Source organism: Chimaeribacter californicus, from assembly GCF_002858675.1.
GTDB classification, from domain to species: domain Bacteria; phylum Pseudomonadota; class Gammaproteobacteria; order Enterobacterales; family Enterobacteriaceae; genus Chimaeribacter; species Chimaeribacter californicus.
On the sequence record NZ_PJZF01000026.1, the window covers coordinates 1 to 56,695 of the forward strand.

A 56,695-nucleotide genomic window follows, 5' to 3' on the forward strand; every position below is an offset into this window, starting at 1 on the left:
GATTGAGGCGGGTATCAGCGACTACTGGTACAAGTATGTCGGCCTGAACGGCGACGTGGTGGGCATGACCACCTTCGGCGAATCCGCCCCGGCGGAGAAACTGTTCGAGCTGTTCGGCTTCACCGTAGACAACGTGGTGAGCAAGGCGAAAGCGCTGCTGGGCTAAGCCCGCTGCCTGCCCGGCCTGACCAGATAAGCGCCCCAAGGGGGCGCTTTTTTTATGCCTGAAAAATGTAAAAAAGGGGAAATCTGGCCTTGCAGCATCAGGTGGGCGGACATAACCGGCTTATCCACCCGGGAGTTTCTCATTGAGTGGCGATATTTCCAGCAATTGCATCAGGATCATCTTAGGCTGGGGTCAGATCATTTTCTTTAGGATCGCTTTGGTTTATGCTCCGCTGAACCGTTTCAGTTGGGAAATATCCCAATAAAATGAAGAGTGTGATGGTGATCACATAATTGATGTGATGATGTAAACACGGCAGGAGGATTCCTCCCGGGGGCGCGCTGTATTACGCTATAAGGCTGGCACAATGACCGTAAATCAGGGAAAAGCATGACCATCCGCATCGCGATAAACGGGTTTGGCCGTATCGGCCGCAGCGTTTTACGCGCGCTTTATGAATCCGGCCGCCGGGCGGAGATTTCTGTGGTTGCGATTAATGAACTGGCACAGTCTGAAGGCATGGCGCACCTGCTGAAATATGACACCAGTCACGGGCGTTTCGCCTGGGACGTGCGGCAGGAGTGCGATGTGCTGTCGGTTGGCGATGACACCATCCGCCTGCTGCATGAGCCGGATCTGGCTGCACTGCCGTGGGGCGAACTGGGTGTGGATGTGGTGCTGGATTGCACCGGCGTTTACGGCAGCCGTGCCGATGGCGAGGTGCACCGCGCTGCCGGGGCTAAAAAGGTGCTGTTTGCCCACCCGGGCGGGCATGACCTCGATGCCACGGTGGTGTATGGCGTCAACCATGATGCGCTGTGCCGGGAGGATCGCATTGTCTCTAATGCCTCCTGCACCACCAATTGCATCATCCCGGTCATCAAGCTGCTGGACGACGCTTACGGCATCGAATCCGGCACCGTGACCACCATCCACTCTTCCATGAACGACCAGCCGGTGATTGACGCCTATCACCCGGATTTGCGCCGTACCCGCGCGGCCAGCCAGTCGATCATTCCGGTCGACACCAAGCTGTCAGCAGGCATCACGCGCATTTTTCCACAGTTCCAGGATCGCTTCGAAGCGATCTCGGTGCGGGTGCCGACCATCAATGTCACAGCCATCGATCTCAGCGTTTTTGTCGGGGCCTGTGTCGGGGTACATGACGTCAACCTGCTGTTGCAAAAGGCCGCACAGGGGGCTTTTCGTGGTATAGTTGACTATACGGAACTACCATTAGTCTCGATAGATTTTAACCATGATCCGCACAGTGCCATCGTTGACGGCACGCAGACGCGGGTCAGCGGACAGCACCTGATTAAGACCTTGGTCTGGTGCGACAATGAGTGGGGCTTTGCCAACCGGATGTTAGACACCACCAGGGCAATGGCCGCAAGCGGTTTCTAGTACGGTGTACCGGTTTCGCCCGGCGCATCGCTCAAGCAACTTTAAAAGAGAATCAACGAGAGGGTTCACCATGTCTGTAATTAAAATGACCGATCTGGATCTGGCCGGCAAACGCGTGCTTATCCGCGCTGATCTGAACGTGCCGGTAAAAGAGGGCAAAGTTACCTCTGACGCGCGTATCCGTGCGTCCCTGCCGACGATTGAAGCCGCGCTGAAGCAAGGTGCACGTGTCATGGTTACATCTCACCTCGGCCGTCCGACCGAAGGCGAATACAACGACGAGTTTTCGCTGCTGCCGGTTGTGAACTACCTGAAAGATAAGCTCTCTTCCCCGGTGCGCCTGGCGAAAGAGTATCTGGACGGCGTTGACGTTGCAGAAGGTGAACTGGTGGTTCTGGAAAACGTCCGCTTTAACAAAGGCGAGAAAAAAGATGACGAAGCGCTGTCGAAGAAATACGCCGCGCTGTGTGACGTCTTTGTGATGGACGCGTTCGGCACCGCCCACCGTGCGCAGGCCTCTACCCATGGCGTCGGCAAGTTCGCGCCGGTGGCCTGTGCCGGCCCGCTGCTCTCTGCAGAACTGGAAGCCCTGGGCAAAGCGCTGGGTAACCCGGCCCGCCCGATGGTGGCGATTGTGGGCGGCTCTAAAGTCTCCACCAAACTCACCGTGCTGGATTCCCTCTCCAAAATCGCTGACCAGCTGATTGTCGGCGGCGGCATCGCCAACACCTTTGTGGCCGCACAGGGCCACAACGTCGGTAAATCCCTGTATGAAGCCGACCTGACTGATGAAGCGAAAAAACTGCTCGAAACCTGTGACATTCCGGTGCCGACCGATGTGCGCGTCGCCACGGAGTTTTCCGAAACCGCACCGGCAACGTTGAAATCAGTCAACGACATCAAAGATGATGAGCAAATCCTTGACCTGGGTGATGCGTCCGCTGAGCGTCTGGCTGAGATCCTGAAAAATGCCAAGACCATTCTGTGGAACGGCCCGGTAGGGGTATTCGAGTTCCCGAATTTCCGTAAAGGAACCGAAATTGTCGCGCAGGCAATCGCCGACAGCGACGCATTCTCCATCGCAGGCGGTGGTGACACTCTGGCAGCAATCGATCTGTTCGGAATTGCTGACAAGATTTCCTATATCTCTACCGGCGGCGGTGCCTTCCTGGAGTTCGTGGAAGGTAAAAAACTGCCGGCAGTTGTGATGCTGGAAGAGCGTGCCAAGCAGTAATTAACCTGGACGGGCCGCGCAGGCTGCCCGTTCCTGCCGTTACGCCCCGCGTTTCTGGGGCAGGGCGCAACGGCGTACCGATTCATTTCTCTCTACGGCCGACGAAACAGGACGACGTAAAATGTCTAAAATTTTTGATTTCGTAAAACCGGGTGTCATCACAGGTGATGACGTTCAGAAAGTGTTCCAGGTAGCGAAAGAAAACAACTTCGCACTGCCGGCAGTTAACTGCGTAGGTACCGACTCCATCAACGCTGTGCTGGAAACCGCCGCTAAAGTCAAAGCACCGGTTATCGTTCAGTTCTCCAATGGTGGCGCGGCATTCATCGCCGGTAAAGGCCTGAAAACTGACGTCCCGCAGGGCGCGGCTATCCTGGGTGCTATCTCCGGCGCACACCACGTGCACCAGATGGCAGAGCACTACGGCGTGCCGGTTATCCTGCACACTGACCACTGTGCCAAGAAACTGCTGCCGTGGATCGACGGCTTGCTGGATGCGGGCGAGAAGCACTTCGCTGCGACCGGCAAACCGCTGTTCTCCTCCCACATGATCGACCTTTCCGAAGAGTCCCTGGAAGAGAATATCGAGATCTGTTCCAAGTACCTGGAGCGTATGTCCAAAATGGGCATGACCCTGGAGATCGAACTGGGCTGCACCGGCGGTGAAGAAGATGGCGTGGACAACAGCCACATGGACGCCTCCGCGCTGTACACCCAGCCGGAAGACGTGGACTACGCGTACACCAAACTGAACGCCATCAGCCCGCGCTTCACCATCGCCGCGTCCTTCGGTAACGTTCACGGTGTGTACAAGCCGGGTAACGTGAAGCTGACCCCGACCATCCTGCGTGATTCTCAGGATTATGTGTCCAAAAAACACAACCTGCCGCACAACAGCCTGAACTTCGTCTTCCACGGCGGTTCCGGTTCTTCTGCCCAGGAGATCAAAGATTCCGTCAGCTATGGCGTGATCAAAATGAACATCGATACCGACACCCAATGGGCAAACTGGGAAGGTATCCTGAAGTATTACAAAGAAAACGAAGCCTACCTGCAGAGCCAGCTGGGCAACCCGAAAGGCGAAGACCAGCCGAACAAGAAATACTACGATCCGCGTGTCTGGCTGCGTGCTGCACAAAGCTCCATGGTGACCCGCCTGGAGCAGGCGTTCCAGGAACTGAACGCGATCGACGTGCTCTAATCTGTTTCCTGGCAGACCACAAGGCTCCCGCATGGGGGCCTTTTTTTATGGCTGACGCCCGAGTCTGTGCGGATTTCGGCCGGATTGGCCTGTTTTTCGGCGTCTGGGGCACGATCGGGGGCTGTGGGTTGGCGGGAGCGGATTTTGTTAGTTACCCTTATAGGCATGCTTGTCAGGCTTGAAAACCTTGATAATCTTTGTGGTTTTTACCGCGCCGGCCCCTTGCCGGGCGTGAAGCCAGGCGTAGAGTAACAGACAGGTATGACGCACCCCCGGCATCAGGGGGGAGACTGTGAAAATAACAAAGGTGAGATGAATGGAAGATTTGAACGTGGTAGACAAGATTAACAGTGCCGGCAGCTGGCTGGCCCGTAACCAGAGTTTATTGATCCATTACGCGGTGAATATCGTGGCCGCCGTTGTCATCATGATCCTCGGCTTTATGGCCGCCAAAGTGATCTCCAGCACGCTCCGCAAAGTCATGCATGCCAGGGGCATCGATGACACGGTGTCCGATTTCCTGTCAGCGATTGTACGTTACGGGGTGATCGCATTCACCATCATCGCGGCGCTGGGCCGCATCGGCGTGCAGACCGCCTCAGTGATCGCGGTGCTGGGTGCCGCCGGCCTGGCCGTGGGCCTGGCGCTGCAAGGCTCGCTGTCTAACTTTGCCGCCGGCGTGCTGCTGGTGATCTTCCGCCCATTCCGTGCCGGTGAGTATGTGGACCTGGGCGGCGTGTCCGGTACCGTGGAAGAGGTGCAGATTTTCCATACCACACTGCGTACCCCGGATGACAAAATGGTGGTGGTGCCGAACGGTAAGATCATCGCCAACAACATCATCAACACCTCCCGGGAGCCGAACCGCCGTACCGAGATTGTGGTGGGCGTAGCGTATGACGCCGACATCGATACCGTGAAAAAAGTGCTGGGTGACATTGTGGCCGCTGATGAACGCATCATGCATGACAAAGGCGTGGTGGTACGTCTGAATGAGATGGGCGCCTCAACGCTGAATTTCGTGGTGCGCTTCTGGACCACCAACGGCAATGCGCAGGAAACATTCTGGGATACGCTGGAAAGCTTCAAGCGCGCGCTGGATAAACACAACATCGGCATCCCTTATCCGCAGATGGACGTCCACCTTTACAAAGCGGAAAGCGCCTCAGCGGAACCGGCCGCTGACCAGCCGAAAGACGATCGCAACCTGAGCCTGAAAAAAGGCACAGAAAGCCCGGCGACCAGCAGCGCAACCTGATCTGCGCAGCCCGCTGCAGGGGCACCTCCGGGTGCCCCTTTTTTATGGGCGCGGCCATTCGCTATGCCTATTAGCCACACTTATATGCAATAAGATTTTTGCGTTTCCTCTGATAACACCACGCCCGTACACTGCGCCCATTCCAGCCTGCTGTGGCGTACAGCGGCTTTTTTGATGAGGACGTTTATTGTGTTAGCTATCTATCTCCAAGGCTTTCTGCTGGGCGCGGCCATGATCCTGCCGCTCGGGCCGCAGAATGCGTTTGTGCTGTATCAGGGCATCCGCCGCCAGTATCACGTGATGATCGCCTCACTCTGCACCCTGAGTGATGTGGCACTGATCTGTGCCGGCGTTTTCGGCGGCAGCGCGCTGCTCAGCCGCTCCCCTGTGCTGCTGGCACTGGTGACCTGGGGCGGGGTGGCGTTCCTGCTCTGGTATGGCTTTGGCGCGCTGCGCAGTGCGGCCCGGCCGGGGGAAGCGCAAAGTGAGGAGAGCTTCGCCCGCCAGAGCCGCTGGAAAATTGTGGTCACGCTGCTGGCGGTGACCTGGCTCAACCCGCATGTCTACCTGGATACTTTTGTGGTGCTGGGCAGCCTGGGCGGCCAGTTTGCGCCGGATGCGCGCCGCTGGTTTGCGCTTGGGGCGGCTTGTGCCTCGCTGGTCTGGTTCTTCGGCCTGGCATTGCTGGCGGCCTGGCTGGCCCCGGTGTTGCGGACTGCCCGTGCGCAGCGCATCATTAACCTGCTGGTCGGGCTGGTAATGTGGGGTATCGCGCTGCAACTGGCGTGGCAGGCGCTCTCCCGCTGACCGGAAAAGTGTGAGGTGGGTTAAAAACAGCGTAACGGGCGGCGGTATTCGAAGTAATCCTATAGGGCACGCGCCCGGCCGCACGTTATGCTGGTATTGATACGGCAGGGTTTATATTCGTCGGATGCGACGTCACTGGGCCTCACCCGCACAAGGTGAACCGGCTGGCGGGTAAACTAATGAAAAGCGTGTTGCCGCCCCATGATAATTGGTGACTAATGAGGGCTGAAGGGACTTTCTCCCGGCGAACAACGCACTAATAAGGAGCTACCGTGAAGTTAAAGGCATTGGCTTTAGCCGCAATGATGGGAATGGGCAGCGCACCGCTGATGGTTCAGGCCGCTGAAGTGCCGGAAGGCCCGCATGTAGTGACCTCAGGTACCGCCAGCGTGGATGCCACCCCGGACATCGCCACCCTGGCCATTGAGGTCAACGTCTCCTCAAAAGATGCCGCGACCGCTAAACAACAGGCTGACGCGAAAGTGGCCGAATATTTCTCGTTCCTGCAGAAAAACGGTATCGACAAGAAAGACATCAACGCCGCTAACCTGCGCACCCAGCCGGAATATACCTACCTGAAAGACGGCGGATCTGAGCTGAAAGGTTACCGGGCATCGCGCCAGGTACAGGTGACGCTGCGCCAGCTGGACAAGCTGAATGACCTGCTGGACGGCGCGCTGAAATCGGGCCTGAATGAGATCCGTGCCGTGGAACTGGGGGTGGCTAACCCGGAAACGTACCGCGATCAGGCACGCCAGAAAGCGATTGATAACGCCACCCAGCAGGCCGGCGCGCTGGCAGCGGGCTTCAAAGCCAAACTGGGGCCGGTATTCAGCATCCGTTACCATGTTGCCAATTACCAGCCGATGCCGGTGATGCGGATGTACAAAACGGCAGAAGCTGCCCCGCAAAGCGACGCAGCCCAAACCTATGACCAGCAAACCATTCACTTTGACGATCAGGTGGATGTGGTGTTTGAGCTACAGCGCCCGTAATTCCGTCATGCGTTACGATGATGTCTCAACGGCCCTGCGGGGCCGTTTTCAATCCTGCCGCAACACCTGATGGCCATGGGCGATCAGCGCATCCGTGACTTTGCGCATCATGCGGCTCTCCGGTGCGAACCGGTGCCAGAACAGCATCCGCCGCTGGAACAGGCCGGGCGTCAGGTCAATCAGTTCGCCGCTCTCCAGTTCACGCTCAATCTGCAAATGCGGGATCATGCAGCAGGTGGTGCCTTGCCGCGCCAGCTGCACAAAGGCTTCCGACGAGTTAACGATGTGGCAGGGCACACTGCCGGGCGAGAGGTCAAAATTCTGCTGCAAAAAAGCCTGATGCATATCATCAAGATGGTCGAACGCCACCGCCGGCGCTTTCAATAGTGCATTACGCGTGACGCCGTTCGGGAAATAGCGGTCGGCAAAGGCTTTTGAGGCCACGAACAGGTAATCCAGCGCCCCGAGCTGATCCACCAGGCAGCTTGGCAGCGGCTGCGGCTGAATACTGACCGCGCCCACCACTTCCCCACGGCGCAGGCGCTCCTGGGTGCGGGTTTCATCTTCCACCTGCAAATTCAGGCGGATCGGCGAGTCGGCCAGCACCGGCTTCAACGCCGGCAGCAGCCAGGTTGCCAGGCTGTCGGCGTTGACCGCCAGCGACAGCAGCAGCGGCGAGTCACTGCCGGTGTCATTGCCCAGCCACTCCTCCTCCAGCAACTCCACCTGATGCAGCAGCGCCAGCAGTTTCTGCCCCTGCTCGGTCGGGCGCGGCGGCACGGTACGCACCAGCAGCGGCTGGCCGAAAAGGTTTTCCAGCTGTTTGATGCGTTGGGAAACCGCCGATTGTGTGATGCAAAGTTTCTGAGCGGCGCGTTCAAAGCCGCGCTCACGGATCACCGCGTCCAGCGCCTGCAACGTTCGGTAGTCTGGGCGTTTCATTGGAAATCTGTCCCCTGAAGTCGTTGTATTAGCGCACTATGCCACAATTTTGCCGCGCTGCGGGGGCAAAATCACCGTGTTCCCCCGGTGGAACTGTGATCCCCCACCACGGATTGCGCGCCCTTTTCAGCAGCGCTTGCTCTATAATACGCACACGTTTTCGCAGCGGGAGCAATGAACTTACTATGACTCAGGATGAACTGAAAAAAGCGGTCGGATGGGCAGCACTTGATTACGTGACACCGGGCACCATTGTCGGTGTCGGTACCGGCTCCACGGCGGCGCATTTTATCGACGCGCTCGGCTCCATCAAACATCAGATTGACGGCGCGGTCTCCAGCTCGGACGCCTCCACCGCCAAACTCAAAAGCCTCGGCATTCCGGTGTTTGACTGCAACGACGTGGACAGCCTGGACATCTACGTTGACGGGGCCGACGAGATCAACGGCCATATGCAGATGATCAAAGGCGGCGGCGCAGCGCTGACGCGTGAGAAGATCATTGCGGCGATTGCGCGCAAATTTATCTGCATTGTGGATGCCTCCAAACAGGTGGATGTGCTGGGCAACTTTCCGCTGCCGGTGGAAGTGATCCCGATGGCGCGTGCCTATGTGGCGCGTGAGCTGGTGAAACTGGGCGGCCAGCCGGAGTACCGTCAGGGCGTGGTTACCGACAACGGCAATATCATCCTGGATGTGCGCAACCTCACCATCCTGGATCCGGTTGCGCTGGAAAACAGCATCAATAACATTGCAGGCGTGGTGACGGTGGGGCTCTTTGCCAACCGTGGCGCGGATGTAGCGCTGGTCGGCACCAAAGACGGCGTGAAGACCGTAAAATAAGCCCCCGATCTGCCCCGGCGGCCGGGGCAGATTGCGCAGCCGGGCCGGTGAGCGGCATGTGCAGGGCGCTGCCTGTGCGGCTCGCCGGTGGAAACCACCGGGCTGGCGGGCCATAGCCATCGCTTATGACCGGTCATATTTTTCACACTGAAATATCTTTTCTTCTCCTGCGTAAATTTGGTGACATATGTCACAATCCACGGTTTGCATTTCCTAACATTCTGACGCTTTCCGCTTCCCCAGCATTTTTCGCCAAAAACACGCAACGCCGGTGCGCCTTATGCTGAGCCGCCCGCAATCGTTTGTATTGCCGCCCGCTGAATATTTGTTATGTTGAAGCGGCGCTGCTGCACAACGTTGCACGACAGCCGTTTCTGAAGTCTGAAAAATAGGGTCGGGTCATGGCAAAAGTATCACTGGAGAAGGACAGAATTAAGTTTCTGTTAGTGGAAGGGGTCCATCAGAGCACCGTTGAAAACCTGCGTGCTGCCGGATATACCAACATCGAATACCACAAAGGCGCGCTGGATACCGAGGCGCTGAAAGCGTCCATCCGCGATGCGCACTTTGTCGGCATCCGCTCGCGTACCCAGCTTACCGAAGAGGTGTTTGCGGCGGCAGAAAAGCTGATAGCAGTAGGCTGTTTCTGCATCGGCACCAACCAGGTTGACCTGAGCGCCGCCACCAAACGCGGCATTCCCGTGTTCAACGCGCCTTTCTCCAATACCCGATCCGTGGCAGAAATGGTGCTCGGCGAGCTGCTGCTGATGATGCGCGGCATCCCGGCGGCCAACGCCAAGGCACATCGCGGTGTCTGGCACAAACTGGCCGTCGGCTCGTTTGAAGCACGCGGCAAGCGTCTCGGCATCATCGGCTACGGCCACATCGGTATGCAGCTCGGCGTACTGGCCGAAGGGCTGGGGATGCAGGTCTATTTCTACGACATCGAGAACAAGCTGCCGCTCGGCAATGCCCAGCAGGTGCGCCACCTCTCTGAACTGCTGAACATGAGCGACGTGGTGTCGCTGCACGTGCCGGAAACGCCGTCCACGCAGAATATGATGGGCGTAGAAGAGTTCAAACTGATGAAGCCGGGCGCGATTCTGATCAACGCCTCACGCGGCACGGTGGTGGACATCCCGGCGCTGTGCGACGCGCTGGCGAGCAAGCACCTGTCCGGTGCGGCGATTGACGTCTTCCCGGAAGAGCCGGCTACCAATAGCGACCCGTTCAACTCGCCGCTGTGCGAGTTCGACAACGTGATCCTCACGCCGCACATCGGCGGTTCCACCCAGGAAGCGCAGGAAAATATCGGCTCAGAAGTGGCCGGCAAGCTGGCGAAATATTCCGATAACGGCTCTACGCTCTCCGCGGTTAACTTCCCGGAAGTCTCGTTGCCGAGCCACGGTGTCAATGCCCGCCGCCTGTTGCACATCCATGAAAACCGCCCGGGCGTGCTGACGCGCATTAACCAGATCTTCGCGGAGCAGGGCATCAACATTGCGGCGCAGTACCTGCAAACCAGCCCACAGATCGGTTATGTGGTGATTGACGTTGAAAGCGACAGCGCTGACGGCGCCAACACCGCGCTGCAGCTGATGAAAGCGATCCCCGGCACCATCCGCGCCCGCCTGCTTTACTGACAGACTGAGGCAGAAAAAAAACGGGTGCCCCTGGCACCCGTTTTTTTATGCCCGCGTTACCAGCGCCACACCTTGCCGGGGGTAATAATCTCCGGCAACGGCACATCCCACTGTTCCGCCGGGATACACGCCACCTGCTGGCAGTCATGCGCCAGACCAATCGGGTAAGGCCCGTGTTCGCGCCAGTGTGCCAGCGTGCGGTCGTAAAACCCGCCGCCCATGCCTAGCCGCTGGCCGCTGTCATCAAATGCCACCAGCGGCGTCAGGATCACGTCAAGCTGGTGCAGCGGCAGAATATGGCGCACATCTAATGGCGGCTCAGGAATTCGCAGGCGATTGGGGCTAAGTATTGTCTCCGGCTGGTAGTCCAGAAACAGCAGGTGGCCGGGCGAGAAGGGGTGCAGCACCGGCAGCACGACGCGTTTGCCCAGTGACCAGAGCCGCTCAATGGTGGGGCGGGTCGGCAGTTCGCCGTCAAAGGAGAGGAAAATTGCCACGCTGTGTGCTGCCTGAATCCGCGGATGGCCGGCAACCTGTTGGGCAGCCTGATGGGCGGCCTGCTGCTGCTGCTGGGGTGTCAGGGCACGACGGCGCTGGCGGACTTCCGTGCGCAGATGCTGGCGTAACAGGGCAATATCAGAGTGTTGGGCTGGATAGTCTGTTTTCATAGGGGAAACCGTGTCCATACGGGAAAACGGGTCGGTGTAAACAGAACGGGCAACGGGGTGCTGCCGGGTAAAGAAGGGAATCTCCGAGATGCCGCCGCAGGCTGTAACCCTTGAACCCTTGGTTCAAGGTGAACGCAGCGTCGTAACTTTAAGGCTTCTCGGACGAACCGAGCATGCTCACCAATTACGGATCGCCACATTCTTGTGGTATGAAATATCGGCTCAGGGGACTGGCCCGCTGACGAACACCTCAGAGAAATTTTTTACTCGCTGCTGACTCTAAAGATCTTACATTTAAAAATCAACCGCTTAAGTATGCATTTTTACACATTTTTCGAATCACCGCGACTGCCGGTTATTCGAAGGGAGCACCCTGACGTTCAGAGATGCGGCCCTGTTCAAGCAGCGCCTGTTCGATGGTTTGTTGCAACATCCGGATGCGCTGTTCCATATTGGCGGCATAGTCACGCGTTTTCAAGCGTTCTTGCGCCAGTTCGTGACACACGTTCAGTGCCGCGATGAAAACCAGTTGTTCTGTATTTGTGACTCTAGTGCGAACTTTCAGATCTTGCAACCGCTGGTTCAGATCCTCTGCGGCCAGATTCAACGCATCTTGTTGTTCCGGCGGGCAGTTTACCCGTAATGAGCGGCCAAAAATTTGAATATCTACCGGTTGTGCAGCCATGCCACCTTCCTGCCTCAATTTCCGCGTCCGCTTACCGCACCGGTTAAAGCGGGCGCCACTATATATACCTCAATACCAAGATACAACCCCTTTCCAACGGGGAATTCCCCTGGGCCGCAGCCTCTACTCTACTAAGCTGTCAGGGATAATCAACCCTTAACCGGGTCTCTGCTAATCTGGTACAGCGACGGATCTTGGTGGTAGCATACCATGAACTTATCCTGCCAACGATGACCAATACGTATGTCTATAAATAATCCTTACCCTACTTATGATGCCATTAATCAGGCCCTCCGCCAGCAGGCGGTAGCGCTCACCGCCGCAGAAATGCATGGCCTGGTAAGTGGTTTGCTGTGTGGCGGTAACCGTGATACCAGCTGGCAGACGCTGGTACATGACCTCACCAACGAAGGCATCGCCTTTCCACAGGCACTGAACGCGCCGCTGCAGGATCTCTATCAGGTGACGCGTGACACGCTGGAAGATGACGGCTTCGAATTCCGTATGCTGATGCCGGATGACGAGGCCAGCGTTTTTGACCGGGCCGACGCGCTTTCCGGCTGGGTAAACCACTTCCTGCTCGGCCTTGGCGTGATGCAGCCGAAGCTTTCCCAGGTCAAGGATGAAGTGGGCGAGGCGATTGATGACCTGCGCAACATTGCCCAGCTGGGCTATGAAGAAGATGAAGATCAGGAAGAGCTGGAGCAGTCGCTGGAAGAGGTGGTGGAATACGTGCGCGTTGCGGCGATCCTCTGCCACGCGGAGTTCGCAGAACCGGGGCCAACCGCGCCGGAAGTGCGCAAGCCTACGCTGCACTAAGCCGCAATGCCCCGGTAAATAACAGGTTGTTAACGCAGATTTTAAGGAGAAGGTGATGACCCAGCAGGAGTTTCAGAACCGCCGTCAGGCACTTCTGGCAAAAATGGCACCGGCCAGCGCCGCGCTGATTTTTGCCGCCCCGGAAGCCGCCCGCAATGCGGACAGCGACTACCCGTACCGCCAGGACAGTGATTTCTGGTATCTCACCGGCTTTAACGAACCGGAAGCGGTGCTGATCCTGATTAAAAGCGATGACACCCACAACCACAGCGTGCTGTTTAACCGGGTGCGCGACCTGACGGCGGAGATCTGGTTTGGCCGCCGTCTGGGGCAGGAGGCGGCTCCCGCTAAACTGGGCGTGGATCGCGCCCTGCCGTTTGATGAGATCGGCACGCAACTCCACCTGCTGCTGAACGGGCTGGACGTGATTTATCACGCGCAGGGCCACTACGCCTACGCCGACACCCTGGTGTTCGGTGCGCTGGAAAAACTGCGTAACGGCGCGCGGCAGAACCTCGCCGCCCCGGCCACCATCACCGACTGGCGGCCGTGGCTGCATGAGATGCGGCTGTTCAAATCCCCGGAAGAGGTAGCAGTGATGCGCCGCGCCGGGGAGATCACCGCACTCGCGCATACCCGTGCGATGGAGCGTTGCCGCCCCGGCATGTTTGAGTATCAGCTGGAGGGTGAAATCCAGCATGAATTCACCCGCCACGGCGCACGTTTCCCGGCTTATAACACCATTGTCGGCAGCGGCGAGAACGCCTGCATCCTGCACTACACCGAAAATGAGTGTGAAATGCGCGACGGCGATCTGGTGCTGATTGATGCCGGTTGTGAATACCGCAGCTACGCGGGGGACATCACCCGCACCTTCCCGGTCAACGGCAAATTCAGCCCGGCCCAGCGTGCGGTGTATGACATCGTGCTGGCAGCCGAATACAAAGCGCTGGAACTCTACCGCCCCGGCACCAGCATGCTGGAAGTCACGCAGGCGGTGGCGCGGGTAATGATTGACGGCCTGGTCAGGCTCGGCATTCTGCACGGTGAGACTGAGCAACTGCTGGCGGAGAAAGCCTACCGCCCGTTCTTTATGCATGGCCTGTCACACTGGCTGGGGCTGGATGTGCATGATGTCGGCCACTACGGCACCGACCGCGATCGCGTGCTGGAAGCGGGCATGGTGCTGACGGTGGAACCGGGGCTGTATATCGCGCCGGATGCCAACGTCCCGGCCGAATACCGCGGCATTGGCGTGCGCATTGAAGATGACATCCTGATCACCGAAGACGGCAATGAGATCCTGACCGGCGGCGTGGTGAAAGAAGCAGACGAGATTGAAGCGTTGATGGCGGCGGCACGGTAAGCGTATGAGCATGATTATTGTAGGCGGCGGCATGGCCGGGGCCACGCTGGCGCTGGCGGTTTCCGCCCTGACCCAGGGTAAAGTGCGGGTCGATTTGATCGAGGCGGCGCTGCCGGAAGACCGGCAACACCCCGGCTTTGATGCGCGGGCAATTGCGCTGGCACAAGGCACCTGCCGCCAGCTGGCGCGCATCGGCATCTGGCCCGCCCTGCGTGACTGCGCCACGCCGATTACCCATGTGCATGTCAGTGACCGCGGCCACGCCGGGCTGGTGAACCTGCACGCGCAGGATTTCCACGTCACTGAACTCGGCAATGTGGTGGAGCTGCATGACGCCGGGCGGCGGCTGTTTGCGCTGCTGCGCAAGGCACCGGGCGTGCATCTGCACTGCCCGGCCAAAGTCGTGAGCGTAGACCGGCAGAGGGTCAGCGCCGCCGTTACGCTGGATAGCGGCGAAACCCTGACCGCCCAATTACTGGTGGCCGCGGACGGCTCCCACTCGGCGCTGGCCCGCGCCTGCCAGGTACAATGGCAGGTGAGCGACTACCCGCAGATCGCGGTGATCGCCAACGTTACCACCGCAGAAGCGCCGCAGGGGCGGGCGTTTGAACGCTTTACCGAACATGGGCCGCTGGCGCTGCTGCCGATGTCGCAGGGGCGCAGCTCACTGGTCTGGTGCCACCCGCGTGAACGGCAGGCGGAGGTCAGCAACTGGAGCGAGGCTGAATTTATCGCCCAGTTGCAACAGGCGTTTGGCTGGCGGCTGGGCAAAATCCTCAAGGCCGGGCAGCGGGAAACTTACCCGCTGCACCTGCGCACCGCGCACAGCCACGTCAGCCACCGGCTGGCGCTGGTGGGCAATGCGGCGCAAACCCTGCACCCGATTGCCGGGCAGGGCTTTAACCTCGGCCTGCGGGATGTGATGACGCTGGCGGAAACCGTGGCCGATGCCGCCGCAGAGGGGCTGGATGTAGGCAGCGGTGCCGTGCTCAGCGCATACCAGGCGCGCCGCCGCCCCGATCAGCAGGCCACCGTCGGCGTGACGGACGGCCTGATTCACCTTTTCGCCAACCGTTACGCGCCGCTGGCAGCCGGGCGTAACCTTGGTTTGATGGCAATGGAACAGACTCCACTGCTGCGCGATGCCTTTGCCCGCCGGACCCTGGGATGGGTGGCGCGCTGAGGCCAACAGGAAACTCATTATGCAATCTTTTGATGTGGTCATTGCCGGTGGCGGCATGGTTGGGCTGGCACTGGCGTGCAGCCTGCACGGCAGCGGGCTGCGTATTGCGGTGCTGGAACACCAGCCGCAGGAGGAGACGCCGCTGACGGCGGAACATTCGGTGCGCGTCTCGGCGATCAACGCCGCCAGCGAGCGCCTGCTGCAACATATCGGCGTCTGGGACGAGATCACCGCGCGCCGCGCCAGCCCCTATGCCGGGATGGAAGTGTGGGATCATGACAGCTTCGGCCGAATCGCGTTCCGCGCCGATGATTACGGGTACGCCCATCTGGGGCATATTGTAGAGAACCCGGTGCTGCAACAGGCGCTGTGGCAGCGTGCCGCCTCGCTCTCTGAAGTGACAATGCTGGCCCCGGCGCAGCTTAAAAGCGTGGCCTGGGGCGAAAATGAAGCCTTTATCACGCTGGAAGATGGCCGGATGCTCACCGCCCGGCTGGTGGTCGGCGCAGACGGCGCCAACTCCTGGCTGCGCCGCCACGCAGATATTCCGCTGACCTTCTGGGATTACGGCCACACCGCGCTGGTCGCCACCATCCGCACGGAGGAGCCGCATCACGGCGTGGCGCGGCAGGTGTTCCACGGTGACGGCATTCTGGCGTTCCTGCCGTTCTCCGACCCGCATCTCTGCTCGATTGTCTGGTCACTGCCGCCGGAGGATGCGCTAAGGCTGGCGGCGCTGGATGAGGCGGCGTTTAACCGCGAACTGGCGATGCAGTTCGACCTGCGCCTGGGGTTGTGCCGGGTTGAGGGTGAGCGCCATACCTTCCCGCTGACCGGCCGTTACGCCCGCAGTTTTGCCGGCCACCGGCTGGCGCTGATTGGCGATGCGGCGCACACCGTGCACCCGCTGGCCGGGCAGGGCGTGAACCTCGGCTTTATGGATGCTGCCGAGCTGTCGGCTGAAATCCGCCGCCTGCAAAAGCAGGGCAAAGATTTTGGCCAGCACCTCTACCTGAAGCGTTACGAGCGCCGCCGCAAGCACAGCGCCGCGCTGATGCTGGCCGGGATGCAGGGGTTCCGCGATCTGTTTGCCGGGCAGAACCCGGCGAAAAAGTTGCTGCGTGACCTCGGCCTGACGCTGGCAGACACCCTGCCGGGCGTGAAGCCGCGTCTGGTACGGCAGGCTATGGGGCTTAACGATCTGCCTGACTGGCTTAACTCTCCGTCCTGACACGCCCTTCTGATGAGGGTCAGGCGGCAACGGCGCACGTTGCCGCCTAACCCTGCTGTTTTCAACGGTTTTTCCGGCTCTATCCCTTCATCACGCTCCTTTTTTCTTCTGAGATTAACGCTATGCCCTAAAAGGGGGCAGGCCGTCGTGCGTTTGAAATATTCTAATTTTACCCCCTGTTTCGCATTAGTTTAAATTATCTGAAGGCAGTTAGCGGGATGGGGTTCTCCAGCCTTCCAGGCTCTTTTTGTTACGGAATATCGTATGAACTGCACGCCGATTGTTAATTATGTGCCGCGCACCGCAGTTTTTCAGTGGAATATTCTGCACGATAAGGCCGCACTTTTTTGGTGCCCGGCCTCACCCGGCCTATTTCAGCTTATGGATCGGCACCCGGTTCGGTGATAAGTTCAGCAAAAGGATAACGATTGCGTCGCTATACTTCCGTTAATGGGATGGGTTAAAAAGTGACCAGTTCGTCTCCGCAGAATCACACTCCAGCAGGCAATGAGGGAAACATGGCAAAGCAGACCCCGCTTTATGATCAACACGTCGCGTGCGGCGCGCGCATGGTGGATTTCCACGGCTGGATGATGCCGTTGCACTACGGCTCGCAGCTTGATGAACACCACGCCGTGCGTCAGGACGCCGGGATGTTTGACGTCTCGCACATGACGATTGTGGATGTGAACGGCGCACGCACCCGCGACTTCCTGCGTTACCTGCTGGCCAATGACGTCGCCAAACTAACCCAGCCGGGCAAAGCGCTCTACACCGGGATGCTGAACGCCTCCGGCGGGGTGATTGATGATTTGATCGTCTACTTCCTGGCGGAAGATGCCTTCCGGCTGGTGGTGAACTCCGCGACGCGGGAAAAAGACCTGGCCTGGATCAACGAACACGCCGCGCCCTTTGGCGTGGCCCTCACCGAACGTGACGATCTGGCGCTGATTGCGGTGCAAGGCCCGCAGGCCAAAGAGCGCGCCGGTACGCTGTTTACCGGCGCACAGCGTCAGGCGGTGGACGGCATGAAACCGTTCTTCGGCGTACAGGCCGAAGATCTGTTTATCGCCACCACCGGCTACACCGGCGAAGCGGGCTATGAAATTGCCCTGCCCAATGAAAAAGCCGCTGACTTCTGGCAGCAATTGCTGGCGGCCGGAGTGAAACCGGCGGGCCTCGGCGCGCGTGACACGCTGCGGCTGGAAGCGGGCATGAACCTCTACGGCCAGGAGATGGACGAAGGCGTCTCTCCGCTGGCGGCCAACATGGGCTGGACGATTGCCTGGCAACCGGAAGATCGTGATTTCATCGGCCGGGAGGTGCTGGAGAAGCAGCGCGAGCAGGGCAGCGAACAGCTGGTTGGCCTGGTGATGACGGAAAAAGGCGTGCTGCGTCACGGCCAGCCGGTGCACTTTATTGATGACGCCGGCAATACCCAGCAGGGCATCATCACCAGCGGTTCCTTCTCCCCAACGCTGGGCTTCAGCATTGCGCTGGCCCGCGTACCAGCCGGCATCGGCGACCACGCGATTGTGCAAATCCGTAACCGTGAAATGCCGGTACGGGTGACGAAACCTATTTTTGTGCGTGCCGGAAAACCGGTCGCGCAGTAACTGAATATTATTTTAAAGGAGAAGGCCCGATGAGCAATGTGCCAACCGAACTGAAATATGCGAGCTCCCACGAATGGGTGCGTGACGAAGGCAACGGTGTCTACTGCGTCGGCATCACCGAGCACGCCCAGGAGTTACTGGGCGACATGGTGTTCGTTGACCTGCCGGAGGTGGGCCGCGAGGTGACCGCCGGTGAGGATTGCGCGGTGGCGGAATCGGTAAAAGCCGCCTCTGACATCTACGCGCCGATCGGCGGTGAAATCGTCGAGGTGAACAGCGAGCTGGACGGTTCGCCGGAGCTGGTCAACAGTGAGCCCTACGCCACCGGCTGGCTGTTCAAAATCAAGGCGGCCGATCCGTCTGAGCTGGGCAACCTGCTGGATGCCGCCGCCTACCAGAGCAGCATTGACGAGTAATCCCCACGGCCCGGCCCTGCGCCGGGCATGACCCTCTGCCCGTGCCCGACCCGATGCATGATTTCAGGAATCTGTAGCAATGACCCAGACTCTCAGCCAACTTGAACACCGCGCGGCGTTTGTTGAACGCCACATTGGCCCTTCCGACGCCCAGCAGCAACAAATGCTGGACGCCGTGGGCGCCTCCTCGCTGTCGGCCCTGATCCAGCAGATCGTCCCGGCCGACATCCAGTTGCCGGGGCCGCCGGCGGTGGGCGAGGCGGCCACCGAGCATCAGGCGCTGGCGGAGCTGAAAGCGATGGCAGCACAGAACCAGCGCTACAAAACCTACATCGGCATGGGCTACAGCGCCGTGCTGACGCCGCCGGTGATCCTGCGCAATATGCTGGAGAACCCCGGCTGGTACACCGCCTACACGCCTTATCAGCCGGAAGTGTCGCAGGGGCGGCTGGAAGCGTTGCTGAATTTCCAGCAGGTGTCGCAGGATCTCACCGGGCTGGATCTCGCTTCCGCCTCACTGCTGGATGAAGCCACCGCCGCCGCCGAAGCGATGGCGATGGCAAAGCGCGCCAGCAAACTCAAGCAGGCCAACCGCTTCTTTGTGGCGGATGACGTCCACCCGCAGACGCTGGACGTGGTGCGCACCCGCGCCGAAACCTTCGGCTTTGACATCATCATCGATCGCGCGGAAAACGTGCTGGATCTGGACGGCGTATTCGGCGTGCTGCTGCAACAGGCGGGCACCACCGGCGAGCTGCATGACTACAGCGCGCTGATGGCCGAACTGAAAAAACGCAACATCATCACCGCCGTGGCCGCCGACATCATGGCGCTGGTGATGCTGACCGCGCCGGGCAAGCAGGGCGCGGACATCGTGTTCGGTTCCGCCCAGCGTTTTGGCGTGCCGATGGGCTACGGCGGCCCGCACGCCGCGTTCTTCGCCTGCCGCGATGAATTCAAACGCTCCATGCCGGGGCGCATTATCGGCGTCTCGCGCGATGCTGCCGGGAACACCGCGCTGCGCATGGCGATGCAGACCCGCGAACAACATATCCGCCGCGAGAAAGCCAACTCCAACATCTGCACCTCGCAGGTGCTGCTGGCGAACATCGCCAGCCTGTACGCGGTGTTCCACGGCCCGGAAGGGCTGAAACGCATCGCCGGGCGCATCCATCGCCTCACGGACATCCTAGCCGCCGGGCTGAAGCAGGGCGGGCTGACGCTGCGCCACACCAGCTGGTTCGACACCCTGACCGTCGACGTGCAGGACAAGGCCGCGGTGCTGGCGCGCGCGCTGAGTTTCGGCATCAACCTGCGCACGGACATCCACGGCGCGGTCGGCATCACGCTGGACGAAGCCACCAGCCGCGAAGATGTGCAAACGCTGTTGGCGGTGCTGCTGGGCGACGACCACGGGCTGGATGTTGATAAGCTCGATCGTGCCGTCAGCCAGGAGAACGCCTCGATCCCGGCCGCACTGCTGCGCCGCGACCCGATCCTCACCCACCCGGTGTTTAACCGTTACCACAGCGAAACCGAGATGATGCGTTACATGCATCGTCTGGAGAAAAAGGATCTGGCGCTGAACCAGGCGATGATCCCGCTCGGCTCCTGCACCATGAAGCTGAACGCCGCGGCAGAGATGATCCCGATCACCTGGCCGGAATTCTCAGAACTGCACCCGTTCTGCCCGCCGGAGCAGGCGGCAGGCTATCAGCAGATGATCGGCCAGCTGTCGCAGTGGCTGGTGCAGCTCACCGGTTATGACGCGCTCTGCATGCAGCCGAACTCCGGCGCGCAGGGTGAATATGCCGGGCTGCTGGCGATCCGCCATTACCATGAAAGCCGCAACCAGGGCGGGCGCAACCTCTGCCTGATCCCAAGCTCCGCCCACGGCACCAACCCGGCCTCCGCGCAGATGGCGGGCATGGACGTGGTAGTGGTCGCCTGTGACAAACAGGGCAACATTGATTTGAATGACCTGCGGGAGAAGGCGGCGCGCGCCGGTGACCAGCTCTCCTGCATCATGGTGACCTACCCATCCACCCACGGCGTGTATGAAGAAACCATCCGCGAAGTGTGCCAGATCGTGCATCAGTACGGCGGGCAGGTTTACCTCGACGGGGCAAACATGAACGCGCAGGTCGGCATCACTACGCCGGGCTACATCGGCGCGGACGTGTCTCACCTTAACCTGCATAAAACCTTCTGCATTCCGCACGGCGGCGGCGGGCCGGGCATGGGGCCGATTGGCGTGAAAGCGCACCTGGCGCCGTTCGTGCCGGGCCACAGCGTGGTCGCGATTGACGGCGTGCTGACACAAAACGGGGCGGTCTCCGCCGCACCGTTCGGCAGCGCTTCAATTTTGCCGATCAGCTGGATGTACATCCGCATGATGGGGGCCGAGGGGCTGAAACAGGCCAGCCAGGTAGCGATCCTCAACGCCAACTACATCGCCACGCGGCTGAAAGAGGCCTATCCGGTGCTCTATACCGGCCGCGACGGCCGGGTGGCGCACGAATGCATCCTCGACATCCGCCCGCTGAAAGAGGCGACCGGCATCAGTGAAATGGACATCGCCAAGCGCCTGATCGATTATGGGTTCCACGCGCCGACCATGTCCTTCCCGGTAGCGGGCACGCTGATGGTGGAGCCGACGGAGTCGGAAGGCAAAGCCGAGCTGGATCGCTTTATCGATGCGATGCTGGCGATCCGCGCGGAAATCAGCCGCGTGGCCGCCGGTGAGTGGCCGCAGGATGACAACCCGCTGGTGAATGCGCCGCACACCCAGGCGGAGCTGGTCAACGACTGGCAGCACGCCTACAGCCGTGAGCTGGCGGTGTTCCCAAGCGAGGCCGCGCGTGAAAACAAATACTGGCCGGCGGTGAAACGCCTGGATGATGTCTACGGTGACCGTAACCTGTTCTGTTCATGCGTACCGATGAGCGACTACCAGTAAACGCGTCAGCGTGACATTCCTTCAAAAGGCCCGGTTATCCGGGCCTTTTTTTATCAGGAGCAATCATGCAGAAAGTGGCAGTGGTGACCGGCGGCAGCCGGGGGATCGGGCGGGCGACCGCGTTATTGCTGGCGCGCGAGGGCTACCGGGTGGCGGTGAACTACCGCAGCAACCAGGCAGCGGCGGACGACGTGGTGGCACAGATTAGGGCCGCGGGCGGGCAGGCGCACGCCTTTGCCGCCGACATCGCCGACGAGGCGCAGGTGGTGGCGATGTTTGCCGCGGTGGATGAGGTGTTCGGCCCGCTGACGGCGCTGGTTAACAATGCCGGTATCCTGTTTAAGCAAGCGCGGGTGGAGGAGCTGGACGCCGCCCGCATCAACCGCGTGCTGGCGATCAATGTCACCGGCAGTTTCCTCTGCTGCCGCGAGGCGGTGAAGCGCATGGCGACGCGCCACGGCGGGTCGGGCGGGGCGATTGTTAACGTCTCCTCGGCGGCCTCAAGGCTCGGCGCACCGGGCGAATATGTGGATTATGCGGCGTCAAAAGGGGCGATGGACAGCCTGACCACCGGCCTCTCGCTGGAGGTGGCGGCGCAGGGCATCCGGGTGAACAGCGTGCGCCCCGGCCTTATCTACACCGATATCCACGCCGACGGCGGCGAGCCGGGGCGGGTTGACCGGCTCGGCGCACTGTTGCCGATGCAGCGCGGCGGCCAGCCGGAAGAGGTGGCCGCGGCCATCAGCTGGCTGCTTTCTGACGCCGCCTCTTACGTCACCGGCTCGTTTATCGATCTGGCGGGCGGCAAATAGCGGTGATAGAAAGAACTCAGGTCACTGGCGCGGGGTTGAACACCGCCAGCGCGTTGTGAATGCCCCAGCGATCTGACCAGGTCTGTTTGCGGCCGCTGGCGACATCCAGAATCAGCTCAAACAGTTGCTGGCCGACCTGCTCAATGGTCGCCTCGCCGGTGGCGATCGTCCCGGCGTTGATGTCGATCAGGTCGTGCCAGCGGTCGGCCAGCGCGGTGCGGGTGGCCATTTTGATCACCGGCACCGCCATCAGGCCGTAAGGGGTGCCGCGCCCGGTGGTAAATACCTGAAGCGTGATGCCGGAGGCGAGTTGCTGCGTGCCGCAGACAAAATCACTGGCGGGCGTGGCGGCAAAAATCAGGCCGCGCCGGGTCGGCCGCTGGCCGGGTGAGAGCACCTCGGCAATCGCGCTGCGGCCCGATTTGGCAATCGACCCCAGCGCTTTCTCCACCACGTTTGCCAGCCCGCCTTTTTTATTGCCGGGCGACGGGTTGGCGCTGCGGTCGGTCTGCCCCTGTTCCAGATAATTATCGTACCAGGCCATCTCCTCCAGCAGCCGTTTGCCGACCTGCTCATCCGCCGCGCGCGGCGTCAGCAGGTGAATGGCATCCCGCACTTCGGTCACTTCCGAAAACATCACCGTGGCACCGCAGCGCACCAGCAGGTCAGAGGCGAACCCCACCGCCGGATTGGCGGTCACACCGGAGAAGGCGTCGCTGCCGCCGCACTGCATCCCCACCACCAGCGACGACGCCGGGCAGGGCTGGCGACGGCGGCGGTTGAGCCGTTGCAGGTGGCGGTCGGCGGTCTGCAAAATATCATCCACCATCGACCCAAACCCGACATGCTGCTCATCCTGCAAGCGCACTACGCTGGCGGCGTTCACTGACAGCGGCTGCACATCCGGCGTGCCGGTCAGCAGCCGCTCCGGTTGCAGCTTTTCACAGCCTAAACCCACTACCATGATTTCACCGCCGAAATTGGGGTTCAGGGCGATATTGTGGATAGTGCGGATCGGGATCACCGCCGCCGGGGCGTTAATCGCCACGCCGCAGCCGTACAGGTGGTTCAGCGCCACCACGCCGTCCACGTTCGGGTAGCGCGGCAGCAGATCGCGCTCAATCAGTTTCACCACATGGTCCACCACCCCCGCCACGCAGTGCACGCTGGTGGTGATGCCCAGCAGGTTCTTGGTGCCGACGCTGCCGTCATCATTCAGGTAGCCGTCAAAGGTGTAGCCCTCCAGCGGCGGCAGCGGGGCAGGTACGCGGGTGGCGAGCGGCAGGCTCTCCAGCGGCGGCGCGACCGGCAAACTCACCAGCGACTCATCAATCCAGCTGCCTTGCGCGATGTCGCGTTCCGCGTAACCGATGGTTTCGCCGTAGCGCACAATCGCGCCCCCGGCGGCAATGGCGCGCAGCGCCACCTTATGCCCCTGCGGAATGTGTTCGGTCAGCGTCAGCCCGTCGGCAAAGCGCGTACCCGCTTTAAGCCCCTGATCGTTAACCACAATCGCCACGTTATCCTCTTCATGCACTTTGATGTAGAGCGGCTGGCCGGATGAAGCGGGAGAGGTAAGCATGGTGACATCCTTTTATTGCTGATGACCGTTAAGGGAAGTGGCGGCCGCAGCGGGCCGCGCCAGTCAGCAGTATACGGGAGCCTTAGCAGCCTAATCATTATGCGGATGACCGAACCCCGTACCGATTTTCCCCCGGTTTCTGGGCAAGCGACCAACCGGGCGTGAACAGCATCACGCCGCCGCGCCCGGCCATCGCGCAGCCTTTCGTGAACTGCCGCGCAGTGACTTGGGCAGATGCCAGAACCCCGTCCGTTAATCCACGACAATCCTGTTCTTTTGTCCAATGTGTAACGCCGGGGCGCTTCTTATACTTTTTGCTGTTTGTCGCCGGTTGCGGCGGCAAGCATGACCCCCGTACCTCTACGTATGCATAACAAAAATGACGTACCGGCACCCGCCGGCCCGATGGACAAGGAGGATTCACCGCATGAGCCATAACGCCCCACCCGCCGCATTCTCCGGCACCGCATCGCACCCTGACCCTTCCCACACCGACACCTCCGCCCCGCGCATTACCCGTATGCAGGTGATCCCGGTGGCCGGGCATGACAGCATGCTGCTTAACCTGAGCGGGGCGCATGCGCCGTTCTTTACCCGCAATATTGTGGTGCTGGAAGACAACGCCGGGCACACCGGCGTGGGCGAAATCCCCGGCGGTGAGGCGATCCGCCGCACGCTGGAGGAGGCGCAACCGCTGGTGCTCGGCCGGACACTGGGCGAGTACAAAAACGTGATGAACGCGGTGCGTAACCAGTTCGCTGACCGCGACGCCACCGGGCGCGGCACCCAGACTTTTGACCTGCGCACCACCATCCATGTGGTGACCGGCATTGAAGCGGCGATGCTCGATCTGCTCGGGCAGTGCCTCGGCGTCAGCGTGGCCTCGCTGCTCGGCGACGGCCAGCAGCGCAGCGAAGTCGAGATGCTCGGCTACCTGTTCTACATCGGTGACCGCACCCGCACCGGGCTGCCCTACCAGAGCCAGGCGGATGAGGCCTGCGACTGGTACCGGCTGCGCCACGAGGCGGCGATGAACCCGGCGGCGATCGTGCGGCTGGCCGAGGCGGCGTATGAAAAATATGGCTTTAACGATTTCAAACTGAAGGGCGGCGTGCTGGCCGGGGCCGAAGAGGCGGAGGCGGTCACGGCGCTGGCGCAGCGCTTCCCGCAGGCGCGCGTTACCCTTGACCCGAACGGCGCCTGGTCGCTGGAGGAGGCCATCACGCTGGGGCGGCAACTGCGCCATGTGCTGGCGTATGCCGAAGATCCGTGCGGCGCGGAGCAGGGCTTCTCCGGCCGGGAAGTGATGGCGGAGTTCCGCCGCGCCACCGGCTTGCCGACCGCCACCAATATGATCGCCACCGACTGGCGGCAGATGGGCCACGCGCTGTCGTTGCAGTCGGTGGACATCCCGCTGGCTGACCCGCACTTCTGGACGATGCAGGGCTCGGTGCGCGTTGCACAGCTCTGCCACGAGTTTGGCCTGACCTGGGGTTCCCACTCCAACAACCATTTCGACATTTCGCTGGCGATGTTTACCCAGGTGGCGGCCGCCGCGCCGGGGCAGATCACGGCGATTGATACCCACTGGATCTGGCAGGAGGGCAACCAGCGCCTGACGCGCTCGCCGCTGGCGATCCGCAACGGCAAGGTACAGGTGCCGGAGGCGCCGGGGTTGGGCGTGGAACTGGACTGGGATCAACTGATGAAAGCCAACGAACTCTATCACTCCCACGGGCTGGGCGCGCGCGATGATGCCGCCGGAATGCAGTACCTGATCCCCGGCTGGACTTTCGATAACAAACGCCCGTGCCTGGTGCGCTGAGCCGCCACCCGCTAACCCAAGGAAACCGACCATGACCGCGACGTACCCTAATCTGTTCCGCCAGAAACTGTTGCAGGGCGACACCCTGATTGGCTGCTGGTGCGCCCTCGCCAACCCGACGTCCGCCGAAGTGCTGGGGCTGGCCGGGTTTGACTGGCTGCTGCTGGACGGCGAACACGCGCCGAATGACATCACTACCTTTGTACCGCAGCTGATGGCGCTGAAAGGCAGCCCGAGCGCTGCCGTGGTGCGCCCGCCCTACAACGAGCCGGTGATCATCAAACGGCTGCTGGACATCGGCTTCTACAACTTCCTGATCCCGTTTGTGGAAACGGCAGAGCAGGCGCGCAATGCGGTGGCCGCCACCCGCTACCCGCCGGCAGGCATCCGCGGCGTGTCCGTCTCCCACCGCTCCAATAACTACGGGCTGGTGCCGGAATACTTCACCTCCATCAATGACAACATTGCGGTGATGGTGCAGATCGAGAGCCAGCCCGGCATCGACAATGTCGATGAGATCGCCGCCGTGGACGGCATTGACGGTATCTTCGTCGGCCCCAGCGATCTGGCCGCCACCCTCGGCTACCTGGGGCAGGCCAACCACCCGGAGGTGCAGGCCGCCATCCGCCACATCTTTGACCGCGCCAAAGCGCACGGCAAACCCAGCGGCATTCTGGCCCCGGTGGAAGCGGATGCCCGCCGCTACCTGGAGATGGGCGCGACCTTTGTGGCGGTCGGCAGCGACCTCGGCATCTTCCGCGCCGCCACCGTGGCGCTGTGCGACCGCTTTAAAAAGTAACCCTTTATGCGCGCTGCGGCGCGCCCCTGTTTCCACGCGTCAGCGTGTTTTTTCAAGAGGAATGAACCATGAAGATTGGTTTTATCGGGCTGGGCATCATGGGGAAACCCATGGCGAAAAACCTGCAAAAGGCCGGTTATGCGCTGGTGGTGCTGGATCACCACCCGGAAAATATCCGGGCGCTGACCGAGGGCGGTGCCATCGAGGCCGCCACACCGCGCGAGGTGGCGCAGCAGAGTGACATCATCATCACTATGCTGCCGAACTCGCCGCAGGTGAAAGAGGTGGTGCTCGGCAAAGACGGCGTGATCGAGGGGGCGAAAGCGGGCATGACGCTGATTGACATGAGCTCCATCGCCCCGCTGGCCAGCCGGGAAATCGGCGAGGCGCTGGCGGCGCACGGCGTAGCGATGCTCGACGCACCGGTGAGCGGCGGCGAGCCGAAAGCGATTGAAGGCACGCTGTCAGTGATGGCCGGCGGTGACAAAGAGGTGTTTGACCGCTGCTATGACGTGATGAAAGCGATGGCCGGATCGGTGGTGCACACCGGCGACATCGGCGCGGGCAACGTCACCAAACTCGCTAACCAGGTGATTGTGGCGCTCAACATCGCCGCGATGTCCGAGGCGCTGACGCTGGCGACCAAAGCCGGAGTCAACCCCGATCTGGTGTTCCAGGCGATCCGCGGCGGGCTGGCGGGCAGCACGGTGCTGGAGGCTAAAGCGCCGATGGTGATGGACCGCAACTTCAAACCGGGTTTCCGCATTGATCTGCACATCAAGGATCTGGCGAATGCGCTCGACACTTCGCACGAGGTAGGCGCGCCGCTGCCGCTGACTGCCGCCGTGATGGAGATGATGCAGAGGCTGAAAGCTGACGGGCTGGAGAAGGCCGACCACAGTGCGCTGGCCTGCTATTATGAGAAATTAGCGAAAGCTGAAATCACCCGGTAACCGGCCCGGCCGGGGCGGCGCACATGGCGGCCGCCCGGCAGGATTCAGAGGGCAGGGCAAGGCCCCTGCCACGGTACAGGATGTTGATGAAAGGGTTATTTATGAAAATTGTTATTGCTCCGGACTCCTACAAAGAGAGTCTGTCCGCGCTGGAGGTCGCCACCCAGATTGAGGCGGGCTTCCGTGAAATCTTCCCACAGGCAGAGTATGTGAAGCTGCCGGTGGCGGATGGCGGCGAGGGCACGGTGGAGGCGATGGTGGCCGCCACCGGCGGGCGCATTATCCGCGTGAAGGTCACCGGCCCGCTCGGCGACCCGATTGAGGCGTTTTACGGCCTCTCCGGCGACGAGCAGAGCGCCTTTATCGAGATGGCGGCCGCCAGCGGGCTGGAGCAGGTGCCGCCGCACCAGCGCAACCCGCTGCGTACCACCTCCTACGGCACCGGCGAGCTGATCCGCAATGCGCTGGATCACGGCGTGAAACACTGCATTATCGGCATCGGCGGCAGTGCCACCAACGATGGCGGCGCCGGGATGGCACAGGCGCTGGGGGCGAAATTGCGCACGGCGAAGGGCGAGGAGATCGGCCACGGCGGCGCGGAACTGGCGCAGCTGGCGGCGATTGACGTCAGTGAGCTTGACCCACGGCTGGCGCAGTGCCAGATCGAAGTCGCCTGCGACGTCACCAACCCGTTGACCGGCGATCAGGGCGCGTCGGCGATTTTCGGCCCGCAAAAAGGCGCGACGCCGGAGATGGTCAAACAGCTCGACGGCTACCTGGCGCACTATGCCCAGATCATTCAGCGGGATCTCGGCGTCGAAGTGGACAAGGTGCCGGGCGCAGGTGCGGCAGGCGGCATGGGCGCGGCATTGCTGGCGTTCTGCGGGGCGGATCTGCGGCGCGGCATTGAGATTGTCACCGAGGCGCTGGGTCTGGAGGCGCTGGTAAAAGATGCCGATCTGGTGATCACCGGGGAAGGGCGCATCGACAGCCAGACCATCCACGGCAAGGTACCGATTGGCGTGGCGAAGGTCGCCAAACGCCACAACAAACCGGTGATCGGCATCGCCGGCAGCTTAACGGCGGACGTCGGCGTGGTGCATCAGCACGGGCTGGACGCGGTCTTCAGCGTGCTTTACACCATCTGTACGCTGGATGAAGCGCTGGAAAACGCCGGTGACAATGTGCGTATGACCGCGCGCAACATCGCCGCCACCCTGAAGCTGGCCAGGTCTTTCCACTGACCCCCGCTCAGGCGTTGAACACGGTCTGCTGCGGCAGGCCGTTTTTTTTGTGAAATTGAAATCCGTTGCCCCGTGCTTTTCCCCGCCGTTTACCTTTCCCCTGCCTGTTCTTTTCTGCCCGGTACCCTTTTCCGCCCGGTTTATTTGTGTTTTTTGTGGCACAGCGCAACCGGTTTACCCCGCGTATGGCCTGACGCGGAGCTACGCTTTAAACGCGGGGGGAGAGCCAAAAACGGTCATCGCCACAGAAACGGGCATTAACGGTCAGACAGAGGCATGAGGGATTGTGACCGTTTACACATTCCTGTTTACCCAGGCTGCCCCGAAAACCCTGTTAACTGCAGGGCACCCCACAGATCAGATATTTAACATTTCATCTTCTTTCTTTTTTTCGTGAGCCACGCCACAGACCGCGCCGGGCGATTTTGCGCGCCCGGCGGCTTTGATGCCTCCCGCAAAACCACATTGACCCTTTACGTATTGTAAATACATCAGCCAGGAGAAGACCCATGTTGCCTGTAGAACGCCATCGCTTTATCGCCGACCTCCTCAGCCAACGGGGGCGGGTGCTGGTTCAGGAAGTGGCCGCGCTGTGCCGGATTTCGCTGGAGACCGTCCGCCGGGATCTGACGCTGCTGGAGCGGCGCGGGATATTGCAGCGCAGCCACGGCGGCGCGGTCTACATCGATTCCCCAAGCCCGGAGAAGCGCCCACTGCCGGGGCAGATTGAGCAGGGGGAGTCGTTCCGCCAGCGCAGCAACCAGGCGCCGGAGATGAAGACCCGCATCGCCAAGCGGGCACTGGGGTTTATTGAGCCGGGCGATTGCCTGCTGCTCGACAGCAGCTCCACCAGCTGGTTTCTGGCCCGCCAGATCCCGGACATCGAACTGGTGGTGCTGACCAATTCGCTGCACATCATCCAGACGCTGGCCGCCAAAGCCAATGTGCGCACCATCGGCCTCGGCGGCGAGTATTCAGCGAAGTATGAGGATTTCATCGGCGTGCTGGCCGAGCAGATGCTGAAGGAGTTTGTGATCAACAAAGTCTTCTTCTCCTGCCATGGCCTCAGCCCGGAGGGGGGCATCCGTGAGAGCAACGAGCACCATGCGCGGCTGAAGCAGCAGATGTTGCTGGCCTCGGAGCGCAAATTCCTGCTGGCGGATGCCAGTAAATTTGGCCGCCGGTCATTCGCCCGTATCTGTCACTACCGCGAGATCGACACCCTGATCACCGACCGGCTGGATGATGAGGAGTTCCGGCAGGAACTGGCCTGGAACAACGTGGATGTGATTGAGGTGGCCCCGGCCGCCCACCGCCGCCGGGGCGGCTGACCTTACCCCCGTGATCGCGACAGGTGGCATCCGGCCACCGCTTATGGAGAGAACATCATGAAAAAATCGGTACTGGCCTGCTTGTTTGCCTCGGCGTTGTTGTCCTTGTCGGCGCAGGGCGCGGAGAAGATCCGCATGGGCGTGGTGGTGAAGATTGGCGGCATCCCGTGGTTTAACGCCATGGAGGCGGGTATCAAAAGTGAGGCGGCGAAACGCGGCATTGACGCCTGGCAGGTCGGGCCGACCGCCGCTGACCCGGCGTTGCAGGTGCGGGCGATTGAAGACCTGATCGCGCAGAAAGTGGATGTCATCGGCGTGGTGCCGAACGACGCCAAAGTGCTGGAGCCGGTGCTGAAACGCGCGCAGGCGGCGGGCATCAAGGTGATTGTGCACGAGTCGCCGGGGCAGAAGTTCGCCGACTGGGATTTCGAGCTGGTGGACGCCAAAGACCACGGCATCAACCATATGAAAGCGCTGGCCGCCTGCATGAAAGAGCAGGGCAAGTATGCGGTCTACGTCGGCAGCCTCACGGTGCCGCTGCATAACCTCTGGGCGGACTCTGCCATCGACTACCAGAAAGCGCACTACCCGAATATGCAGATGGTGGCGGACAAGTTCGGCGTGGCCGAATCGCTGGATGACACCATGCGCACCACCAATGACCTGATGGCCAAATACCCGGATCTGAAAGGGGTGGTGGCGTTTGGTTCCCAGGGGCCGATCGGTGCCGGGCGCGCGGTGATGAACCGCGGCAAAACCAACGACATCTGCGTCATCGGGCCGTTCAGCCCCGGCCAGGGTGCGTCACTGGTGAACCGCGGCGCGATCAAGGGCGGGTTCATCTGGAACCCGATGGTGGCGGGCGAGGTGTTTGTGCGGGTGGCGGACATGCTGGAGAAAGGTGAAAAAATCACCAACGGCATGACCATCGAGGGCATGGGCAAGGTGAAAGTGGACGAGGCGACCCACACCATTCTGGGCAATGAAACCGAAAGCCTGGACAAAGCCAACCTGCCGAAACTGGTCAAAATGGGGCTGTAATCATGGCAATTGCTGACACTCTCCCGGCCGCTGCGCCTGCTGTTGCGCCCGGCACCGCGCCGCTCATTGACGTGCAGCACCTGTCGATGACCTTCGGCGGCCAGCGGGCGTTAAATGACATCAGCCTGACGCTGATGCCGGGCGAGGTGCACTGCCTCGCCGGTACCAACGGCTGCGGCAAAAGCACGCTGATCAAGGTGATTTCCGGCGTGTACCAGCCGGACGCCGGTTGCCGCATCACGTTGAATGGCGAGCAATTCCGCCGCCTGACGCCGGAGCAGGCCCGCGCGTTCGGCATTCAGGTGATCTACCAGGATTTGTCGCTGTTCCCTAACCTCACGGTGGCAGAGAACATCGCCTTCGAGCACAACCTGCACGGGCTGTTTGGCTGGTTCCGCCCGGGGCGGTTGCGCGCCACCGCCGAACGCATCCTGACGGAGCTTAACTTCTCACTCGACCCGGAGAGTCTGGTCTCTGAGCTGCCGATTGCCCAGCGCCAGCAGGTGGCGATCTGCCGGGCGCTGGTGGCGGATGCCCGGCTGGTGATCATGGACGAGCCGACCGCCTCGCTGACCCGCACCGAGGTGAACCAGTTGCTGCGCACCGTACACTACCTGAAAAGCCGCGGCATCAGCGTGGTGTTCGTCAGCCACCGGCTGGATGAAGTGCTGGAGATCTCCGACCGCGTCACGGTGATCCGCGACGGCAAGAAAGTCGGTACCTTCCCGGCGGCGGAGGTGAGCAGCCAGCGCCTCACAGAGCTGATGACCGGCCTGACGCTGGACTACAAGCTGAAAGGGGCGAACCGCCACGCCGGGCGCATCATGCTGGAGGTGGAAAAACTCAGCCGCGCCGGGCAGTACCAGGATGTCAGCTTCAAGCTGCATCAGGGTGAAGTGCTGGGGCTGTGCGGGCTGCTGGGTGCCGGGCGCACCGAGCTGGCGCTGAGCCTGTTCGGCATGACCCGGCCCGACAGCGGCAAAATCTACCTCGACAGCAAACCGGTACGGTTCCGCAGCCACGAAGACGCGATCAAAGCGGGCATCGGCTACGTCTCGGAAGACCGGCTGACGCTGGGGCTGGTGCTGCAACAGTCAGTGGCGGACAACACCGTGCTGGCGATCCTCGACCAGCTGCGCGGCCGTTTCCACCTGATTGATGAGTACCGCAAAAACAAACTGATCCTGCAATGGATCGAAAAACTCGGGGTGAAAGTCAGCGACCCGAACCAGGCGATCGCCACCCTTTCCGGCGGCAACCAGCAAAAAATCGTGCTGGCGAAATGGGTGCTGACCCAGCCGAAAATCCTGATCCTCGACTCGCCCACCGTGGGCGTGGATGTCGGCGCCAAGGCCAGCATCTATGCGCTGATCCACCAGCTGGCGGACGAGGGCATCTCAGTGCTGCTGATCTCGGACGAGGTGCCGGAAGTCTACTTCAACTGCGACCGGGTGCTGCACGTCAGCGAAGGCCGCATCCTCGGCGAATACCTGCCGCAGAACATCAGCCAGCAACAGCTTGCGGAGGCGGTCAATGCTTGACGTTAACTCTCCTTTGCCGGTGAAAAACACCCCGGCCAAAAAAACGGTACCGGCCAAAAAAGCCAAGGCTAATCCGCTGCGCCGCCTGCTGCCGCGCCACAATGAAGGCTATCTCGCCTGGGTGCTGGTGGTGGTGGTGGTCACCTTCTCCCTGTTGAGCGACCAGTTTCTGACGCTGCAAAACCTGCTCGGCCTGAGCGAGAGCTACGCGGTGAGCGGCATCTTCGCCCTCGGGCTGTTTGTGGTGCTGGTGACCGGCGGCATCGACATCTCGTTCGCGGCGGTGGCCTCGGTGGTGCAGTACCTGATCGCCACCCTGGCAACCCATTACGGGCTGGCCAACCCGGCGCTGAGCATCGCGCTGGCGGTGGCGGCCGGGGCGCTGCTCGGCATGGTGAATGCGCTGCTGATCTACGGCCTGCGGATTGTCTCGATCATCGTCACCATCAGTATGCAGGCGCTGCTGTTCGGCATGCTGATGTGGCTGACCAACGGCCGCAGCCTGTATGACCTGCCCGAATGGTGGACGATGCCGCTGCAGGTGCTGCCGTTTTCCGTCGGCGGCCAGGAATACCAGATTGGCCTGCCGCTGCTGGTGATGCTGGCGGTGGCGCTGTTCACCTGGCTCTTGCTTAACCGTACCCACCTCGGCCGCCAGCTGTTCGCCATGGGCGGCGATCAGGAGTCGGCCCGGCGCATCGGCATCCGCGTCGGGCTGCTGCACCTGTTCGCCTACGGCTTCCTCGGCGCGATGGCCGCGCTCGGCGGGCTGGTGCAGGTCTACCGCGTCGGGGAAGTAGTGCCGAACGCGCTGGTCGGCGGTGAGCTGGATGTGCTGGCCGCGGCGGTGCTCGGCGGGGCCAGCCTCAACGGCGGCAAAGGCAGCGTGGTCGGCACGCTGATGGGCGTCTTCCTGATCGGCATGCTGAAAAACGGCCTGAACCTGATCGGCGTCTCCAACTACTTCATGAACGTGGTGATCGGCATCGTGATCGTCGCCGCCATCACCGTGACCCACTACAAAAAGCGCAAAGAGACCGATGTCGGCTTTGTGTGATGACGTAACCGGAGGAGTGATGTTCAAACAGATCAACAAGGTGGACGGTACCACCCGCAGCCTGCTTGGGTTGCTGGTGCTGGTCATCGCCGGCTTCACCCTGGCGCTGCCGGGGCAGTTCTTCAACGGCGGCACCTTTATGAGCGTGGCGTTCCAGCTGCCGGAACTCGGGCTGCTGACGCTGGCGATGTTCATCCCGATCCTCAGCGGCGGCCTGAACCTGTGCATTATCGCCACCGCCAACCTCACCAGCCTGCTGATGGCCTGGGTATTCCTGACCTGGATGCCGCCGGAGGCGGGGCTGGCGATGCAGGCGCTGTGGCTGGTGCTCGCGCTGGCCGGGGCGATGCTGCTGGCGGCCGCGATCGGTGTGTTCACCGGGGCGCTGGTGGCGTACATCGGCGCGCACCCGATTCTGGTGACGCTCGCCACCATGACCATGGTGAACGGCCTCGGCATCTACCTGACACGCGGCGCGGCGCTAAGCGGCATGCCGGAGATTGTGCGCTTCATCGGCGCGGAAACCGTATTGGGGATGCCGGTGCCGCTGATCATCTTCCTGCTCACTGCCGCGCTGCTGGCGCTGTTCCTGGAGAAGACCCGGCTCGGCAAAACCATCTACATGAGCGGCAGCAACATCAATGCCACCCACTTCAGCGGCGTGAACACCCACCGGGTGCTGATGGCGATCTACATGATCTCCAGCCTGCTCTGCGTGATCGCCGGGCTGGTGATGATGGCGCGCTTTAACTCTGCCCGTATGGGCTACGGCGACTCCTACCTGTTGCTGACGGTGCTGGCGATCATCCTCGGCGGCACCGATCCGTTCGGCGGCTTCGGCCGCGTCAGCGGCGTGGTGCTGGCGCTGATCGTCTTACAGGTGATCGCCACCGGCCTTAACCTGCTTAACGTCAGCCCGCACTTCAGCCTGGCGATGTGGGGCGCAGTGCTGATCCTGGTGCTGGCCGGCAAATTCTTCCGCCAGCACTACCTGCAACGGCGGGCGGTGCGCCGCAGCGCCGCGCAGGCCCGGCGCTGACCCTTTACCTTTCACCTTATCCGTTACCCCTGGGGACATTGATCATGGATTACAAAATTTCGCCCTCGCTGATGTGCATGAACCTGATGGAGATCCGCCAGCAGCTGGCAGTGCTCAACCGCCGCGCCGACATGCTGCACATCGACATCATGGACGGCCACTACGTGAAGAACATCACCCTGTCGCCGTTCTTTATCCAGCAGATCCGCCCGCACACCCCGCTGGTGCTGGATGTGCACCTGATGGTGGAAAACCCCACCGATTTCATCGTGCCGATTGCCGAGGCCGGGGCGGACTTTATCTGCCCCCATGCCGAAACCATTAACCGCGACGCCTTCCGCGTGATCAACCAGATCCGCGCGCTGGGTAAACAGGTCGGCGTGGTGCTCAACCCGGCGACACCGGTGGGGTTCCTGCGCCACTACATTCACCTGCTGGATAAGGTAACCGTGATGACGGTGGACCCAGGCTACGCCGGGCAGCCGTTTATCCCGGAGATGCTGGAGAAGATCCGGGAGCTGCGTGACCTGAAGCGCGAACACAACTACCGCTACCTGATCGAGATCGACGGCTCCTGCAACACCGGCACCTACCACGACCTGATGGCCGCCGGGGCGGAAGTGCTGATCGTCGGCAGTTCCGGCCTGTTCAACCTCGACAGCGATCTGGATGCGGCCTGGGACAAAATGCTCGATCACATGCGCCGGGCGGCGTAAACGCGGAGAGGCGTATGCAGCAATTTCTTGGGGTCGATATCGGCGGTACGCACACCCGGCTGATCGTGATGGATGCACAGCAGCAGTTCAGCGGCTACCGCAAGGTGAAAACCGCCGACTGGGCGCAGCAGCCGCAGCCGTTGCAGGGGCTGAATGACCTGATTGGCGCGGCGCTGCCTGACCGGGGCGAAACGCGGGTGATGCTCGGGCTGCCGGGCATCTTGTCCCGCGACCGGGCGCGGGTGCTGTCACTGCCGTTTATCCCGGCGCTGAATGACCAGCCAGTGGCGGCGCAACTGGCGCAGGCGCTGGGCGTGGAGGTGCGCATGGACAAGGACGTTAACCACCTGATGTGGTGGGACTTAACCCGCCTGCCGCAACTGCCGCGCGTGGCGGCCGGGGTCTACCTCGGCACCGGCATGGGCAACAGCCTGTGGCTGGACGGCGCGTTTTACCACGGCGCGCACGGGGCGGCAGGCGAGCTGGGGCACATTCCCTGGCCGGGGCTGGCGACGCAGTGCCGCTGCGGCAAACAGGGCTGCGTGGAGAGCATTACCGCCGGGCACTGGCTGGCGGCGTGGGCGGCGGAACACGCGCCGCACACCGCCCTGGGCGCGCTGTTTGCGGAACAGGGCGCACACCCCGATTTGCAGGCATTTATCACCCGGCTGGCACAGGCGATCGCCACTGAGATGAACATCCTTGATCCGGAGCATCTGGTGCTGGGCGGCGGCGTGCTGGCGATGCCGGGCTTCCCGCAGGCGGCGCTGGTGGCGCAGATCCGCGCCCACCTGCGCGCGCCGCAACCGGCCGGCGGGCTTGCGATCACCTTCAGCGATGTCACCGATGAGACCGGCTGCCGCGGTGCCTGTCTGGCGGCCGCGCGCGATCCGCTTTTTTCCGGCAGCAGGAGGCAGGCATGAGCAACAAAGTATGCGTTTTTGGATCCTTTAACCTGGATATCGTGGCCGGGATGGCGCGCTTCCCGCAGCCGGGCGAATCCCTGATTGCGCGCACCAGCATGATGGGCGCGGGCGGCAAAGGGGCCAACCAGGCGATTGCGGCACTCCGGGCGGGCGCGCGGGTGCATTATATTGGGAAAGTGGGGCGCGACGATTTCGGCCAGTTTGCCCGCCGCCACCTCGACAGCGCCGGGTTTGACGCGGTAACGCTGTTCTCCACCGGCGAGCGGCCTACCGGCAATGCGCTGATTTACGTGGCGGGCGAAGACGCGGAGAACATGATCGCGGTGGACCCCGGCGCTAACCTCACCGTCACCGATCAGGAGATTGACCAGTGCCGCCCGGCGATTGCGGCGGCGGATATTTTGCTGACCCAACTGGAGAATAACCTCTCGGCGGTGACGCGGGCGATTGCGCTGGCGCGGGAGGCGGGCACGCCGGTGATCCTCAACCCCGCGCCGTTCCAGCCGGTGCCGGACGCGCTGTTAACGCAGCTGTTCCTGCTGACGCCGAACGCCACGGAGTGCTCGTTGCTGAGCGGCGTCACGGTCACGGATGTGGCGTCCGCCCGGCAGGCGGCGGGGGTGCTGCACCGTAAAGGCGTCACGGCGCTGATTATCACGCTCGGCACCCAGGGCGCGCTGTTGTCACTGGACGGTGAGACTACGCTTATCCCGGCGTGCCGCGCCATACCGGTGGACACCACCGGCGCGGGGGACGCGTTTAACGGCGCGCTGGCGGCGCAGCTGGCGGCCGGGGCGGCCCTGCCGCAGGCGGCGCAGTTTGCCTCCGCCTATGCGGCGGTCTGCGTGGAACGCCCCGGTGCCGCCGCCTCCATGCCGGACTACGCGGAGGCGCTGGCGCGCCAGCAGGCCTGCGCCTGACGCGCTGTTTTCATCCTGCGCAGGGGCGTTGTTTCATCCTGCGCGAGGGAGGGCGTTATTTCAGCCAGCCCTGCTGGTGGGCGGCGTGCAGGTGGGTTTCCAGATAGCGCCACAGCTCCGGGTGCACCTCGCCGATAAAGGCGTTGCGGCTCAGTACTTGCTCCAGTCGCACGCCATTTTCCACCCAGCTCTGGCCCCGGTTGTTCAGGTTCATGATCACCGGCAGCACCCGGTCAATCAGCAACGCAAAACGCGCTTCCGGCGTCTCGCCCTGTTCATACTCATGCCATAAACTCAGGAAATGGCTGCCCTGCGGCTCCGGCAACAGCCCGAACAGCCGCACCGCCGCCGCCTGCTCTTTCTCCTGCACCGCCGCCCGCCCGGCGAGGTCATACACCAGCACATCCCCCGCGTCGATCTCCACGATGTCATGCAGCAGCGCCATCTGAATCACTTTCGGCAGGTCAATCGCCTCCCCGGCGTAGGGTGCCAGGCTCATCGCCGCCACCGCAAAGTGCCAGCTGTGTTCGGCGGAGTTCTCCTGCCGGGTGGTGCCGAGCACTTTGGTGCGGCGCTCTACGGTTTTGAGTTTGTCGATCTCCATCAGGAAATGGAACACTTCAGTCATGGAACCAAAATCAAGGGCAGGGGATATCAAAGACATAGCGACTCCAGAGCAAGCAGTGAAAACAGTTATTCCGATAATGTCGGGTATTTCGTTAACAGGGAGTATTTCGTTAACGGTGAATTGTTACAAGGTTTCGCCATTTATTTTAAGCGTACACGTGTACACTGGAATAATTCTCAGTTAGGCTGTTTACGTCCAGTGGCGACATTTTTGCTGAAAGGAACCTGCACACGATGACGGATACCGTTACCCACCGAACGTCCCCGGCCTATCCGTGGGCGGAGGAGATCGCAAACAGCATCAGCCATGGCATTGGGCTGCTGCTGGGCATCATCGGCACGGTGATGCTGCTGGTCAGTGCCTTTGGTGAAAAAGCCGGGCCGACCACCTTGATAAGCTACAGCGTTTACGGCGGCAGCATGGTGCTGCTCTACCTGGCCTCGACGCTCTACCACGCCATACCGCACGCCCGCGCCAAATACTGGCTGAAGAAACTCGACCACTGCGCCATTTACCTGCTGATTGCCGGCACCTACACGCCGTTTCTGCTGGTGGGGCTGAACTCGCCGCTGGCGCGCGGGCTGATGGCGGTGATCTGGGGGCTGGCGCTGGTTGGCGTGCTGTTCAAGCTGGCGTTTGCCCACCGCTTTGAGAGGCTGTCGCTTATCACCTACCTGACCATGGGCTGGCTCTCGCTGGTGGTGATCTACCAGCTGGCGGTCACGCTGCCGTGGGGGGCGGTGGCGCTGCTGGCGCTCGGCGGGGTGATTTACAGCCTGGGGGTGATTTTCTACGCCTCGGAACGCTGGCGTTTCGGCCACGCCATCTGGCACCTGTTTGTGCTGGGCGGCAGCCTCTGCCACTTTCTGGCGATCTACCTGTACGTGTGATGAACAGCCTTTACGTGTAATGAACAGCACGCATAAAAAACGGAACCCTCGGGTTCCGTTTTTTTTCAGGCCGGCGCGGCGTTATTTCTCTTCAATCAATGATTATTTCTCTTCCACCAATGAATAGGGCAGCGGCTGGATCGACAGGGTGCCGGAGGCGTCATCGCGCACGCGGAACAGGCTCTCCGGAGCCAGATCGTTATTCATCACCACCTGCACCCACAGGGTGCCGTCGCTGAGCTGAACCGCCGCCAGCACCGTGCCGGTGCGCCGCCAGTTTTCGCCCATCTGCATCTCCAGGTCTTCCCCGGCTTCCGGCACGCGGGCCGCCTGCCCGGCCAGCCAGTAGAGCGCCCGCTTGTTGGCCCCGCGGTATTTGGCGCGTGCCACCATCTCCTGCCCGGCATAACAGCCTTTGCTGAAGCTGATGCCCGCCGGCAGAGCCTGCAGGTTGGCGGCCTGCGGGATAAACTGCGCGCTGTTGGCGCTGTCAATCACCGGGTAACCGGCTTCAATGTCCAGCGCCAGCCACTGCTCGCTGTCATTGTATTGCGCCTGTTCGCCCAGCTTCTCCACCAGCGCCCCGGCTTTCTCCGGGGTGGTCACCAGCAGGTAACGCTCGGCCGGCAGGGCGAAATGCAGCAGTGTGGAGCCGCCGGACTGCACCACCGGGTGCTCCGCCGTGGGCAGCTCATCAAACACCCCGGCCAGCGCGGCACGCGCCTGGAAACCGGCCACGCCCAGCAGCGCCGCCTGATCCCCGGCAGCAAAGGTGACTTTGGAAAACACCGCGTACTTCTTGATCTCGGCCAGCTGGCTGTCACGCACGCTGCGGCGCTCCAGATAGGCCCAGCCGTCACCGTGCGGGAAAAGCCGCAGGTTGCTCCACATTTTGCCTTTGGCGTCACAATGGGCGCACAGCACATGCTGGTCACTGCCCAGCGATGCCAGATCGGCCGTGACCTGGCCTTGCAGGTAACTGACGGTGTCAGCACCGGCCACCGTCACCAGCGCCCACGCCTCCAGGGAGATCAGGGTCAGGGGCAGATGCGAAGACGCGGACGGTTTTTGCGGGGGAAACGGGGTGGTATACGCCATATAAGGTTCCTGCCAGTAGAAGGGCCATCGGGGTTTGCCTTAATGGTAAAAGAGGTTCAGGGGATTGCAACAGGTATTCGTGGCATCTTTCCCGCAGAACGTTGCTGCCCGGTAACGGGTTGCAGACTCTTTTTCCGGCATGTGCCGAATTGTTACGCCGAGGCGCGTGCAGAATGTTAAAATCAATTTAAACTGACGCACTTCCCTGACAGAAAAGGCCGGTAAAACACATGGATATTAACAATAGGGCACGCATTCACTGGGCATGCCGCCGCGGTATGCGCGAGCTGGATATCGCCATCATGCCGTTCTTTGAACATGAATATGACACCCTGAACGACACTGACAAGCAGCTGTTCGTCCGCCTGCTGGAGTGTGACGATCCGGACCTGTTCAACTGGTTGATGAATCACGGCGCGCCGCAGGACAGCGAATTGCAGCGCATGGTTACCCTGATTCAGACGCGAAATAAAGACCGTGGCCCAGTGGCGATGTGATATCCGCGTTTCCTGGCGCACCCAATTGTTGTCCCTTTTTCTGCATGGCGGGCTGATCCTGCTGGTGCTGCTGGCCCCCTGGCCGGAAGGCTACCTGCTGGTGTGGCTGACGCTGGTGGTGCTGCTGGTGTTCCAGTGCATCCGCAGCCAGAAAAATATCTCGGCCCGGCACGGGGAGATGGTGTTCTTGTCGCCGGGGCAACTGCGCTGGAAACAGCGTGAGTGGCAACTGGTGCGCGCGCCGTGGCTGATGCGCAGCGGCATGATCCTGACGCTGAAACCGCTGGATGACGGCACAGGGCTGCCGTTCTGGCAGCGACGCCGGCAGCGGCTGTGGCTCGCCTCCGACGCCCTGACGCCTGCGGCGTGGCGGCACCTCTGCCTCTATGCACGCCAGCAGGGGGCCGCCTCCCACGGGGCAGGGCACGACCGCCCCTGAACGGCGTTACAGTCCTGAACGGCATGGCAGTCCTGAACGGCGTTACAGTCCTGAACGGCATTAAAGCAGCGGGGCCATCTCCTCCAGGATCTGCTCGCACCACTGCTGGAGGCGTTCGTCGCTCTGGTCATACTGGTTCACTTCATCCAGCGCCAGCCCGACAAAGTGTTTGCCGTCCGGGGTGACTGCTTTGGGGCTGGTGAACTCGAACCCCTCGGTGGGCCAGTAGCCGATAAAATGCACGCCTTTCGGCTTCAGCTGGTCATGCAGCAGGCCGAGGGCGTCCAGGAACCATTCGCCATAGCCGAGCTGGTCGCCCATGCCGTACATCGCCACAATCTTGCCTTTCAGGCTCAGGGTCACCAGCTGGTTCCAGACCGCTTCCCAATCCTCCTGAATTTCGCCAAAGTCCCAGGTCGGGATGCCGAGGATCAGCACCGGGTACTCTTCCATCAGTTTGGGGTCGGCATCGCGCAGGTTGTGCAGGTCAACCAGCTCCTCCCCCAGGATGTCGCGTATCTTTTCTGCTGCCATTTCGGTGTAACAGGTACTTGAACCGTAAAACAGACCAATCTTCATCTTTATGTTGCCATTTGGTTACTGAATTGCAGATAAGCTGAGTGTATCAGATTTGCCCCACTATTTTGCCCGGCGATAAGGCATAATGGCGGGCGAATTCACCTCATCCCCGGAGCCAGCGTGACAGAGCATGAGCACGATCACAGCCTGATTGAACAGTTTCTTGATGCCCTCTGGCTGGAGCGCAATCTGGCACAGAATACCCTCGACTCTTACCGGCTTGATTTGCAGGCGCTGGCGGCCTGGCTGCACCATCATCAGGCCGGGTTATTGAGCGCCGATGCCCCGGCGTTGCAGGCGTTTCTGGCCGAGCGGGTGGAGGGCGGCTACAAGGCCAGCAGCTCGGCGCGGTTGCTCAGCGCCATGCGCCGCCTGTTCCAGTACCTCTACCGCGAAAAGCAGCGCACGGATGACCCGACGGCGCTGCTCTCGTCGCCCAAGCTGCCGCAGCGGTTGCCGAAAGATCTCAGCGAGGCGCAAATCGAGGCGCTGTTACAGGCACCCAGCACCGAAAACCCGCTGGAGCTGCGTGACAAAGCGATGCTGGAGCTGCTCTACGCCACCGGGCTGCGCGTCTCGGAGCTGGTGGGGCTGACGCTGAGCGACGTCAGCCTGCGGCAGGGCGTGGTGCGGGTGATCGGCAAAGGAAATAAGGAGCGGCTGGTGCCGCTGGGCGAAGAGGCGATCCACTGGCTGGAGAACTACCTGGAGTTCGGCCGCCCATGGCTGCTGAACGGCCAGGCGATCGACATCCTGTTCCCCAGCAACCGCAGCCAGAAAATGACGCGCCAGACCTTCTGGCATCGCATCAAGCACTATGCGATCCTTGCCGGCATCGACAGCGAGCGGCTGTCGCCCCACGTATTGCGCCACGCCTTTGCCACCCATCTGCTGAACCATGGCGCGGATCTGCGGGTCGTACAGATGTTGCTGGGCCACAGCGATCTCTCCACCACCCAGATTTACACCCACGTGGCGACGGAACGGCTGAAACAGCTTCACCAACAGCACCATCCCCGTGCCTGAGTGCCGGGTGAACCCATCAGGATATGCACAAGGAACCGATGATGAAAAACCATTTTATGTCGCTGGCGCTGCTGACCGCCGTGCTGTGCGGCAGCGCGCAGGCGGACGATGCCGCCATCAAATCGAGCCTGAAAGGGCTGGGCGTGCAGCACGTTGAGATTTTGCCTGCGCCGGTGGCCGGGCTGAAAACGGTGCTCACGGAAAATGGCGTGCTCTACACCACGGATGATGGCCGCTACATGGTGCAGGGGCCGCTGTATGACGTCAGCGGCAAACAGCCGGTGAATGTCACCAACCGGTTATTGCTGGACAAGCTGAACAAGCTGGAACCGGAGATGATCGTCTACAAAGCCGCACACCAGAAACATGTGATCACGGTGTTTACCGACATCACCTGCGGCTACTGCCACAAGCTGCATGAGCAGATGAAAGAGTACAACGATCTGGGCATCACCGTGCGCTACCTGGCGTTCCCGCGCCAGGGGCTGGACTCGGTCACCGAGAAGCAGATGCAGGCCATCTGGTGCGTGGCTGACCGCAACAAGGCGTTTGACGACGCCATGCGCGGCGAGCAGGTCTCCCCGGCGAGCTGCAACACCGACATCGCCCGCCACTTCGAGCTGGGCGTGCAGTTCGGCGTCTCCGGCACCCCGGCCATCGTGCTGGAAAACGGCAGCATGGTGCCGGGTTACCAGCCGCCGAAAGAGATGGCAGCGATGCTGGATGCCCAGAAATCCGCACAAAATTAAAGAACGGTGGTAAGCCCTGAGTGATCATGCAAACAACCCTCCGCCGCCGTGAGGCGGCCCCGGCCGACGGCCTGCCCGCAGAGATTAACCCGCTGCTGCGCCGCCTCTATGCGGCACGCGGCGTCCGTGCGCCAGAGGAGCTGGAGCGCGGCGTGCGCGGCCTGCTCAGCTACCAGCAACTCAGCGGCATTGACCGGGCGGTCGCGCTGCTGCAACAGGCGCTGGCTGACCGGCGGCGCATCATGGTGGTCGGGGACTTCGACGCCGACGGCGCCACCAGTACCGCGCTGACGGTGCTGGCGCTGCGCAGCATGGGCGGCAGCGAGGTGAACTATCTGGTGCCGAACCGTTTTGATGACGGTTACGGCCTCAGCCCGGAAGTGGTGGAGCAGGCGGCCGCGCGCGGCGCGGAGCTGATCCTCACCGTGGACAACGGCATCTCCTCCCATGCGGGCGTCGATCTGGCGCACCAGAAAGGGATTCAGGTGCTGGTCACCGATCACCACCTGCCGGGCGAGACGCTGCCTGCGGCAGAGGCGATCATCAACCCGAACCTGGCCGACTGTGCCTTTCCCTCCAAATCCCTGGCCGGGGTCGGCGTGGCGTTTTACCTGATGCTGGCGCTGCGCACCGCGCTGCGTGAGGCGGGCTGGTTTGCCCAGCGCGGCCTGAAAGAGCCGAACCTCGCGGAGCTGCTCGATCTGGTGGCGCTCGGCACGGTGGCGGACGTGGTGCCGCTGGATGCCAACAACCGCATTCTGGTGTTCCAGGGGCTGAACCGCATCCGCGCCGGCAAGTGCCGCCCCGGCATCCGCGCGCTGCTGGAAGTCTCCGGGCGCGAGGCGCGCACGCTGGCGGCCAGCGATCTCGGCTTCGGCCTCGGGCCGCGGCTCAATGCGGCCGGGCGGCTGGACGATATGTCCATCGGCGTGGCGCTGCTGCTCAGTGATGACATCGGCCAGGCGCGCGCGCTGGCCAGCGATCTCGACGCGCTGAACCAGACGCGCCGCGAGATCGAACAGGGGATGCAGGCCGAAGCGCTGGTGCTGTGCGACCAGCTGGAGCGCACCACCACCGAGCTGCCTTACGGGCTGGCGATGTACCACCCGGAGTGGCACCAGGGCGTGGTCGGCATCCTCGCCTCACGCATCAAAGAGCGCTTCAACCGGCCGGTGATCGCCTTTGCCCCGGCGGGTGAGGGCGTGCTGAAAGGCTCCGGCCGCTCGATTGCCGGGCTGCACATGCGTGACGCGCTGGAGCGGCTCGACACCCTGCACCCGGGCCTGATGATGAAGTTCGGCGGCCACGCGATGGCGGCCGGGCTGTCGCTGGAGGAGGCGCAGTTTGAGCGCTTCCGCGATTGCTTCGCCGATCTGGTGGGTGAGTGGCTCGACCCAAGCCAGCTGGAAGGGGTGATTTGGTCAGACGGGGAACTCGCCCCGCAGCAGATGACGCTGGAGACGGCCGAACTGCTGCGCGAGGGCGGCCCGTGGGGGCAGGCGTTCCCGGAGCCGACCTTTGACGGCATGTTCCGCATCCTGCAACAGCGGCTGGTGGGCGAGCGCCACCTCAAGCTGATGGTGGAACCGCTGGGCGGCGGCCCGCTGCTGGACGGCATCGCCTTCAACATCGACACCACCCTCTGGCCGGACAGCAGCGTGCGCGAAGTGCAGCTGGCGTATAAGCTCGACGTCAATGAATTCCGCGGCAACCGTAACGTGCAATTATTAATCCAGCATCTGTGGCCGCACTGAGCGGCCGCAGGGCAGGGGAGTGCGCCAGAAATCGGCGCAACTTGCTATAAACCGGCAGCCAGATCCGCTAGAATTACCGGTTCGAATGGCATTCCGTCATCTGCGACACTAACGTAAGACTTAAAAACCATGTTTGAAATTAATCCGGTAAAAAATCGAATTCAGGACCTGTCTGCACGGACAGCGGTCCTGAGGGGGTATCTTTGACTACGATGCCAAGAAAGAGCGACTGGAAGAAGTAAACGCCGAGCTGGAACAGCCCGACGTCTGGAACGAGCCTGAACGCGCCCAGGCGCTGGGCAAAGAGCGCGCGTCGCTGGAGTCGATCGTGGACACCATCGACCAGCTGGCGCAGGGCCTGGAGGATGTCTCCGGCCTGCTGGAACTGGCCGTGGAAGCCGACGACGAAGAGACCTTTGACGAGGCCGTCGCCGAGCTGAACCTGCTGGACGAGAAGCTGCAACAGCTCGAGTTCCGCCGCATGTTCTCCGGCGAGTATGACAGCGCCGACTGCTACCTCGACATCCAGGCCGGTTCCGGCGGCACCGAAGCCCAGGACTGGGCCAGTATGCTGGTGCGTATGTACCTGCGCTGGGCCGAGGCCAAAGGCTTCAAGACTGAAATCATCGAAGAGTCTGACGGCGATGTGGCCGGGCTGAAATCCGCTACCATCAAGATCATCGGCGACTACGCCTTTGGCTGGCTGCGTACCGAAACCGGCGTTCACCGCCTGGTGCGCAAAAGCCCGTTTGACTCCGGCGGCCGCCGCCACACCTCATTCAGCTCCGCGTTCGTCTACCCGGAAGTGGATGATGACATCGATATCGAAATCAACCCGGCAGATTTGCGCATTGACGTCTACCGTGCCTCCGGCGCGGGTGGTCAGCACGTAAACCGGACGGAATCTGCGGTACGTATTACCCACATTCCGACCAACATCGTGACCCAGTGCCAGAACGACCGTTCCCAGCATAAAAACAAAGATCAGGCGATGAAACAGCTGAAAGCGAAGCTGTACGAGTTTGAGATGCAAAAGAAAAATGCTGAGAAACAGGCGATGGAAGAGAACAAATCTGACATCGGCTGGGGCAGCCAGATCCGCTCTTATGTGCTGGATGATGCCCGCATCAAGGATCTGCGCACCGGCGTTGAGACACGTAATACCCAGGCCGTGCTGGACGGTGACCTGGACAAATTCATTGAGGCAAGTTTGAAAGCCGGGTTATAAGGAACCAAAATGTCTGAGCAACAACCCCAAGGCGCAGATCAGGCGCAGGAACTCAACAGCGAACTGAAAGCGCGCCGCGAAAAGCTGGCCGCCCTGCGCGAAAAAGGCGTGGCGTTCCCGAATGATTTCCGTCGTGACAGCACTTCCGACACCCTGCACGCAGAATATGACAGCAAAGAGAACGACGAGCTGGAAGCACTGGGTGTGGAAGTCACCGTCGCCGGCCGTATGATGACCCGCCGTATCATGGGCAAGGCGTCGTTCGCTACCCTGCAGGACGTCGGCGGCAAGATTCAGATCTACGTCTCGCGTGACGATCTGGCGGAAGGCGTCTACAACGAGCAGTTCAAGAAGTGGGATCTGGGCGACATCATCGGCGCGCGCGGCAAGCTGTTCAAAACCAAGACCGGCGAGCTGTCTATCCACTGCACCGAACTGCGCCTGCTGACCAAAGCCCTGCGCCCGTTGCCGGACAAATTCCACGGCCTGGCCGACCAGGAAACCCGCTACCGCCAGCGTTACCTTGACCTGATCGCCAATGATGAATCGCGCCATACCTTCAAGGTGCGTTCACAGATCATGTCCGGCATCCGTACCTTCATGGTGGAGCACGGCTTCATGGAAGTCGAAACGCCGATGATGCAGGTGATCCCGGGCGGCGCGTCCGCACGTCCGTTCATCACGCACCACAACGCGCTCGACATCGACATGTACCTGCGCATCGCGCCGGAACTCTACCTGAAGCGTCTGGTGGTCGGCGGCTTCGAACGCGTGTTCGAAATCAACCGTAACTTCCGTAATGAAGGGGTTTCCCCACGCCATAACCCTGAGTTCACCATGATGGAACTCTACATGGCGTACGCGGATTACCGTGACCTGATCGTCCTGACCGAAAACCTGTTCCGTACCCTGGCGCAGAGCGTGCTGGGTACCACCGTGGTGCCGTACGGCGACCAGGAATTCGATTTCGGCAAGCCGTTCGACAAGCTGACGATGAAAGAAGCGATCCAGAAATACCGCCCGGAAACCAATCTGGCCGATCTGGATGACTTCGACAAAGCCGTAGCCATTGCCCACTCCCTCGGCATCAAGGTCGAGAAGAGCTGGGGCCTGGGCCGCGTGGTGACCGAGATCTTCGAAGAGACCGCGGAAAGCCACCTGATTCAGCCGACCTTCATCACCGAATACCCGGCTGAAGTGTCGCCGCTGGCGCGCCGCAACGACGAGAACCCGGAAATCACCGATCGCTTCGAGTTCTTCATCGGCGGCCGTGAAATCGGTAACGGCTTCTCAGAGCTGAACGATGCAGAAGATCAGGCAGAGCGTTTCCAGCAGCAAGTGAACGCCAAAGATGCCGGTGATGACGAAGCGATGTTCTACGACGAAGACTACGTCACCGCGCTGGAGCACGGCCTGCCGCCGACCGCCGGTCTGGGCATCGGCATCGACCGTATGGTGATGCTGTTCACCAACAGCCACACCATCCGCGACGTGATTCTGTTCCCGGCAATGCGCCCGCAGAAATAACCCGCTGTTCTGTGATAAAAGGGCGCTCCGGCGCTCTTTTTTATGCCTGTTATCCGGCGTGAGTGATGTGTTATGACCGGGCCTGATATTTTGTTATGGGCTAAATGATAGGAATAACAGAGGCTTAGTGTGACGCTGGTCAGACACGTTCAGACGAGGGGCACACCATGGCAACACAACTACCGTCCGGCCTGCAACTGGCCGCCAGCGCGATTGACGTCAACAGCTGGTACCAGCCGGCCACGCTGACCTTCAGCAACCGCGGCTCGCAGCCGCTGGATCTTAATCAGGCCGAGCTCTGTTTTACCGCCAACGGCAGCATTGATCACTATGCGCCGGTGGGCGGCAGCCTGATGCCCGGCAAAACGCCGGATATCTCCTTTATCGATGAATGGCCGCTGAAGCACAGCCGGGTGGTGCTGGATAACGGCGGGCCGCTGCTGCTGGCTCCGGGGAAACAGGGCACGCTGGTGTTCAACCTGGCGGCCAGCCAGATCCCCTTTGAGGTGAGCCACTGGACGCTGACGCTGGCCTCCGGCGAGGCCAGCGGGCCGGTAGAACCCGCTGAGCCGGAGGTGCCCGCCGAACCGGAAGAGCAGCCACCGGCCGACGATTTCCTGCCGGAATTACCGGACGAAGCTGATGTGCCGGACGAACCTTATGTACCGGAGGAGCCGGACGTGCCGGATGAACCCGATGTGCCGGATGACCGCGTATTACCCGACGAGCCGGAAGAGGCGACGCCCGTCACGCCGACCCCCGGCGGCAACCCGGCAGAGGCCAGCGTGGCGGTGAGCGTCAGCGCGCTCTCTTCCAGCAGTTGGTACCAGAAAGTCACCTTCAGCCTCACCAATACCTGCCAACAGATGATTGACCTGGCGCAGGCGAAAATTGAGTTTATGGCCACCGGCCACCCAGATGAGTACAGCCCGTTCAGCGGCACCCTCTTCTCCGGCACCGCGCCCACCATCACGCGGGACGGCGGCTGGCCGCTGGAGAAAAATACGCTGGTATTGCCGTCGGGCGGCAAAATGAGCCTGGCTCCCGGCGCCACCGGTACCCTGAGCTTCAGCCTGAGCGCCACCCAGACACCGGTCACGCTGGGCGACGTGCACGTCACGCTGGTCAATGACCCGGCGCGGCAGGGCGAGCTGGTGATCGCCACCCCGGCCAGCCCGCTGGCGGGTTTCCCGCCGCCGCAGGTGATCCTGACTGACCCGGAAGGCAACCGTGAAACGCACACCCTGCAATGGAACAGCGCGCAACGCATCCAGAGCCTGAGCTATGGGCGCTACACCCTGCAACTGCCGGTCCTGGAGAATCAGGAAGCGAGCCTGACGCCGCAGCAACCGCAGCTGACGATCGCGCTGTCAGAGAGTACGTCGCCTTACCATGCGACGCTGGCCTACCACGCGCCGCGGATTTTTGCCGCTGCCGCGCTTTCGCTGATGAGCAACAGCAGCATTAAACAGGGCAGCATCGGTATTACGCTGACCCAGGCCGGGCAGGCGGTGGCGGGCGATCACCGCCTCACGTTCGGCACGCCGCTGACCATCCACAAACTCACGCATCAGGTGGCCTGTCAGGTGAAAATCATCACCACCTGCATCAACAACACCGAGTTTTCGGGCCTGACGGCGCTGACGTCATTTATCCCGAATAAAAACAACGTACTGCCGGTTACCGTGGACTACCAGACCCGGCGGCTCAATACCGGCAACATGATCAAGGCCACGCTTCAGACCAGCGGTTTGCCTTCCGGCAGCCATAAACTTAACGTCTCCCTGATAAGCCCGGACGGCGCGACCCAGTACTATTTCACCCTGAACGGTACAGGCAAGCTGGCGGTGCCCTATCCGCTGGCGGCGGGTGAGTACCGCATCAGCGCGGAGAAACTGACGCTGAACGGCCGCAGCTATCTGCCGCTGCGTGACGGCCTGGTTACGGTGTCAGCCAATAACCACGCGTTGCAGCTGACGTTTGAACAGGGAGTCGAGCTTCAGGTGCGCGGCTGGCCCGATTATCTGGCCCACGGCGGCGTGACGGTAAATTCCAACGCCTCCATAACGGCCTACAACGGCGTGCCGGTCAGCGCCATCTTCAAATACGACGGCTTTGACGGCGGCGGTGACCCGATTCCGGCGGCCGAAGTGGATAAAAACGGCGATGGTTATCTCGATCTCGACAGCCTGCCGGTACACCGCACCTGTGCGGTAGCCCGCAACATCGCGCAGGAGGCGAACCGCCCGGTGATGCCGGTGATGGTGGTGTACACCGCCAACGCCAGCGGCGGCAGCGCCCTGCCGGATCTCCAGGATGAGCAGCGGCTGCGTAACCATTTCGGCAGCTTTATCACCCAGTGCGTGGCAGCGCAGAGCTATAAAGATGCGGCCCACCCGGTTCCGGTGACCTTTGTGCTGAACCCCGATTTCCTCGGCGCAATGCAGCAGGAGCCCTACGGCTACACGGCGGTGCGCGGGTTGGGCAGCGTGAAGGTCAACAGCCACTTGCAGACAGCAGTGCGGGATCTCCAGCCGCTGTTGCAGTTCAGCACGCCGCTGCTGCCGACCTTCAGTGACGATCTGTACGGCTACCTGCAAGCGATTAACTTTATCGTGCGCCACTTTGCGCCGGATGTGCCGTTTGGCTGGCAGACCAACGTCTGGGCGACCGGCACTGCTGACTGGGTATTGCGGGAGAACGTGGACGCGCGCGAGCATGCTAATGCTGTGGTGGATTTCATCAACGAGCTGCGGGTCTACCAGGGCCAGTACGCACCGGATTTCATCGTGTTTGATAAGTTCGAACGTGACTGCTTCAGCCCGGACGCGCTGGCGCACTACGGCTGGAACGCCTCGAGCTGGCTTAACTACCTGAAGCTGGTGAAATACACCGCAGCCGGGCTGAATAAACCGGCGATGATCTGGCAGATTCCCGGCGGCCACATGCCGACGGAAGAGGAGGGCACCAGCCTGATCCCCAGCACGCACTTTGCCTCCGGCGGCACTTTCTTTATGGGCGATGAACGCATCGGCAAGGATGTTTCCGCTATTTACGCCGGGCTGCGCAACACGGCGATTAACCCGGTGAACTACGGCGTAAGCCGGGTGGGCGAGTTCCTGCAACGTGACAACGGCTATGACTGGTCACAGCAGCAGGTCTACAACCTGCCGGACTACAATATCTTCGCGATATTGTGGGGCGGCGGTTCGACCGTCAGCATCACCACCATCCACTCCAACGGCGACGACGGCGGCTGGCTGGCAGAGAAAATGCGCGCCTACTACCAGGCACCCTGCTACTTTACGCGATAGGTTTTTGTACCAAAATGCACTGACTGCTCAAAACACCGCCAATTGGCGGTGTTTTACTGCTTGTCACTCAGCGAGTTAGGGTTATAATGCGCAACGCACACCGATGCGGGTGTAGTTCAATGGTAGAACGGCAGCTTCCCAAGCTGCATACGAGGGTTCGATTCCCTTCACCCGCTCCAAAAACACCTCCGGCAATACCTTCTGACCTCTACCCAAACCCAGCTATAGCAAGGCTTTCAGCGCTTTTAGGCATTTCTACGTCCTGTACCGCTCATTGCATCCTCTATAATAATGTGTATAGGACAGGGCTAAAGACCTCTTTTCTATACACGCTATGGCCTTTTCATGAGTCCTGATGATTTTAAATTTCATCATATAAAAACAGATAGGCGGGCAAAGACATTTATTTAACTCCTTTTATAGTGCTGCTTTTATCTACACTAAACTCAGCTTTATACTTAATATCGTTAAGAATATAATTGAGATCGTAGGCCACATTTTCTTTTAAAGTAACACTATTGATACATGTGTCTGGGTACGCTCTTTTTATATCTACTGCAACTGCTAATGGCGGGGCATAGTTATTTTCAGAAGAACTCAATAAATAGTAGGTAAGTATATCGCCAGGTGTTGATTTGATACAAATAAGGCGATTTCCTTCCAGATAAACAGTGCCTTTGTTCCGGAACTCTAAACGGTCACCTACGCAGCTAGAAAGAGATAAAATAAATATAAGCGGTATAACGGCTCTTTTAAATAAGGGGATTTTCCTGAGGTGTGTTGATATTTTTAAATTGTAGTCATTATATTTTTCTGAGGTGATTCTTTTTATATTTATTCTCTTATGTATCATCCTATTAATTCCTTGTTATAAGTAATCCAATGAACACTATCCTATCAATATGATATTTTTAAAAATTGAACAATGTCTCTTTTTTGCAGAAACAGCAGATCTGCAAGAATGGGTCGCTGTGAGTCTTTTTGAGAGCGTACTCTTCCCTGTTTCCCGCCCCCGCCTTGCAATCCCCGTCAATGGACTATACTGAAAACAGCGTAACGCTTTGCATAACCCTGTGAGGTACATCGAATTTTTAGCGTCAGGCTGCGGCCTGGCACCCTTTCTCAGGCGAGATTCGCCGTCAGATAACAGGAGACAGACCCATGACAAACCGTCCTACTCCCCCACAACCTGAACAGCAGCAATCCGTACCGGGCACCATTTTTGACATGAAACCGACACCGGATCATGGTGAAACCAGCTACAAAGGCTCCGGCCGGCTGGCGGGCAAGAAAGCCATCATCACCGGCGGCGACTCCGGCATCGGCCGGGCGGTGGCGATTGCCTATGCCCGCGAAGGGGCAGATGTGTTGATCTCCTACCTGAACGAACATGAAGACGCCAAAGATACCGCGCGGCTGGTGGAAGAAGCCGGGCAGAAAGCAGTGCTGGTACCCGGTGACCTGACCGAGGCCGAACATTGCCGTGCGGTGGTAAACAAAGCGGTAGAGGAATTTGGCCGCATCGACATCATCGTGAACAACGCCGCCTTCCAGATGGTGCGCCAGTCGCTGGATGAGATCAGCGAGGAAGAGTTCGACCGCACGATGAAAACCAACATCTATGCGATGTTCCGCATCGTGAAAGCCGCCGTGCCGCATATGCCGAAAGGCAGTTCGATCATCAGTACCACCTCGATCAACGCCGACCAGCCGAAACCGATGCTGGTGGCGTACTCCGCCACCAAATCCGCGATCCTGAATATGTCCGGCAGCCTGGCGCAGTTACTGGCCGAGAAGGGCATCCGTTCCAATACCGTGGCCCCCGGCCCGATCTGGACGCCGCTTATCCCTGCTACCATGCCCGCCGATCAGGTCAAAGAGCTGGGCAGCGCCATGCCGATCAAACGTGTCGGCCAACCGGCTGAACTGGCCGCGCCGTACGTGATGCTGGCCAGCGACGAAGCGAGCTACATCTCCGGTGCCAACATCGCCGTAACAGGTGGTCAGCCCATTATCTGATGTCAGCGGGAGGTACGCATGAAGGCTTATCCTTTATCGCTGACCCTGCCGCTCGCCACCCACGTTTTTGGCGGGCATAACATCAGGGAAAGACTGGGCAAGGCAGGGTTGCCGGAAGGCCGTATCGCGGAAACCTGGGAGGTCAGCGATGTTGACGGCATGATCGCCACGGTGAAAAACGGGGAGCTGGCAGGCCAGACCCTGCGTGAACTCACCGAACGTTACCCCGATCATCTGGTCGCGCCCGGCTGGCGCGGCCCCCATTTTCCGTTGTTGACCAAGTTTATTGACGGCAACGGCATGCTGCCGGTGCACCTGCACGCCAATGACGAAGCCGCCGCCCGGTTGGAAAAGCAGCCGAACGGCAAAACCGAGGCGTGGCATATTCTCTGGGCGGCAGAGGGGGCCACCTGCCTGTTGGGCGTTAAACCGGACGTTGACCGGGTAACCCTGCGCAGCGCGCTGCTGGACGGCGACTACGACGCGGTGATGTACCGTTACCCGGTACGCGCCGGTGACACCTTCTACGTGCCGGGCGGCATGTTGCATTCGTTTGGGCCGGACACGCTGATCTATGAGATCGAGCAGACCTCCAACATCCAGCAACACGCGATGCCGTGGAAAATGGAGGATGGCACGCGCCTCGCCAGGGCGACACAGGAGAAGAACATCGATGCGCTGCTCGACGAGCTGCGCCCGGATCTTGTGTCGTTACCGCACCCGGGGCTGCTGCGTGAAGAGACGCCCGCCTGCCGCCGCGTGATGTGCTGTGCCGGGCCTTACTTTGCGCTGGAGCGCTGGCAGCTCAGCGCGCGTTATGACTACCGGTTCAGCAGCGTGCGGCTGGTCGCCAACATCGGCGAACCGTGCGCGCTGGAGGCCAACGGCGAACGCTACCCGCTGGGGCGGGCCGAAAGCCTGCTGCTGCCGGCGGCACTGGGGCAGGTGACGTTCCACGGCTCCGGCGAGGTGCTGGTAGGGTATGTGCCGGATCTGGAAAATGAGGTACGCGCACCGCTGCGTGCACAAGGCTGTGACGACCAGACGATCCGGTTGCTGGGTGATGTGTGGGATGAGCGGCGCTGACACCGGCCGCCGACCGTAAACAAGCTAACAAAGGAGCAGAAATGAGCGCCAGTTATAAAGTGGTATTTGAGCGTAAAGACGGCAGCCATGCCAGTGCGGAAGAGCTGGTGATCGTAAGTGACCAGGAACTCACGGACAAAAGCCCGGAAGTGCTGGAGAAAGCAAAACAGAAAACCGGCGGCGAAGAGGTGAAGATTATCTCCGTGGTGCCGGTTCCCTGAGCCCGATCGCGGTTCCCTGACCCGGTGGCGTTATAGCCAGCCGGTCAGTGCCTCGCGCGCCTGCAGCTGTTGGTAGGCGGGGCGCGCGGTTAACCGTTTTGCATACGCCTTCAGCCGCGGCCACTGCGTGGCCGGTTTCGCCATATCGCGCGACCAGCGCATCAGCATCACCGCCATAAAATCCACCGCAGAGAGCGCATCCCCCACCAGAAACTCCCCATTGCGGCCTAATTGGGCGTCCAGGGTTTCCCATGCCTGTTCAATACGCCGCTGGGCCAGTTGCCGCACGGCGGGGGCCAGTTCGGCCGCGCCATCCTGATCGGCATAAAACCAGTCGCGCATCGCAGGCAGCAGGGTATTGGCGAAAAAGATCATCGTCTCCAGCCACACCGCACGGTGCTCACTGCCGGGCAGCGGGGCCAGCCCGCCTTCAGGGTGGCGCTCTGCCAGCAGCATCAGCAGGGCGGTGGACTCGCACACTGTCTCCCCCTCGACAAACAGCGCCGGCACGCGGCCCGACGGGCTGATTTTACGGTACTCACGCGAGTGCTGTTCACCCTCATGTAACTTGACCCACACGGCGTCAAACGGCACGCCCAACTCCAGCAACATCCAGTGCACCGCCATACTGGCCGAACCCGGCGAATAAAAAAGAACGTAATTCATGGTGCACACCTCAGGAAATAGTGAATCCACCGTAACAGCCGTGATGGCCGGGGCGCAAGGAGAGCCGGGCGAATGCGCATCTGATGCGAGTGAATTGCATAATGCAAGTGACTTGGGTAGAGTGGCTTGCATTATGCAAGTGAGGTGCTGATGAAACGCAAAAACTTACGCGAAGAGCGCTGCCCGATTGCGCGCAGCCTGGAGCGCGTCGGCGAGTGGTGGAGCCTGTTGATTATCCGTGATGCCTTCCACGGCCTCTGCCGCTTTGATGAATTCCAGCAGAGCCTGGCGATAGCGCCGAACATCCTCAGCCGCCGGCTGGCGACGCTGGTTGAAAATGGGTTGCTGGAAAAGCACCCCTACAGCACCCGGCCGCTGCGTTATGAATACCGGCTGACGCCTGCCGGGCGCGGGCTGGGGCCGGTGTTGTTCACGTTGTTGCAGTGGGGCAATACCCATTTTTCGCCGGAGGGGGCCAGCATCGCGCTGGCGGAGCGCACCACCGGCACGGTGGTGGAACCGACCCTGTTTGATCTGGTTCACCAGAAACCCATCAGCCTGGAGACCCACCAGCTGGTGGCCGGCCCGGCTGCCGATAGAAAAATGACGGCCCGTATCGCACGGGCCGCCGCACAGCATCAGGCTGATTCAGCCACAAAGGAGAGTACACCATGAGTTTGCAACGCATTGTCGTGACCGGCATGGGGATCGTCTCCCCGCTGGGTTGTGGGGTAGGAACGGTCTGGCAGCGTCTGCTGGCGGGCGCTTCAGGCATCCGGCCGCTGGCGGACGCCGTGGTCGCTGACCTGCCGGTGAAAATCGGCGGCGTGGTACCGACCCTCGCCGAAGACCCGGAAGCGGGCTTCGATCTCGATCAGGCGGTGCCGGTCAAAGAGCAGAAGAAGATGGACCGCTTCATCACCTTTGCGCTGGGAGCCGCCAAAGAGGCGCTGGCGCAGTCGGGCTGGCAGCCGGAGACCGAGGCGCAGCGCGAACGCACTGCCACCGTGATCGCCTCCGGCATCGGCGGCTTCCCGGCGATTGCCAACGCCGTGACCACCACCGAAACCCGCGGGCCGCGCCGTTTGTCGCCGTTTACCGTGCCCGCCTTCCTGGCGAATATGGCGGCGGGCCACGTCTCCATGGCGTTTGGCTTTAAAGGCCCGCTGGGTACGCCGGTGGCAGCCTGCGCGGCCAGCGTCCAGGCGATTGGTGATGCAGCACGGCTGCTGCGCAATGATGAGGCGGACATTGTGATCTGCGGCGGCAGCGAAGCGGCGATTGACCGCGTCAGCCTCGGCGGGTTCGCCGCCGCGCGGGCGCTCTCGACCGGCTTCAACGATACGCCGGAACTGGCCTCCCGCCCGTTTGATACGGCGCGTGACGGCTTTGTGATGGGCGAGGGGGCCGGGGTGCTGGTGGTAGAAACGCTGGAGCATGCGCTGGCACGCGGCGCGACGCCGCTGGCGGAAGTGGTGGGCTACGGCACCAGCGCGGATGCCTATCACCTCACCGCCGGGCCGGAAGATGGCAGCGGCGCACGGCGCGCAATGAGCATCGCGCTGCGTCAGGCCGGGATTGAACCGCACCAGGTGCAGCACCTGAATGCCCACGCCACCTCAACGCCGGTCGGCGATCGCGGGGAACTGGCGGCGATCAAGGCGCTGTTCGGCAGTGAAAACGGCATCGCGGTAACCTCGACCAAATCCTCTACCGGCCACCTGCTGGGCGCGGCGGGCGGCATTGAGGC

The 56,695-nt window shown here is 61.3% G+C and carries 51 protein-coding genes, 1 tRNA gene, 1 other RNA gene and 1 pseudogene (1 of these 54 cut by a window edge); 44 read left to right on the forward strand and 10 right to left on the reverse strand.

Going from position 1 to position 56,695, the window contains the following annotated elements; all coding sequences use genetic code 11:
- The 7 genes and pseudogenes from CYR55_RS24050 to CYR55_RS20795 all read left to right on the forward strand — a co-directional run.
- The coding region (locus tag CYR55_RS24050; RefSeq protein ID WP_175580802.1) for a transketolase-like TK C-terminal-containing protein at positions 1–166 on the forward strand (166 nt) is incomplete at its 5' end.
- 390 nt (positions 167–556) lie between these two features.
- Positions 557–1,573 (forward strand): erythrose-4-phosphate dehydrogenase, encoded by a 1,017-nt coding sequence (gene epd / locus CYR55_RS20770; RefSeq protein ID WP_101818255.1) that lies wholly within the window; start codon positions 557–559, stop codon positions 1,571–1,573.
- Between the two features lie 70 nt (positions 1,574–1,643).
- Positions 1,644–2,807: a phosphoglycerate kinase gene (gene pgk, locus CYR55_RS20775; protein ID WP_101818256.1), complete on the forward strand. Its 1,164-nt coding sequence runs from the start codon at positions 1,644–1,646 to the stop codon at positions 2,805–2,807.
- Between the two features lie 121 nt (positions 2,808–2,928).
- On the forward strand, positions 2,929–4,008 hold the full coding sequence (gene fbaA / locus CYR55_RS20780; protein ID WP_101818257.1) for a class II fructose-bisphosphate aldolase: 1,080 nt from the start codon (positions 2,929–2,931) through the stop codon (positions 4,006–4,008).
- Positions 4,009–4,324: 316 nt separating this feature from the next.
- Positions 4,325–5,182, forward strand: a pseudogene (gene mscS / locus CYR55_RS20785) (small-conductance mechanosensitive channel MscS); the annotation flags it as partial.
- Between the two features lie 273 nt (positions 5,183–5,455).
- Positions 5,456–6,073, forward strand: a complete 618-nt coding sequence (gene argO, locus CYR55_RS20790) for an arginine exporter ArgO (protein ID WP_101818307.1) — start codon at positions 5,456–5,458, stop codon at positions 6,071–6,073.
- A gap of 272 nt (positions 6,074–6,345) precedes the next feature.
- Complete coding sequence (locus CYR55_RS20795; RefSeq protein ID WP_101818259.1) at positions 6,346–7,068, forward strand: oxidative stress defense protein; 723 nt, start codon at positions 6,346–6,348, stop codon at positions 7,066–7,068.
- Between the two features lie 48 nt (positions 7,069–7,116).
- Here the strand turns inward: CYR55_RS20795 and CYR55_RS20800 are convergent, their stop codons facing one another.
- Positions 7,117–8,010, reverse strand: coding sequence for a LysR family transcriptional regulator ArgP (locus tag CYR55_RS20800; protein WP_072932771.1), 894 nt, complete (start codon positions 8,008–8,010; stop codon positions 7,117–7,119).
- A 185-nt stretch (positions 8,011–8,195) separates the two neighbouring features.
- Between CYR55_RS20800 and rpiA the strand changes: the two genes are divergently transcribed.
- Both rpiA and serA read left to right on the forward strand, forming a co-directional pair.
- Positions 8,196–8,852, forward strand: coding sequence for a ribose-5-phosphate isomerase RpiA (gene rpiA, locus CYR55_RS20805; RefSeq protein WP_072932769.1), 657 nt, complete (start codon positions 8,196–8,198; stop codon positions 8,850–8,852).
- A gap of 401 nt (positions 8,853–9,253) precedes the next feature.
- Entirely contained in the window at positions 9,254–10,495 is a 1,242-nt protein-coding gene (serA, locus tag CYR55_RS20810; protein WP_101818260.1) for a phosphoglycerate dehydrogenase, read from the forward strand.
- 56 nt (positions 10,496–10,551) lie between these two features.
- Here the strand turns inward: serA and CYR55_RS20815 are convergent, their stop codons facing one another.
- From CYR55_RS20815 to zapA, 3 genes are all read right to left on the reverse strand, one after another.
- Complete coding sequence (locus tag CYR55_RS20815) at positions 10,552–11,163, reverse strand: 5-formyltetrahydrofolate cyclo-ligase (RefSeq protein WP_101818261.1); 612 nt, start codon at positions 11,161–11,163, stop codon at positions 10,552–10,554.
- Between the two features lie 76 nt (positions 11,164–11,239).
- A non-coding RNA gene (gene ssrS / locus CYR55_RS20820) (6S RNA) lies at positions 11,240–11,423 on the reverse strand.
- Positions 11,424–11,518: 95 nt separating this feature from the next.
- The gene (gene zapA, locus CYR55_RS20825) at positions 11,519–11,848 is read right to left on the reverse strand and encodes a cell division protein ZapA (RefSeq protein WP_072932761.1); all 330 of its coding nucleotides are present in this window, start codon (positions 11,846–11,848) and stop codon (positions 11,519–11,521) included.
- Positions 11,849–12,091: 243 nt separating this feature from the next.
- Here zapA and CYR55_RS20830 point away from each other — a divergent pair, with 243 nt between their 5' ends.
- The 8 genes from CYR55_RS20830 to CYR55_RS20865 all read left to right on the forward strand — a co-directional run bounded on the left by CYR55_RS20830 (position 12,092) and on the right by CYR55_RS20865 (position 22,250).
- Positions 12,092–12,667 carry a YecA/YgfB family protein gene (locus CYR55_RS20830; RefSeq protein WP_101818262.1) on the forward strand — a complete coding sequence of 192 codons (576 nt, stop codon included), beginning with the start codon at positions 12,092–12,094 and terminating at the stop codon, positions 12,665–12,667.
- A gap of 55 nt (positions 12,668–12,722) precedes the next feature.
- Positions 12,723–14,033 carry a Xaa-Pro aminopeptidase gene (gene pepP / locus CYR55_RS20835; RefSeq protein ID WP_101818263.1) on the forward strand — a complete coding sequence of 437 codons (1,311 nt, stop codon included), beginning with the start codon at positions 12,723–12,725 and terminating at the stop codon, positions 14,031–14,033.
- A gap of 4 nt (positions 14,034–14,037) precedes the next feature.
- Positions 14,038–15,216: a 2-octaprenyl-6-methoxyphenyl hydroxylase gene (gene ubiH, locus CYR55_RS20840; protein ID WP_101818264.1), complete on the forward strand. Its 1,179-nt coding sequence runs from the start codon at positions 14,038–14,040 to the stop codon at positions 15,214–15,216.
- Between the two features lie 19 nt (positions 15,217–15,235).
- Positions 15,236–16,447 carry an FAD-dependent 2-octaprenylphenol hydroxylase gene (gene ubiI, locus CYR55_RS20845; RefSeq protein ID WP_101818265.1) on the forward strand — a complete coding sequence of 404 codons (1,212 nt, stop codon included), beginning with the start codon at positions 15,236–15,238 and terminating at the stop codon, positions 16,445–16,447.
- Between the two features lie 518 nt (positions 16,448–16,965).
- Positions 16,966–18,063 carry a glycine cleavage system aminomethyltransferase GcvT gene (gene gcvT, locus CYR55_RS20850; protein WP_101818266.1) on the forward strand — a complete coding sequence of 366 codons (1,098 nt, stop codon included), beginning with the start codon at positions 16,966–16,968 and terminating at the stop codon, positions 18,061–18,063.
- Between the two features lie 29 nt (positions 18,064–18,092).
- Positions 18,093–18,479, forward strand: coding sequence for a glycine cleavage system protein GcvH (gcvH, locus tag CYR55_RS20855; protein ID WP_101818267.1), 387 nt, complete (start codon positions 18,093–18,095; stop codon positions 18,477–18,479).
- Between the two features lie 79 nt (positions 18,480–18,558).
- Positions 18,559–21,438, forward strand: a complete 2,880-nt coding sequence (gcvP, locus tag CYR55_RS20860) for an aminomethyl-transferring glycine dehydrogenase (protein WP_101818268.1) — start codon at positions 18,559–18,561, stop codon at positions 21,436–21,438.
- A 65-nt stretch (positions 21,439–21,503) separates the two neighbouring features.
- A complete protein-coding gene (locus CYR55_RS20865) occupies positions 21,504–22,250 on the forward strand; it encodes an SDR family oxidoreductase (protein ID WP_101818269.1) in 747 nt (248 codons plus the stop codon).
- A 16-nt stretch (positions 22,251–22,266) separates the two neighbouring features.
- Here the strand turns inward: CYR55_RS20865 and garD are convergent, their stop codons facing one another.
- Positions 22,267–23,832 (reverse strand): galactarate dehydratase, encoded by a 1,566-nt coding sequence (gene garD, locus CYR55_RS20870; RefSeq protein ID WP_101818270.1) that lies wholly within the window; start codon positions 23,830–23,832, stop codon positions 22,267–22,269.
- A gap of 427 nt (positions 23,833–24,259) precedes the next feature.
- On the opposite strand from garD, the gene gudD reads away from it, so the two are divergent.
- The 12 genes from gudD (at position 24,260) to CYR55_RS20930 (ending at position 37,224) form a co-directional block, all read left to right on the forward strand.
- Positions 24,260–25,657 carry a glucarate dehydratase gene (gene gudD, locus CYR55_RS20875; RefSeq protein WP_101818271.1) on the forward strand — a complete coding sequence of 466 codons (1,398 nt, stop codon included), beginning with the start codon at positions 24,260–24,262 and terminating at the stop codon, positions 25,655–25,657.
- Between the two features lie 31 nt (positions 25,658–25,688).
- Positions 25,689–26,456, forward strand: coding sequence for a 2-dehydro-3-deoxyglucarate aldolase (garL, locus tag CYR55_RS20880; RefSeq protein ID WP_101818272.1), 768 nt, complete (start codon positions 25,689–25,691; stop codon positions 26,454–26,456).
- A 68-nt stretch (positions 26,457–26,524) separates the two neighbouring features.
- Positions 26,525–27,409: a 2-hydroxy-3-oxopropionate reductase gene (gene garR, locus CYR55_RS20885; protein WP_101818273.1), complete on the forward strand. Its 885-nt coding sequence runs from the start codon at positions 26,525–26,527 to the stop codon at positions 27,407–27,409.
- Positions 27,410–27,510: 101 nt separating this feature from the next.
- Positions 27,511–28,653, forward strand: coding sequence for a glycerate kinase (locus CYR55_RS20890; protein WP_101818308.1), 1,143 nt, complete (start codon positions 27,511–27,513; stop codon positions 28,651–28,653).
- 509 nt (positions 28,654–29,162) lie between these two features.
- Complete coding sequence (locus CYR55_RS20895; protein ID WP_101818274.1) at positions 29,163–29,984, forward strand: DeoR/GlpR family DNA-binding transcription regulator; 822 nt, start codon at positions 29,163–29,165, stop codon at positions 29,982–29,984.
- 57 nt (positions 29,985–30,041) lie between these two features.
- A complete protein-coding gene (locus CYR55_RS20900) occupies positions 30,042–31,025 on the forward strand; it encodes a substrate-binding domain-containing protein (RefSeq protein WP_101818275.1) in 984 nt (327 codons plus the stop codon).
- A 2-nt stretch (positions 31,026–31,027) separates the two neighbouring features.
- Positions 31,028–32,566, forward strand: coding sequence for a sugar ABC transporter ATP-binding protein (locus tag CYR55_RS20905; RefSeq protein WP_101818276.1), 1,539 nt, complete (start codon positions 31,028–31,030; stop codon positions 32,564–32,566).
- Between the two features lie 76 nt (positions 32,567–32,642).
- Positions 32,643–33,623 carry an ABC transporter permease gene (locus CYR55_RS20910; RefSeq protein WP_241522202.1) on the forward strand — a complete coding sequence of 327 codons (981 nt, stop codon included), beginning with the start codon at positions 32,643–32,645 and terminating at the stop codon, positions 33,621–33,623.
- A gap of 19 nt (positions 33,624–33,642) precedes the next feature.
- Positions 33,643–34,662, forward strand: a complete 1,020-nt coding sequence (locus CYR55_RS20915; protein WP_101818278.1) for an ABC transporter permease — start codon at positions 33,643–33,645, stop codon at positions 34,660–34,662.
- Positions 34,663–34,706: 44 nt separating this feature from the next.
- The gene (gene alsE, locus CYR55_RS20920; protein ID WP_101818279.1) at positions 34,707–35,378 is read left to right on the forward strand and encodes a D-allulose 6-phosphate 3-epimerase; all 672 of its coding nucleotides are present in this window, start codon (positions 34,707–34,709) and stop codon (positions 35,376–35,378) included.
- A 14-nt stretch (positions 35,379–35,392) separates the two neighbouring features.
- A complete protein-coding gene (gene alsK, locus CYR55_RS20925; protein ID WP_101818280.1) occupies positions 35,393–36,301 on the forward strand; it encodes an allose kinase in 909 nt (302 codons plus the stop codon).
- On the forward strand, positions 36,298–37,224 hold the full coding sequence (locus tag CYR55_RS20930) for a ribokinase (protein WP_101818281.1): 927 nt from the start codon (positions 36,298–36,300) through the stop codon (positions 37,222–37,224). The genes alsK and CYR55_RS20930 overlap by 4 nt, the downstream gene beginning before the upstream one ends.
- Positions 37,225–37,279: 55 nt before the next feature.
- Here CYR55_RS20930 and CYR55_RS20935 read toward each other — a convergent pair whose 3' ends face one another.
- Entirely contained in the window at positions 37,280–37,888 is a 609-nt protein-coding gene (locus CYR55_RS20935) for an HD domain-containing protein (protein ID WP_101818282.1), read from the reverse strand.
- A 197-nt stretch (positions 37,889–38,085) separates the two neighbouring features.
- Between CYR55_RS20935 and trhA the strand changes: the two genes are divergently transcribed.
- Positions 38,086–38,742: a PAQR family membrane homeostasis protein TrhA gene (trhA, locus tag CYR55_RS20940; RefSeq protein ID WP_101818283.1), complete on the forward strand. Its 657-nt coding sequence runs from the start codon at positions 38,086–38,088 to the stop codon at positions 38,740–38,742.
- Between the two features lie 102 nt (positions 38,743–38,844).
- Here the strand turns inward: trhA and ygfZ are convergent, their stop codons facing one another.
- Complete coding sequence (ygfZ, locus tag CYR55_RS20945; protein ID WP_101818284.1) at positions 38,845–39,840, reverse strand: tRNA-modifying protein YgfZ; 996 nt, start codon at positions 39,838–39,840, stop codon at positions 38,845–38,847.
- Positions 39,841–40,070: 230 nt separating this feature from the next.
- On the opposite strand from ygfZ, the gene sdhE reads away from it, so the two are divergent.
- On the forward strand, positions 40,071–40,337 hold the full coding sequence (gene sdhE / locus CYR55_RS20950) for an FAD assembly factor SdhE (protein WP_101818285.1): 267 nt from the start codon (positions 40,071–40,073) through the stop codon (positions 40,335–40,337).
- Positions 40,318–40,776, forward strand: a complete 459-nt coding sequence (locus CYR55_RS20955; protein ID WP_101818286.1) for a protein YgfX — start codon at positions 40,318–40,320, stop codon at positions 40,774–40,776. Before sdhE ends, CYR55_RS20955 begins: the two co-directional genes overlap by 20 nt.
- A gap of 60 nt (positions 40,777–40,836) precedes the next feature.
- On the opposite strand, the gene fldB is transcribed toward CYR55_RS20955, so the two are convergent.
- On the reverse strand, positions 40,837–41,355 hold the full coding sequence (fldB, locus tag CYR55_RS20960; RefSeq protein ID WP_101818287.1) for a flavodoxin FldB: 519 nt from the start codon (positions 41,353–41,355) through the stop codon (positions 40,837–40,839).
- Positions 41,356–41,475: 120 nt separating this feature from the next.
- Here fldB and xerD point away from each other — a divergent pair, with 120 nt between their 5' ends.
- The 7 genes from xerD (at position 41,476) to CYR55_RS20995 (ending at position 51,132) form a co-directional block, all read left to right on the forward strand.
- Positions 41,476–42,381, forward strand: coding sequence for a site-specific tyrosine recombinase XerD (xerD, locus tag CYR55_RS20965; RefSeq protein ID WP_101818288.1), 906 nt, complete (start codon positions 41,476–41,478; stop codon positions 42,379–42,381).
- A gap of 41 nt (positions 42,382–42,422) precedes the next feature.
- Positions 42,423–43,130: a bifunctional protein-disulfide isomerase/oxidoreductase DsbC gene (gene dsbC, locus CYR55_RS20970; RefSeq protein ID WP_101818289.1), complete on the forward strand. Its 708-nt coding sequence runs from the start codon at positions 42,423–42,425 to the stop codon at positions 43,128–43,130.
- A gap of 26 nt (positions 43,131–43,156) precedes the next feature.
- A complete protein-coding gene (recJ, locus tag CYR55_RS20975; protein ID WP_420912746.1) occupies positions 43,157–44,884 on the forward strand; it encodes a single-stranded-DNA-specific exonuclease RecJ in 1,728 nt (575 codons plus the stop codon).
- 129 nt (positions 44,885–45,013) lie between these two features.
- Positions 45,014–46,112, forward strand: a protein-coding gene (gene prfB / locus CYR55_RS20980; protein ID WP_101818291.1) for a peptide chain release factor 2 whose coding sequence is annotated in 2 segments (ribosomal slippage) — positions 45,014–45,088 and positions 45,090–46,112 — 1,098 coding nt in all. Because the reading frame shifts where the segments join, the coding sequence is not laid out codon by codon here.
- 9 nt (positions 46,113–46,121) lie between these two features.
- The gene (gene lysS, locus CYR55_RS20985) at positions 46,122–47,639 is read left to right on the forward strand and encodes a lysine--tRNA ligase (protein WP_101818292.1); all 1,518 of its coding nucleotides are present in this window, start codon (positions 46,122–46,124) and stop codon (positions 47,637–47,639) included.
- Between the two features lie 167 nt (positions 47,640–47,806).
- Entirely contained in the window at positions 47,807–50,953 is a 3,147-nt protein-coding gene (locus CYR55_RS20990; RefSeq protein WP_101818293.1) for a chitinase, read from the forward strand.
- 105 nt (positions 50,954–51,058) lie between these two features.
- Positions 51,059–51,132: transfer RNA gene (locus tag CYR55_RS20995), tRNA-Gly, on the forward strand.
- 224 nt (positions 51,133–51,356) lie between these two features.
- Here the strand turns inward: CYR55_RS20995 and CYR55_RS23410 are convergent.
- Positions 51,357–51,806 (reverse strand): putative T6SS immunity periplasmic lipoprotein, encoded by a 450-nt coding sequence (locus tag CYR55_RS23410; protein WP_146001014.1) that lies wholly within the window; start codon positions 51,804–51,806, stop codon positions 51,357–51,359.
- Between the two features lie 308 nt (positions 51,807–52,114).
- Here CYR55_RS23410 and CYR55_RS21000 point away from each other — a divergent pair, with 308 nt between their 5' ends.
- From CYR55_RS21000 to CYR55_RS21010, 3 genes are read left to right on the forward strand one after another with little or no spacing between them, the layout of a single operon-like run.
- Complete coding sequence (locus tag CYR55_RS21000; RefSeq protein ID WP_101818294.1) at positions 52,115–52,972, forward strand: glucose 1-dehydrogenase; 858 nt, start codon at positions 52,115–52,117, stop codon at positions 52,970–52,972.
- 18 nt (positions 52,973–52,990) lie between these two features.
- On the forward strand, positions 52,991–54,058 hold the full coding sequence (locus CYR55_RS21005; protein WP_101818295.1) for a class I mannose-6-phosphate isomerase: 1,068 nt from the start codon (positions 52,991–52,993) through the stop codon (positions 54,056–54,058).
- A 41-nt stretch (positions 54,059–54,099) separates the two neighbouring features.
- Complete coding sequence (locus CYR55_RS21010) at positions 54,100–54,279, forward strand: hypothetical protein (protein WP_101818296.1); 180 nt, start codon at positions 54,100–54,102, stop codon at positions 54,277–54,279.
- Positions 54,280–54,309: 30 nt separating this feature from the next.
- On the opposite strand, the gene CYR55_RS21015 is transcribed toward CYR55_RS21010, so the two are convergent.
- Positions 54,310–54,945 carry a glutathione S-transferase family protein gene (locus tag CYR55_RS21015; RefSeq protein WP_101818297.1) on the reverse strand — a complete coding sequence of 212 codons (636 nt, stop codon included), beginning with the start codon at positions 54,943–54,945 and terminating at the stop codon, positions 54,310–54,312.
- A 150-nt stretch (positions 54,946–55,095) separates the two neighbouring features.
- On the opposite strand from CYR55_RS21015, the gene CYR55_RS21020 reads away from it, so the two are divergent.
- The gene (locus CYR55_RS21020; protein WP_101818309.1) at positions 55,096–55,620 is read left to right on the forward strand and encodes a winged helix-turn-helix transcriptional regulator; all 525 of its coding nucleotides are present in this window, start codon (positions 55,096–55,098) and stop codon (positions 55,618–55,620) included.
- A protein-coding gene (gene fabF, locus CYR55_RS21025) for a beta-ketoacyl-ACP synthase II (RefSeq protein WP_101818298.1) crosses the window boundary here: on the forward strand, positions 55,617–56,695 show its 5' portion. 196 nt of this gene lie beyond the right edge of the window; only the first 1,079 of its 1,275 coding nucleotides appear in the window; it begins with the start codon at positions 55,617–55,619; its stop codon lies off the right edge, out of view. Before CYR55_RS21020 ends, fabF begins: the two co-directional genes overlap by 4 nt.

What these genes read in the sequence shown, in the direction of transcription:
- epd (WP_101818255.1), top strand. Translation starts at nt 557, where the DNA reads ATGACCATCCGCATCGCGATAAACGGGTTTGGCCGTATCGGCCGCAGC.
- pgk (WP_101818256.1), top strand. Translation starts at nt 1,644, where the DNA reads ATGTCTGTAATTAAAATGACCGATCTGGATCTGGCCGGCAAACGCGTG.
- fbaA (WP_101818257.1), top strand. Translation starts at nt 2,929, where the DNA reads ATGTCTAAAATTTTTGATTTCGTAAAACCGGGTGTCATCACAGGTGAT.
- CYR55_RS20800 (WP_072932771.1), bottom strand. Translation starts at nt 8,010, where the DNA reads ATGAAACGCCCAGACTACCGAACGTTGCAGGCGCTGGACGCGGTGATC.
- rpiA (WP_072932769.1), top strand. Translation starts at nt 8,196, where the DNA reads ATGACTCAGGATGAACTGAAAAAAGCGGTCGGATGGGCAGCACTTGAT.
- serA (WP_101818260.1), top strand. Translation starts at nt 9,254, where the DNA reads ATGGCAAAAGTATCACTGGAGAAGGACAGAATTAAGTTTCTGTTAGTG.
- CYR55_RS20815 (WP_101818261.1), bottom strand. Translation starts at nt 11,163, where the DNA reads ATGAAAACAGACTATCCAGCCCAACACTCTGATATTGCCCTGTTACGC.
- zapA (WP_072932761.1), bottom strand. Translation starts at nt 11,848, where the DNA reads ATGGCTGCACAACCGGTAGATATTCAAATTTTTGGCCGCTCATTACGG.
- CYR55_RS20830 (WP_101818262.1), top strand. Translation starts at nt 12,092, where the DNA reads ATGTCTATAAATAATCCTTACCCTACTTATGATGCCATTAATCAGGCC.
- pepP (WP_101818263.1), top strand. Translation starts at nt 12,723, where the DNA reads ATGACCCAGCAGGAGTTTCAGAACCGCCGTCAGGCACTTCTGGCAAAA.
- ubiH (WP_101818264.1), top strand. Translation starts at nt 14,038, where the DNA reads ATGAGCATGATTATTGTAGGCGGCGGCATGGCCGGGGCCACGCTGGCG.
- ubiI (WP_101818265.1), top strand. Translation starts at nt 15,236, where the DNA reads ATGCAATCTTTTGATGTGGTCATTGCCGGTGGCGGCATGGTTGGGCTG.
- gcvT (WP_101818266.1), top strand. Translation starts at nt 16,966, where the DNA reads ATGGCAAAGCAGACCCCGCTTTATGATCAACACGTCGCGTGCGGCGCG.
- gcvH (WP_101818267.1), top strand. Translation starts at nt 18,093, where the DNA reads ATGAGCAATGTGCCAACCGAACTGAAATATGCGAGCTCCCACGAATGG.
- gcvP (WP_101818268.1), top strand. Translation starts at nt 18,559, where the DNA reads ATGACCCAGACTCTCAGCCAACTTGAACACCGCGCGGCGTTTGTTGAA.
- CYR55_RS20865 (WP_101818269.1), top strand. Translation starts at nt 21,504, where the DNA reads ATGCAGAAAGTGGCAGTGGTGACCGGCGGCAGCCGGGGGATCGGGCGG.
- garD (WP_101818270.1), bottom strand. Translation starts at nt 23,832, where the DNA reads ATGCTTACCTCTCCCGCTTCATCCGGCCAGCCGCTCTACATCAAAGTG.
- gudD (WP_101818271.1), top strand. Translation starts at nt 24,260, where the DNA reads ATGAGCCATAACGCCCCACCCGCCGCATTCTCCGGCACCGCATCGCAC.
- garL (WP_101818272.1), top strand. Translation starts at nt 25,689, where the DNA reads ATGACCGCGACGTACCCTAATCTGTTCCGCCAGAAACTGTTGCAGGGC.
- garR (WP_101818273.1), top strand. Translation starts at nt 26,525, where the DNA reads ATGAAGATTGGTTTTATCGGGCTGGGCATCATGGGGAAACCCATGGCG.
- CYR55_RS20890 (WP_101818308.1), top strand. Translation starts at nt 27,511, where the DNA reads ATGAAAATTGTTATTGCTCCGGACTCCTACAAAGAGAGTCTGTCCGCG.
- CYR55_RS20895 (WP_101818274.1), top strand. Translation starts at nt 29,163, where the DNA reads ATGTTGCCTGTAGAACGCCATCGCTTTATCGCCGACCTCCTCAGCCAA.
- CYR55_RS20900 (WP_101818275.1), top strand. Translation starts at nt 30,042, where the DNA reads ATGAAAAAATCGGTACTGGCCTGCTTGTTTGCCTCGGCGTTGTTGTCC.
- CYR55_RS20905 (WP_101818276.1), top strand. Translation starts at nt 31,028, where the DNA reads ATGGCAATTGCTGACACTCTCCCGGCCGCTGCGCCTGCTGTTGCGCCC.
- CYR55_RS20915 (WP_101818278.1), top strand. Translation starts at nt 33,643, where the DNA reads ATGTTCAAACAGATCAACAAGGTGGACGGTACCACCCGCAGCCTGCTT.
- alsE (WP_101818279.1), top strand. Translation starts at nt 34,707, where the DNA reads ATGGATTACAAAATTTCGCCCTCGCTGATGTGCATGAACCTGATGGAG.
- alsK (WP_101818280.1), top strand. Translation starts at nt 35,393, where the DNA reads ATGCAGCAATTTCTTGGGGTCGATATCGGCGGTACGCACACCCGGCTG.
- CYR55_RS20930 (WP_101818281.1), top strand. Translation starts at nt 36,298, where the DNA reads ATGAGCAACAAAGTATGCGTTTTTGGATCCTTTAACCTGGATATCGTG.
- CYR55_RS20935 (WP_101818282.1), bottom strand. Translation starts at nt 37,888, where the DNA reads ATGTCTTTGATATCCCCTGCCCTTGATTTTGGTTCCATGACTGAAGTG.
- trhA (WP_101818283.1), top strand. Translation starts at nt 38,086, where the DNA reads ATGACGGATACCGTTACCCACCGAACGTCCCCGGCCTATCCGTGGGCG.
- ygfZ (WP_101818284.1), bottom strand. Translation starts at nt 39,840, where the DNA reads ATGGCGTATACCACCCCGTTTCCCCCGCAAAAACCGTCCGCGTCTTCG.
- sdhE (WP_101818285.1), top strand. Translation starts at nt 40,071, where the DNA reads ATGGATATTAACAATAGGGCACGCATTCACTGGGCATGCCGCCGCGGT.
- fldB (WP_101818287.1), bottom strand. Translation starts at nt 41,355, where the DNA reads ATGAAGATTGGTCTGTTTTACGGTTCAAGTACCTGTTACACCGAAATG.
- dsbC (WP_101818289.1), top strand. Translation starts at nt 42,423, where the DNA reads ATGAAAAACCATTTTATGTCGCTGGCGCTGCTGACCGCCGTGCTGTGC.
- recJ (WP_420912746.1), top strand. Translation starts at nt 43,157, where the DNA reads ATGCAAACAACCCTCCGCCGCCGTGAGGCGGCCCCGGCCGACGGCCTG.
- lysS (WP_101818292.1), top strand. Translation starts at nt 46,122, where the DNA reads ATGTCTGAGCAACAACCCCAAGGCGCAGATCAGGCGCAGGAACTCAAC.
- CYR55_RS20990 (WP_101818293.1), top strand. Translation starts at nt 47,807, where the DNA reads ATGGCAACACAACTACCGTCCGGCCTGCAACTGGCCGCCAGCGCGATT.
- CYR55_RS23410 (WP_146001014.1), bottom strand. Translation starts at nt 51,806, where the DNA reads ATGATACATAAGAGAATAAATATAAAAAGAATCACCTCAGAAAAATAT.
- CYR55_RS21000 (WP_101818294.1), top strand. Translation starts at nt 52,115, where the DNA reads ATGACAAACCGTCCTACTCCCCCACAACCTGAACAGCAGCAATCCGTA.
- CYR55_RS21005 (WP_101818295.1), top strand. Translation starts at nt 52,991, where the DNA reads ATGAAGGCTTATCCTTTATCGCTGACCCTGCCGCTCGCCACCCACGTT.
- CYR55_RS21010 (WP_101818296.1), top strand. Translation starts at nt 54,100, where the DNA reads ATGAGCGCCAGTTATAAAGTGGTATTTGAGCGTAAAGACGGCAGCCAT.
- CYR55_RS21015 (WP_101818297.1), bottom strand. Translation starts at nt 54,945, where the DNA reads ATGAATTACGTTCTTTTTTATTCGCCGGGTTCGGCCAGTATGGCGGTG.
- CYR55_RS21020 (WP_101818309.1), top strand. Translation starts at nt 55,096, where the DNA reads ATGAAACGCAAAAACTTACGCGAAGAGCGCTGCCCGATTGCGCGCAGC.